This is a genomic window from Urechidicola sp. KH5 (assembly GCF_054661455.1).
In genome coordinates this window covers 57,672-115,342 of the sequence record NZ_BAAFSW010000003.1, presented here as the reverse complement: position 1 = coordinate 115,342, position 57,671 = coordinate 57,672, and the positions used below count along the sequence as shown (strand labels likewise).

General features: G+C 33.6%; 42 protein-coding genes and 2 tRNA genes (2 of these 44 cut by a window edge). 27 read left to right on the top strand and 17 right to left on the bottom strand.

Features of this window, described 5'->3' with window-relative positions:
• From ACYQ5R_RS09005 to ACYQ5R_RS08990, 4 genes are all read right to left on the bottom strand, one after another.
• On the bottom strand, positions 1 to 1,078 hold the start of the coding sequence (locus ACYQ5R_RS09005; protein ID WP_460190604.1) for a TonB-dependent receptor family protein. The gene continues 1,331 nt to the left of window position 1, outside the view; only the first 1,078 of its 2,409 coding nucleotides appear in the window; the start codon lies at positions 1,076 to 1,078; its stop codon lies beyond the left edge, outside the window.
• A 5-nt stretch (positions 1,079 to 1,083) separates the two neighbouring features.
• Positions 1,084 to 2,442, bottom strand: coding sequence for an HTTM domain-containing protein (locus ACYQ5R_RS09000; protein WP_460190603.1), 1,359 nt, complete (start codon positions 2,440 to 2,442; stop codon positions 1,084 to 1,086).
• 77 nt (positions 2,443 to 2,519) lie between these two features.
• Positions 2,520 to 3,638 carry an imelysin family protein gene (locus ACYQ5R_RS08995; protein ID WP_460190602.1) on the bottom strand — a complete coding sequence of 373 codons (1,119 nt, stop codon included), beginning with the start codon at positions 3,636 to 3,638 and terminating at the stop codon, positions 2,520 to 2,522.
• Between the two features lie 82 nt (positions 3,639 to 3,720).
• On the bottom strand, positions 3,721 to 4,911 hold the full coding sequence (locus tag ACYQ5R_RS08990; RefSeq protein ID WP_460190601.1) for a DUF4856 domain-containing protein: 1,191 nt from the start codon (positions 4,909 to 4,911) through the stop codon (positions 3,721 to 3,723).
• Positions 4,912 to 5,127: 216 nt separating this feature from the next.
• On the opposite strand from ACYQ5R_RS08990, the gene ACYQ5R_RS08985 reads away from it, so the two are divergent.
• The 6 genes from ACYQ5R_RS08985 to ACYQ5R_RS08960 all read left to right on the top strand — a co-directional run bounded on the left by ACYQ5R_RS08985 (position 5,128) and on the right by ACYQ5R_RS08960 (position 10,334).
• On the top strand, positions 5,128 to 6,663 hold the full coding sequence (locus ACYQ5R_RS08985) for a M61 family metallopeptidase (RefSeq protein WP_460190600.1): 1,536 nt from the start codon (positions 5,128 to 5,130) through the stop codon (positions 6,661 to 6,663).
• Between the two features lie 45 nt (positions 6,664 to 6,708).
• On the top strand, positions 6,709 to 7,167 hold the full coding sequence (smpB, locus tag ACYQ5R_RS08980; protein ID WP_460190599.1) for an SsrA-binding protein SmpB: 459 nt from the start codon (positions 6,709 to 6,711) through the stop codon (positions 7,165 to 7,167).
• Between the two features lie 46 nt (positions 7,168 to 7,213).
• Complete coding sequence (locus ACYQ5R_RS08975) at positions 7,214 to 8,062, top strand: geranylgeranylglycerol-phosphate geranylgeranyltransferase (RefSeq protein WP_460190598.1); 849 nt, start codon at positions 7,214 to 7,216, stop codon at positions 8,060 to 8,062.
• Complete coding sequence (locus ACYQ5R_RS08970) at positions 8,063 to 8,641, top strand: Maf family nucleotide pyrophosphatase (RefSeq protein ID WP_460190597.1); 579 nt, start codon at positions 8,063 to 8,065, stop codon at positions 8,639 to 8,641.
• A gap of 58 nt (positions 8,642 to 8,699) precedes the next feature.
• Positions 8,700 to 9,659, top strand: coding sequence for a transketolase family protein (locus ACYQ5R_RS08965; RefSeq protein ID WP_460190596.1), 960 nt, complete (start codon positions 8,700 to 8,702; stop codon positions 9,657 to 9,659).
• A gap of 87 nt (positions 9,660 to 9,746) precedes the next feature.
• A complete protein-coding gene (locus ACYQ5R_RS08960) occupies positions 9,747 to 10,334 on the top strand; it encodes a porin family protein (RefSeq protein WP_460190595.1) in 588 nt (195 codons plus the stop codon).
• A 54-nt stretch (positions 10,335 to 10,388) separates the two neighbouring features.
• Here ACYQ5R_RS08960 and ACYQ5R_RS08955 read toward each other — a convergent pair whose 3' ends face one another.
• Positions 10,389 to 11,225: an FKBP-type peptidyl-prolyl cis-trans isomerase gene (locus ACYQ5R_RS08955; RefSeq protein ID WP_460190594.1), complete on the bottom strand. Its 837-nt coding sequence runs from the start codon at positions 11,223 to 11,225 to the stop codon at positions 10,389 to 10,391.
• Positions 11,226 to 11,304: 79 nt separating this feature from the next.
• Here ACYQ5R_RS08955 and ACYQ5R_RS08950 point away from each other — a divergent pair, with 79 nt between their 5' ends.
• Complete coding sequence (locus tag ACYQ5R_RS08950; protein WP_460190593.1) at positions 11,305 to 11,673, top strand: RNA-binding S4 domain-containing protein; 369 nt, start codon at positions 11,305 to 11,307, stop codon at positions 11,671 to 11,673.
• 2 nt (positions 11,674 to 11,675) lie between these two features.
• Complete coding sequence (locus ACYQ5R_RS08945) at positions 11,676 to 12,173, top strand: phosphoribosyltransferase domain-containing protein (RefSeq protein ID WP_460190592.1); 498 nt, start codon at positions 11,676 to 11,678, stop codon at positions 12,171 to 12,173.
• On the opposite strand, the gene ACYQ5R_RS08940 is transcribed toward ACYQ5R_RS08945, so the two are convergent.
• Positions 12,165 to 12,677 (bottom strand): shikimate kinase, encoded by a 513-nt coding sequence (locus ACYQ5R_RS08940; RefSeq protein ID WP_460190591.1) that lies wholly within the window; start codon positions 12,675 to 12,677, stop codon positions 12,165 to 12,167. The two genes, ACYQ5R_RS08945 and ACYQ5R_RS08940, sit on opposite strands and share 9 nt — an antisense overlap.
• A 104-nt stretch (positions 12,678 to 12,781) precedes the next feature.
• On the opposite strand from ACYQ5R_RS08940, the gene ACYQ5R_RS08935 reads away from it, so the two are divergent.
• The 6 genes from ACYQ5R_RS08935 to ACYQ5R_RS08910 all read left to right on the top strand — a co-directional run bounded on the left by ACYQ5R_RS08935 (position 12,782) and on the right by ACYQ5R_RS08910 (position 17,741).
• Positions 12,782 to 12,854 (top strand) — tRNA-Lys (locus ACYQ5R_RS08935).
• Positions 12,855 to 12,907: 53 nt separating this feature from the next.
• A tRNA-Leu gene (locus tag ACYQ5R_RS08930) sits at positions 12,908 to 12,992 on the top strand.
• A gap of 89 nt (positions 12,993 to 13,081) precedes the next feature.
• Positions 13,082 to 13,897 carry a carboxypeptidase-like regulatory domain-containing protein gene (locus ACYQ5R_RS08925; RefSeq protein ID WP_460190590.1) on the top strand — a complete coding sequence of 272 codons (816 nt, stop codon included), beginning with the start codon at positions 13,082 to 13,084 and terminating at the stop codon, positions 13,895 to 13,897.
• Between the two features lie 40 nt (positions 13,898 to 13,937).
• A complete protein-coding gene (locus tag ACYQ5R_RS08920) occupies positions 13,938 to 14,369 on the top strand; it encodes a hypothetical protein (protein WP_460190589.1) in 432 nt (143 codons plus the stop codon).
• Between the two features lie 147 nt (positions 14,370 to 14,516).
• Positions 14,517 to 16,892: a TonB-dependent receptor gene (locus ACYQ5R_RS08915; RefSeq protein ID WP_460190588.1), complete on the top strand. Its 2,376-nt coding sequence runs from the start codon at positions 14,517 to 14,519 to the stop codon at positions 16,890 to 16,892.
• 3 nt (positions 16,893 to 16,895) lie between these two features.
• Positions 16,896 to 17,741 carry a DUF4249 domain-containing protein gene (locus tag ACYQ5R_RS08910; RefSeq protein ID WP_460190587.1) on the top strand — a complete coding sequence of 282 codons (846 nt, stop codon included), beginning with the start codon at positions 16,896 to 16,898 and terminating at the stop codon, positions 17,739 to 17,741.
• A gap of 220 nt (positions 17,742 to 17,961) precedes the next feature.
• On the opposite strand, the gene ACYQ5R_RS08905 is transcribed toward ACYQ5R_RS08910, so the two are convergent.
• From ACYQ5R_RS08905 to recG, 6 genes are all read right to left on the bottom strand, one after another.
• Positions 17,962 to 18,789, bottom strand: coding sequence for a prohibitin family protein (locus tag ACYQ5R_RS08905; RefSeq protein WP_460190586.1), 828 nt, complete (start codon positions 18,787 to 18,789; stop codon positions 17,962 to 17,964).
• A 10-nt stretch (positions 18,790 to 18,799) separates the two neighbouring features.
• The gene (locus tag ACYQ5R_RS08900; RefSeq protein ID WP_460190585.1) at positions 18,800 to 20,821 is read right to left on the bottom strand and encodes a VWA domain-containing protein; all 2,022 of its coding nucleotides are present in this window, start codon (positions 20,819 to 20,821) and stop codon (positions 18,800 to 18,802) included.
• Positions 20,822 to 20,824: 3 nt separating this feature from the next.
• On the bottom strand, positions 20,825 to 21,571 hold the full coding sequence (gene fabG / locus ACYQ5R_RS08895; protein WP_460190584.1) for a 3-oxoacyl-[acyl-carrier-protein] reductase: 747 nt from the start codon (positions 21,569 to 21,571) through the stop codon (positions 20,825 to 20,827).
• A 93-nt stretch (positions 21,572 to 21,664) separates the two neighbouring features.
• Entirely contained in the window at positions 21,665 to 22,702 is a 1,038-nt protein-coding gene (locus ACYQ5R_RS08890) for a quinone-dependent dihydroorotate dehydrogenase (protein ID WP_460190583.1), read from the bottom strand.
• Between the two features lie 46 nt (positions 22,703 to 22,748).
• Complete coding sequence (gene pheT, locus ACYQ5R_RS08885) at positions 22,749 to 25,175, bottom strand: phenylalanine--tRNA ligase subunit beta (RefSeq protein WP_460190582.1); 2,427 nt, start codon at positions 25,173 to 25,175, stop codon at positions 22,749 to 22,751.
• Between the two features lie 120 nt (positions 25,176 to 25,295).
• Positions 25,296 to 27,419 carry an ATP-dependent DNA helicase RecG gene (gene recG / locus ACYQ5R_RS08880; RefSeq protein ID WP_460190581.1) on the bottom strand — a complete coding sequence of 708 codons (2,124 nt, stop codon included), beginning with the start codon at positions 27,417 to 27,419 and terminating at the stop codon, positions 25,296 to 25,298.
• A gap of 116 nt (positions 27,420 to 27,535) precedes the next feature.
• Between recG and ACYQ5R_RS08875 the strand changes: the two genes are divergently transcribed.
• The 3 genes from ACYQ5R_RS08875 to purL all read left to right on the top strand — a co-directional run bounded on the left by ACYQ5R_RS08875 (position 27,536) and on the right by purL (position 33,591).
• Entirely contained in the window at positions 27,536 to 28,744 is a 1,209-nt protein-coding gene (locus ACYQ5R_RS08875) for an RsmB/NOP family class I SAM-dependent RNA methyltransferase (protein WP_460190580.1), read from the top strand.
• Between the two features lie 16 nt (positions 28,745 to 28,760).
• A complete protein-coding gene (locus ACYQ5R_RS08870; RefSeq protein WP_460190579.1) occupies positions 28,761 to 29,813 on the top strand; it encodes an endonuclease in 1,053 nt (350 codons plus the stop codon).
• Between the two features lie 118 nt (positions 29,814 to 29,931).
• The gene (gene purL, locus ACYQ5R_RS08865; RefSeq protein ID WP_460190578.1) at positions 29,932 to 33,591 is read left to right on the top strand and encodes a phosphoribosylformylglycinamidine synthase; all 3,660 of its coding nucleotides are present in this window, start codon (positions 29,932 to 29,934) and stop codon (positions 33,589 to 33,591) included.
• Between the two features lie 31 nt (positions 33,592 to 33,622).
• Here the strand turns inward: purL and ACYQ5R_RS08860 are convergent, their stop codons facing one another.
• The gene (locus ACYQ5R_RS08860) at positions 33,623 to 34,093 is read right to left on the bottom strand and encodes a Dps family protein (RefSeq protein ID WP_460190577.1); all 471 of its coding nucleotides are present in this window, start codon (positions 34,091 to 34,093) and stop codon (positions 33,623 to 33,625) included.
• 212 nt (positions 34,094 to 34,305) lie between these two features.
• Here ACYQ5R_RS08860 and ACYQ5R_RS08855 point away from each other — a divergent pair, with 212 nt between their 5' ends.
• Both ACYQ5R_RS08855 and dnaX read left to right on the top strand, forming a co-directional pair.
• Positions 34,306 to 36,084, top strand: a complete 1,779-nt coding sequence (locus tag ACYQ5R_RS08855) for an AMP-dependent synthetase/ligase (protein WP_460190576.1) — start codon at positions 34,306 to 34,308, stop codon at positions 36,082 to 36,084.
• Between the two features lie 29 nt (positions 36,085 to 36,113).
• Positions 36,114 to 37,817 (top strand): DNA polymerase III subunit gamma/tau, encoded by a 1,704-nt coding sequence (gene dnaX, locus ACYQ5R_RS08850; RefSeq protein ID WP_460190575.1) that lies wholly within the window; start codon positions 36,114 to 36,116, stop codon positions 37,815 to 37,817.
• Here dnaX and ACYQ5R_RS08845 read toward each other — a convergent pair.
• Positions 37,814 to 39,634 carry a cation:proton antiporter gene (locus ACYQ5R_RS08845; protein ID WP_460190574.1) on the bottom strand — a complete coding sequence of 607 codons (1,821 nt, stop codon included), beginning with the start codon at positions 39,632 to 39,634 and terminating at the stop codon, positions 37,814 to 37,816. The two genes, dnaX and ACYQ5R_RS08845, sit on opposite strands and share 4 nt — an antisense overlap.
• A gap of 110 nt (positions 39,635 to 39,744) precedes the next feature.
• On the opposite strand from ACYQ5R_RS08845, the gene ACYQ5R_RS08840 reads away from it, so the two are divergent.
• Together ACYQ5R_RS08840 and ACYQ5R_RS08835 are read left to right on the top strand one after the other, a co-directional pair.
• Positions 39,745 to 40,326, top strand: coding sequence for a MiaE family protein (locus ACYQ5R_RS08840; RefSeq protein WP_460190573.1), 582 nt, complete (start codon positions 39,745 to 39,747; stop codon positions 40,324 to 40,326).
• Positions 40,327 to 40,761: a DUF4268 domain-containing protein gene (locus ACYQ5R_RS08835; protein WP_460190572.1), complete on the top strand. Its 435-nt coding sequence runs from the start codon at positions 40,327 to 40,329 to the stop codon at positions 40,759 to 40,761. It abuts the gene before it with no gap.
• 26 nt (positions 40,762 to 40,787) lie between these two features.
• Here the strand turns inward: ACYQ5R_RS08835 and ACYQ5R_RS08830 are convergent, their stop codons facing one another.
• From ACYQ5R_RS08830 to ACYQ5R_RS08820, 3 genes are all read right to left on the bottom strand, one after another.
• Positions 40,788 to 41,879 (bottom strand): acyltransferase family protein, encoded by a 1,092-nt coding sequence (locus ACYQ5R_RS08830; protein WP_460190571.1) that lies wholly within the window; start codon positions 41,877 to 41,879, stop codon positions 40,788 to 40,790.
• A gap of 24 nt (positions 41,880 to 41,903) precedes the next feature.
• Positions 41,904 to 42,440, bottom strand: coding sequence for an ankyrin repeat domain-containing protein (locus ACYQ5R_RS08825; RefSeq protein WP_460190570.1), 537 nt, complete (start codon positions 42,438 to 42,440; stop codon positions 41,904 to 41,906).
• A 121-nt stretch (positions 42,441 to 42,561) separates the two neighbouring features.
• Positions 42,562 to 47,907 carry a LamG-like jellyroll fold domain-containing protein gene (locus ACYQ5R_RS08820; protein ID WP_460190569.1) on the bottom strand — a complete coding sequence of 1,782 codons (5,346 nt, stop codon included), beginning with the start codon at positions 47,905 to 47,907 and terminating at the stop codon, positions 42,562 to 42,564.
• 171 nt (positions 47,908 to 48,078) lie between these two features.
• Between ACYQ5R_RS08820 and ACYQ5R_RS08815 the strand changes: the two genes are divergently transcribed.
• The 6 genes from ACYQ5R_RS08815 to ACYQ5R_RS08790 all read left to right on the top strand — a co-directional run.
• Positions 48,079 to 51,837 carry a LamG-like jellyroll fold domain-containing protein gene (locus ACYQ5R_RS08815; RefSeq protein WP_460190568.1) on the top strand — a complete coding sequence of 1,253 codons (3,759 nt, stop codon included), beginning with the start codon at positions 48,079 to 48,081 and terminating at the stop codon, positions 51,835 to 51,837.
• A gap of 101 nt (positions 51,838 to 51,938) precedes the next feature.
• The gene (gene mnmE, locus ACYQ5R_RS08810) at positions 51,939 to 53,339 is read left to right on the top strand and encodes a tRNA uridine-5-carboxymethylaminomethyl(34) synthesis GTPase MnmE (RefSeq protein ID WP_460190567.1); all 1,401 of its coding nucleotides are present in this window, start codon (positions 51,939 to 51,941) and stop codon (positions 53,337 to 53,339) included.
• Positions 53,340 to 54,093: 754 nt separating this feature from the next.
• Positions 54,094 to 54,750, top strand: a complete 657-nt coding sequence (locus ACYQ5R_RS08805) for a TetR family transcriptional regulator C-terminal domain-containing protein (protein ID WP_460190566.1) — start codon at positions 54,094 to 54,096, stop codon at positions 54,748 to 54,750.
• Complete coding sequence (locus ACYQ5R_RS08800; RefSeq protein WP_460190565.1) at positions 54,747 to 56,057, top strand: ABC1 kinase family protein; 1,311 nt, start codon at positions 54,747 to 54,749, stop codon at positions 56,055 to 56,057. The genes ACYQ5R_RS08805 and ACYQ5R_RS08800 overlap by 4 nt, the downstream gene beginning before the upstream one ends.
• Position 56,058: 1 nt before the next feature.
• Positions 56,059 to 56,682, top strand: coding sequence for a flavin reductase family protein (locus ACYQ5R_RS08795; protein ID WP_460190564.1), 624 nt, complete (start codon positions 56,059 to 56,061; stop codon positions 56,680 to 56,682).
• A 25-nt stretch (positions 56,683 to 56,707) separates the two neighbouring features.
• Positions 56,708 to 57,671: the 5' portion of a cryptochrome/deoxyribodipyrimidine photo-lyase family protein gene (locus tag ACYQ5R_RS08790; RefSeq protein WP_460190563.1), read on the top strand. It continues 527 nt past the right edge of the window; only the first 964 of its 1,491 coding nucleotides appear in the window; its start codon is at positions 56,708 to 56,710; its stop codon lies beyond the right edge, outside the window.

Below are 57,671 nucleotides of genomic sequence, written 5' to 3'. Positions count from 1 at the left end.
ATAATAGCCAATGTACCTGAAACCAGTTTCGCTTTCTATTACTTTGATATGGATCTTCCTCAAACATTCTATCAGTCAAACCTCCTGCTTGCTGCGCCAAATAATCCATATACGTAATTTCAGCAGAAATCTTATTACGATGGTTTATTTGATAAGCTATATAACCGAAGTAGTTTTGAGAATCAAATTCAGAATTAGGTCTAAAACCGTCACCCTTTTTAAAGTTAACATAACCATAGTAAGAAAGCTTATTCTTCGTACCACTAACACTTGTGAAGTTCGTGTATAGTCCGTTACTACCTGCTGTATTTCTAGTTATTAATTCAAAAGGCTTGTTTCTATTGGGTCTTTTGGTAACAAAATTAACCAAACCACCAAACTGTGTTCCATATTGTAAAGAGGCTGCCCCCCTAATAATTTGAATCTCTTCTAGACCTTCTGAAGCAGGTGTATAGTAGCTTTCAGGATACCCCAGCACATCGGCACTTATGTCATACCCATTCTGGCGGGTGTTAAAATTAGCCGTTCTATTAGGATCTAACCCTCTACCACCAATATTTAATTGTAGGCCTGCATCATCATTTTCGTAAATATTTAATCCTGCAATTTGATTATAGATTTGTCTTGCATTGTTTGTAGCCAAATTAGCTGTAGACTGACCGACTAATATTACCTCCGTCTTTTTCCCAGCATAAATGGCGGTACCTTCAACATCTTTTAAGCGTTCTAATTCAAACACTTTAGTTCTACGTGCATTAATAGCAATTTCTGTTAGCTCTTCAAAAAATGGTTCTAAATTAATCGTTAAGCCATTTGAACTCGAAACATCAATTTCAAGCTCTTTAATCATAAAATTATCAGTAAAAAAGATGACTGTAATTTGAGATTTATCGGTACCAAAAGAAAAGGAACCATTTTCAATAGTTTCGGCTAGTATTCCGCCACTTTTATTATAAACAGTTACATCAGGGATAGGTTCATTTAATTGATTTAGCACAACTCCTGATACGGTATTCTGGGCAAAAGTTGTGGTACCAATCACACAAATAATTAACGCTAAGCACACTTTTAAATTCATAGTCTTTAGAGGCCTTTTATTTTTATAGAATCATTAAAAGGAATAATCCAATTTTTGTGTTTAAACGATTCTTTTTCATTCATTAAATTTACTTTGGGGTTTACAAACTGGGTGCTCATTCTTCCATTAAGAGCAACAAAACAATCAACATACACTTCTACATTTTGCATTCCCATTTTAGTAAAATGGTTACCTAAATAATGTGCGTATTCCAAAATAAAGTCTGGTTGAAAACTCATTTGCTTTTCTTGAAAATAGGTTAAAAAATTAGAGTTATCCACGTAAAACGATTCTTTAGATTTACCGTCAACTATTTTAAAACTGGCATTCCCCATTTTTTCGATTAGCATTACACGCCAAGAGAAACGAAACCCTTCTTCAGTCCAAAACAACTCTCCAGGATATAATAAATAACGCCAAGGCAATACAAACTGAATTACAAAAAATACAGCAACTATGCCTTGTATCATTTTTCTATATGCAAATGAATAATCAAAAATTTCAAAAGTATTCTGAATTGTTTTCAATTTAAAAAGTTGTTTGATTTTACTTAATATCTTGCGATGTAACTTGGCATCAAAAAAGATAAGAGAACTAACGATCATGATATAAGGAAACATACCAATTGGAAATAGTACTCGTGTAAAAATGTGGAAAAATAATACCAATACAAAAGCGAACAATCTTGTTCTTTTATACAATAGTAAAAATGGAATAGTCAAGTCATAAATTGCTCCTCCCCAACTCATTGTATAATGAAACCAATCTTGCTGCATTAAGTTTTGACCTATTAAAGGTAAATCATATTTAGATGGCAACCATATTTTAAGGGGCATTGCTCTAAACAACCAATCTGAATTTAATTTAGCTAAACCAGCATAGAAATAAACAATACTTAAAAGTAGTTTAATACTATCAATAGTCCAACTTGGTACTTGTTTGTAACTTTTATTTTTTAAATAAGCATCAATTGAAAATTGTATGTTTGCGGGTAAAAAAAGTAATAAAAAACTCAGCAAGCTAACAAAGTAGTAATGGTTTAGATATGTTGTTTTATCCATTAACTCTATGTAGGTAAAAGATAAAAAGAATAGCAAAACCGACCATCTATACTTAAAGCCGACTGTAATACCAATTGCTGCTATTGCACACACTAAAAAAAGAATATATGTATAGCTTCCTAATGGTTTGACCCACTCGAATCCATAATAGGAAAAAGAAAAGATAGGGTCTATGTATAATTTTTCAATCCAACCGTTCCACCAAAACCTCACAATACTCAAAAACATCATTAACCCAAATAACATTCTAAACACCACTAAAGGAGCTCCATCTGTTTGTTTATTTAGGTATTTGGTGAACATATTTAAAAAAGAACCTGAGCCTAAATTCAATAAAATTTAGCTCAGGTTATATTATTTATTTTATACTAGAATTCGAATTAGTCGCCATCGGCATCAATATAGTCTACGTTAATATTAAACGCTTGAAGCATATCAACTTTTAACAATACAACAGCCTTTTGAAGCTCATCATAAGCCATGGTCATCTTAGCATTATCATTCATAACCTGGTCATAAAAACTATCCATTAAAGGATTGACTTCAGTTTCTGCATCTGAAAGTTGACTGGTAATAGCGTTACTAATATCTGAACGTTGCAAATACACCAAGTATGTGTGAAAACTTTCACCTGTGGCATTAATTCCATAATATCTACCAACAAATATATCTTGAACCGCTTGAAGTGCGATAAGCGATAACTCCTTAGAAATATCATCGCTGTAATAAGCTTCTACTTTCTCGGGTAAGGTAGTTGGCGAAAATACACCAGCTGGTATTCCAAATTTATTTGCTCTTAAACCTTTTTCGTAATAGTATATAAAATCGTTTACAAACTTGTTTACTGAACTTGTAGCTGTATTACCAGTACTGGCAACAAATAAATCTCTATAACTTCCATTCCAATCAGCAACTACTTCAGAAGTTTTACTCTCCATTTGATTTAAAACATCTGAAACATACATTTTATAACCATTTGCATTGGTATCTGATGTGTATTTGGCCAAAATAGCAGTGTCATCTGCTCCTACACCGTACAATAAATAGTCTAAAGAAGGAAATCCTTGAGCATCGTGATTATTCGGGTGGTCTAAATCATATCCTCCATTAGCAACATTATCTTCAATATCAGCAACAGTTACTGGGTAAATATTCATAAAATAGTTATATCCCAATTCTTCAGCCTTACCTATATTAAACATTTCAACTTTTTGATATGTTTTATAAGCATCATACCAAGCAGTTCTTAATGCATTTAAATTTGCTTGATTTGGCATAGCAGTGAATGAGGTACCTGCCGTTTTTAACGCTGTCATTTTCGCGCTAAAATCATTAAATGCAGGAACAATAACATTATCAGCTAAATTTGTTAACATAGCACCTCTATCAAAATTATCTACTGGATCTGTAGGACCTCCACCACCATTATCTCCATCATCAGAACTACAGGCAATAACAGTTCCGATAAAAAGTAAAACAAGTACAATTTTCTTTACCATGATTATTTTAATTTATTCTAAATATAAGTAGCAAAAGTATAAAAAAGTGACCTTAAAAGATCACTTTTCAATTTAATTTTTTTTAGTTACCAGCTTCCTCTACTGTAAAGGTAAATTTAGCTGCTATATCTTCTGACATTTCCTCTAATGTAGCTGCAGAAACATCCCAGAAACCATTTCCTTCCATTAAGGTATCATAAAAATCTTCAACTTCGGCCTTTGTAAAATATGGCGATGTTGAATTTGGTTGTCTCGTAAATTGAAGACTATAGATAAATCCAATTCCCTCAGATAAATCATGAAATCCAGCTGCAGTATCAGTACTTAAATTGTTCTTTCCTTGTTGCAAATAATACACAGCTCTTACACCAATTACTTCTGAAATTTTTTCTCTAATAATTTCTGCTTGAGCATCTCTTGTTTCGTAATCTTTATTTACAATTGCTGCTCTACCTAATTTAAATGCATCGTAAATATCATCTGCAATTCCAGTAAAGTCAGGGTCACTTTCAACTTTAGCAAGATATTTATTAAGGAAACTATCTGCCCCTAATTGAGGGTTTGCTGCATTATCTGTACCATATAAGTATCCAAATGCTTCATCCCATTTGTGCTCCATTGTTGTATAATTTTTATCAGTTGCTAAGGTACCACTATTATTATCTTCTACATTTGTAGCAGCATCTAATACTGCAGTGCTTAAGTAGTTATTTAACATTTGGTCAGCCATTAAACCACCAATCAAACCTTTGTTAATAATTTGATTTAATTCAACACCTTTACCATTCACATAACGAGTAGATCCACCACCGTTTTCTTGAATCTTACCTGCTATTCCAGCAGCAGCATCGGTTCCCCAATTCGGAAATACTTCGGCAACTTGTTCTGCAATCCACGCATCAAATTGAGCTTTGATAGCTTGACCATCGGTTGTATTTGAGGCATAATAATCGGAAGATGCTGAAGTCTTACTTCTAATATTTTTTGAAGAGGCATTTAAATCAGGGTCAGAGAAGTCAGCATCTCCTTCAGCATGTGCAAACATGCCATCTAAAGCTGCCTCAGTTAAAGTTTCATCTTTTAATGCGTCAATAAATTCCTCACCCATTTCAATGCGAGTGGTTTGTCCGTTATAATCTACTGAAGTTACTCCGTTTCGAGCAAATTCATAGGCAGTAGGAGCTACTGTTTGAGGTGGGTTGTCATCATCATCATCACAAGAGGTTGATAGTAATCCTGCAACGGCTAAAAGCAATAGAAATCTGTTATTCATTTTATTTAGATTTATTAAAAATAAGATTTTTTGATGCCACAAAAGTAACATACAAAATGAATCTACCAAAGTTTATTTAGAATAATTTTAAATTATTTTTAATCCTTGATATAACTACTTTAATTATCACACATTAATTTCAAAAAAATTATTTTTAGCATATCATTTAAAATTGATTCAAAGACTTTCTTAGTTTTGATTAACAAAATCAGCCTTATGAGAAAACTAATCGTATTATTCCTGTTAGCTGGTGCATTATGCTCTGCCAATAATAACTCTGAATTTAAACCAAAGCAAGCAAACATTGCTTTTACTATTAATTTAAACGATAGAAGTGATGATACTTTTAAAGTTAAGGTTACTGTTCCCAAGTTAGATACAGAAAATAACATTTTTCAATTCGCTTCTACCGCTCCAGGTACTTATCAAGTTATGGATATGGGGCGTTATGTGCAATCATTTATTGCTCTAGACAAAAAAGGAAGAATGATTCGTACGACCCAAATAAGCACTAATCAATTTGAAATTTCGAAACCAAAAAAGGTAAGAACCATAATTTATGAGATTGCTGAAACCTATGATACACCTGTAACTGAAAATAGCATTTACCCAATGGCGGGTTCCTCTATTGAAGATGATCATGCCATTATTAATGGTCAAACAGTTTTTGGGTATTTAAAGGGATTGCAAGATCTACCAATGAAAATTACCATCGAAAGACCAGAAAGTTGGAAAATGGGGACCGCCTTAACTCCTAATTCAGAAGGTATTTTAATCGCCGATAATTACGATCATGTTGTAGATTCACCTATTCTATTAGGTAAGCTATCTAAGGCATCTACAAAAGTTTCTAATACCATTATTGATGTTTACAGTTATTCTACTAACGATAAAATAGAAGCGCAACAAGCATTAGAATCTGTTGAAAACATGATTACTTCTGCCGATAAATTTCTAGGAGGATTGCCGGTAGATCATTATACCTTTTTATTATTTTTTGAAACAAATCCATTAAGTCCAAAAGGAGCTTGGGAACATTCTTATAGCTCTTTTTACGTATACGATGAAAATACTTGGGAAAACATTGAAACGAGTTTTAAACACGTTGCTTCTCACGAGTTTTTTCATGTAGTAACACCGTTAAACATTCACTCAGAAATTATTGAAGAATTTAATTTTATAGAACCTATTCCTTCTCAACACTTATGGCTGTATGAAGGTGTCACTGAATGGGCAGCACATGCGATGATGTACTGTGCAGACATTCACACCGATGAGAGTTATTTTATGGAATTAAGGCGTAAAGTGTATATCGATAGTAATTACTTTGATGCTGATTATAGTTTACTTGATTTAGCTTTAAAATCATATACTGAAGAAGGACATAAACAATATTCAAATATCTACATGCGTGGTGCTTTGGTCGCAGGACTATTAGATATTAGGTTGTTAGAACTTTCTAATGGTGAGGTAGGACTTATTGATGTAATCAAGAAAATGGCCAAAACATTTGGACCAAATACACCATTTGATGAAGCTACATTTTTTGAGTATTTTACCAATGAAACCTATCCTGAAATAGCTGATTTTTTTGAATTGTATGTTAAAAATACAAACGAATTACCTTTAGAAGAGTACTATGCTAAAATTGGTGTATCTTTTAATTCTGAAGCTGTAACATTTGGATTTTCTGAAACTCCAACCAAAGAGCAGTTAGATCTCAGACGAAAGTGGATGAAAAAATTAGATTAATTAAAAAGGCTTCCCATTGAAGCCTTTTTAATTACTTTTGTGCTCATGCAACCTAAAATAAACATACAAAATAAGAAAGCTCGTTTTGAATACGAGATTATAGACGTTTATACTGCTGGTATTGTTTTGAGTGGAACGGAAATTAAAAGTATTCGTTCAAGTAAAGCGCGAATTACAGAAAGTTTTTGTGAATTTAACGAGGCAGGAGAATTGTTTGTAAATAATATGTTTATAGAAGAATACTCGCATGGTAATTTTTACAACCATCAACCTAAAAGTGCACGTAAACTTTTATTAAATAAACGTGAACTTAAAAAATTACAAAAGGAGATTCAAAACGTTGGATTAACAATAGTTCCTCTAAAATTGTTTATGACAGATAAAGGTTGGGCAAAAATGGATATTGCTCTTGCCAGAGGTAAAAAATTGTATGATAAACGAGAGACTTTAAAAAGTAGAGATAACAAAAGAGATTTAGATCGTATTAAAAAATCCTTTAGATAACATGGTCTTGGCGTTTTTTAAATTGATTCGATTTAAAAATTTGCTAATGATTGGCTTTATCAATTGTTTAATTCGTTTTGTACTCTATCCTAAATTTAAATATACTCCTACCCTTTCTGATTTAGAATTCATCTGGTTTGTTTTTTCTATAATCTGTATTGCTGCAGCAGGAAATATTATTAATGATTACTTTGATAAAGCAACAGACGCAATCAATAAGACCGAATTGCCTATTCTAAAATTTTCTACCAAAAGTATATTGTGGCTATTTGGTGTATTGAATGTTGTTGGTATTGCAATTGGCATCTATTTTACTCTTAAAATTAATGCCGCTATATTGGGTTTCACCTACATTATGTCTGCAATATTTCTGTTTCTTTATTCTTATAAACTCAAACAACTGGCATTCATTGGTAATTTAACTGTATCTTTTCTAATTGGCTATAGTATTGCCCTCATTGGTATTATTGACGTTATTCCGAGTTTTAAAGATAATGGAGTGATGAATGGAATGTATCTGTTTTATATCATTCTCGGATTAACGTGCTTTTCCATCGTATTAAACTTTATTAGAGAACTTGTAAAAGACATAGAAGACATAAATGGAGACTATGCCTTAGATATGTTAACCTTACCTATTGTAATTGGTAGAAAAAGAACAGTGCACATTGCCTTAGCTCTCACTGTTCTTACTATAATTACAATTTTATGGGTAGTACTTAGGTTTGATGTAAATAGCTATTTATTTTTATATGCAATCATACTTTTGATTCTACCTTTAATATATTTTTGCATAAAAGTGCTTAAGGCAACAACTAAATCAGATTATCACAAAATGAGTAGTCTATTAAAGCTAATCATGCTTTTAGGGATACTTTCAATAACCTTGTTATAAATGCTAGAGAAATCATTACAACAATATACTATAATACTCGCTTCTGGGTCACCTAGAAGACATCAGTTTTTTAAAGATCTTCAATTGGATTTTTCTATTCAAACAAAAGAAGTTGATGAAATATTTTCTGATACATTGAAAGGAACTGAAATTACTGACTATTTATGTGAATTAAAATCGAATGCATTTACAGAGTTAAAAGATTCTGATTTGCTAATTACGGCAGATACGATCGTTTGGAGTAATCAAGAGGCCTTAGGGAAACCAAAAGATGTTGATGATGCAAAAAATATTTTACAATCCTTATCTGGCAAAACACATGAGGTTATGAGTTCTGTTTGTTTGCGTTCTAATTCTAAAAAGGTAATTTTTAATGATACTACAACCGTATTCTTTAAAGAACTAAGCAAAGAAGAGATAGAATTTTATATAGAAAATTATCAACCTTTTGATAAAGCTGGAGCTTATGGTATACAAGATTGGATAGGTTTGATTGGTGTTGAAAAAATAGTAGGAAGCTACTTTAATGTTATGGGATTACCTGTTCAAAAATTATACTCAGAATTGTTGAAATTTTAGTACGATATTTTAACACAATCAATTACTTTTGCATGCGTATTATTATTAGCTCTTAAAAATGAAAAAATACACGTACACAGAAAAAAAAGATACTCGTTCAGGTTTTGGAGATGGTTTAACCATTTTAGGAAGAACGAACCCAAATGTAGTGGCATTATGTGCAGATTTAATTGGGTCTTTAAAAATGCAAACTTTTATTGATGAGAATCCTGAAAGATTTTTTCAAGTAGGTATTGCAGAAGCCAATATGATGGGTATTGCCGCTGGTTTAACTATCGGAGGTAAAATTCCATTTACAGGAACATTTGCCAATTTCTCTACAGGAAGAGTGTACGATCAAATTCGTCAATCAATTGCTTATTCAGATAAGAATGTTAAAATTTGTGCATCTCACGCAGGGTTAACATTGGGTGAAGATGGTGCAACGCACCAAATTCTTGAAGATATTGGATTAATGAAAATGTTACCAGGAATGACGGTTATTAATCCTTGTGACTATAATCAAACTAAAGCAGCAACTATTGCAATTGCTGAACACGAAGGCCCTGTTTACTTGCGTTTTGGTCGACCTAAAGTTCCAGTATTTATGCCAGAATATACTGATCAGCCATTTGTAATTGGTAAAGCAATTCAATTAACTGAGGGTACTGATGTTACTATTGTTGCAACAGGACATTTAGTCTGGGAATCGTTGCAAGCTGCAGAGCAATTAAAAGCTAAAGGTATTAGTGCAGAAGTAATTAATATACACACAATAAAGCCTTTGGATGAAGAAGCTATTTTAGCATCTGTGGCTAAAACTAGATGTATTGTTACAGCAGAAGAACACAATATAATTGGTGGTTTAGGTGAAAGTGTAGCTCGTACTTTGGCTACCAACAACCCTACTCCACAAGAATTTGTAGGTGTAAATGATAGCTTTGGTGAGTCTGGTACTCCAGATCAATTAATGGCTAAATATGGATTAAATGCCGAAGCTGTAGCAAAAGCGGCAGAAAAAGTTATTGTAAGAAAATAAAGAACGTTTAATAACGTTGATATTATACAAACAACTCATAATCCTTTTTGGTTTATGAGTTTTTTTATGAATTTAAATTTACCCACTATGAAAAACGCACTTATTTACAGTTTCTTTTTAATTATTTGTTCAAACACCGCATCAGCTCAAATTTTTGATTTTGGTATAAAAGGTGGATTAAATTATGCTAGTAATGGCGATTTAATTACAGAAGCAGAAGAAATTATTGACAATCCCGATTCAAATATTGGCTTCCATGTTGGTGTTTATTTAAAAACTAAAGGTAGAATATACTTTAGACCAGAATTGTTATATACGCAAACCTCTAGCACCTATAAAACAAGTACTAATAAAGTCGAACTTAATGTTGATAAACTAGATATGCCTCTATTATTAGGATTTAAATTAATAGGTCCTATACACATTATGGGAGGTCCTTCTTTACAATACATTCTAGATACAGATTTAGAAGACGTGAATCTATCTGATGTAGAAAAAGATATTACTGTTGGTGGTACCATTGGTTTGGGGCTGAAATTAGGTAATTTTGGAGTTGATGCAAGATACGAAAGAGGATTTACAGAAAATGAAGCCAATTTCTTGGGAGACGAAGTTAGTGGAAGGGTTGATACGAGACCTAGCCAGTTTATAGTTGGTGCTAGTTTTAAATTTTAATAAAAAAATGCCGCTTGAAAGCGGCATTTTTTTATTTGTTCATGTAAAAAGCTTTTAATTATCAGCGTCTAAATAGTCCGGTGTTCCATCTCCATCGGTATCGTCATTCGTTGGATCACCATCACCATCAGCATCTTCATTTCTCGTTAAAATACCATCTCCATCATCATCTGCATCAAAAAAGTTTGCCAATAAATCTCCATCAGTATTATCATTAGTTGGATCACCATCTCCATCTATATCTTCCGCATTAGTTGGCACTCCATCTTCATCGTGATCGGCAGCTGCTGCATGATGCAAAGACACTGTAAAAACCAATGGAGAACTTGGAGGAATACTTCCTTGCACTGAGCCTGCATAACCTAATCCAGAAGGAATAAATAAAAACCCTGTACTAAAATCCTCAAATTCAATAGGCATATTGGGTTCCGAAATATTGTTACCACCTTTGAAATGCGTAAATCCGTAAGCCCATCCTCTAATTACTCCTGTAAGGTTAAACCAAGGATTTCCAACTTGTATAGAAGAACGCTCATCAAACACAATACCAGTAAGTAATTCACCACGGTATGTTGTTAAAACATCATCGTATTGCGATGGTTGATAACCAACCCCCTGTTCCTTAACAATGTAATATAAAGTGTAAGTAACATCGTTTTCTTCAACTTCCATGGTTTGAACATCTTCAGAAAAAGGACGTTCTCCATTTGTTACTTCCTTAATAGAATCTACATCTTCATCATAGTAATGAGTTTCCAAATAGTCTTGAAGTAAACCATCATCAATTATTGCAATACCCTCATAGTCATATGGTTCAAATTGATTATCATCCTCACAAGCAGCAATTAGTATCGCAGTTATTAGAAAAAATACAAGATTTTTTAACTTCATTATTTCAAATAATTTAGGGGCGCAAGATACAATTTTGTTACCTTTGTTCAAGCCAAATGTTAAAATTTAACTTTTTTATATGAGGATTGATAAATACTTGTGGTGCACGCGTTATTTTAAGACACGAAGTATTGCGAGTGATGCTTGTAAAAAAGGGCATGTTCGCATAAATAGTGGCCAAGTAAAACCATCAAAAGAAGTCTATCCTACAGATATAGTTGGTGTTCGTAAAAATCAAATAAATTATCAATTAGAAGTTCTCGATATTCCTCCAAATCGAGTTGGTGCCAAATTGGTAGATTTATATCGAAAAGATATTACACCTAAAGAGGAGTTTGAGTCTAAGGAGTTGCTTAAATTTGCTAAAGACCATTATCGCAAAAAAGGTACTGGAAGACCAACAAAAAAAGATAGAAGAGATATAGAAAAATACACAGAAGAAGAGTAGATATGTCAAATTCAATAATTTTAAATCACGAACAAATTTCAAAGAAAATTAAGCGTATTGCTTATCAGATTTTAGAGGTAAACTCGCAAGAATCCGAAATTGTTCTCGCTGGTATTGCCGCAAATGGATATCTGTTTGCTGAATTATTAAAAATAGAATTAGTTAGCATTTCTAAAATTCAAATAACACTTTGTAAGGTTATTATAAACAAGAAAAGTCCACTATCTCCTGTCAAAACGTCAATTTCTTCTGATGAATATACCAATAAATCTTTGGTACTAGTTGATGATGTATTAGATTCTGGTACTACACTAATGTACGGGATCAAGCACTTTTTAGAAGTTCCATTAAAACAATTTAAGACAGCTGTATTGGTAAATAGGAACCACAAGAAATATCCTGTAAAAGCAGACTTTAAAGGAGTTTCTTTAGCAACAACTCTTCAAGATACAATAACAGTAGAGTTTAAAGAAGAAAATAACTTAGCCTATTTAGCTTAATAATTTCTGAATTTCAGCAACAATTTCTTTTATTGATTTAGAATCTGTAATTACCTTTGCTTTTGATTTCTCGTAAAATGGAGTTCGCTCAAATAAGTGTTTTCCAATAAACTCCATTAAATCTTCATCCTTAATTGATGCTACCAACGGCCTATGTGCTTTTTCTTTAATCAAACGATCATGAAGTGTTTTAATACCTGTTTTTAAATAAACTGGTGTACTCTTTTCAATAATAATATTCATATTTGTTCCATAGCAAGGTGTACCACCACCAACTGAAATAATAGCATTTGTAGTTTCTTCTAATAATTGTTTTAAATAAGTTGTTTCTTTTACCCTAAAATAAATCTCCCCTTTGTCTTCAAAAATTTTTGAAATCGTCATTTTTTCTTTTGCTTCTATATAGCTATCAAGGTCAATTAAAGGTAGTTGCATAGTATTAGCTAGTTCTATACCAATGGCAGACTTTCCACTTGCCATATAACCTATTAAAACAATTTTCATTGGCTTGATTTTAAAAACACAAATATCATATAAATTTTTGTAAATTTTGGTTTGTGTTTTTAACTTTTGATAGTATATTTGCACTCGCAAAAGGAAAAGGGTACGACTTGATAGCTCAGTTGGTAGAGCACCTCCCTTTTAAGGAGGTGGTCCTGGGTTCGAGCCCCAGTCAAGTCACAAAGAAAAGTTGAGCAAAATTTGCTTGACTTTTTCAGTTTTAGAACATATTTGCGCGTATGGCGGAATTGGTAGACGCGCAAGGTTGAGGGCCTTGTGTCCGCTTAGGACGTGCTGGTTCGACTCCAGTTACGCGCACTAAAAATCTGTCAAAAAAATTATTGACAGATTTTTTTGTTTTCACAACTCATTAACGATTTCTAATAGAATAATTAGTATAATTGCATATGCTAAAAAAAATTACCCTTATCATATTGTTTTTTGTAAGTGTAGCAGCATTTGCACAAGATCAACCAACAGACTCTACGGCCATTGATCAAGACAAACCAGTAAGTTTAAAAGGTACCATTATTGATGGTGCATCAAAAAATCCATTAGGTGGTGCACACGTATTTAATATGAATTCTGTTCGAGGTACAATTACTTTGAATGATGGTACATTTACACTTCCAACCAAAGTAAACGATACTATCTTTATTTCATACTTAGGTTTTCAATCCGTTAAAATTAGAATTTCTAATGATTTATTAAAGGGTAACGAGTTAGAAATTACGATGTATCAAAAAGATGAAACACTCACCGAAGTAAATGTTAAATCTACAACGCTTGTTGGTGTTTTAGAAATTGATGCTAAAAACATACCTAAAGATAAATTTACACGAATTCATATTGATGGGCTTCCTCAAACATATGAGGTAGGTGCACCAAGAAGAAATACCTACTCCTCTGCTGTTGATGCCGTCTTTCATCCCGTCGACTTTATATATAATAAGTTCGGTAAAAACCCGAAACAGTTACGTAAGTTGAAACAAATTAAAGAACAAGATGAAGTAAGAGCTGTACTTGATGAAAAGATAGATCGCGAACTAATGTTGCAATATCTTGAACTAACAAGAGAAGAGTTAGACGAATTACTTGATGATTGTAATTATTCAGACTATTTCATTCAAACTGCAAGCGATATACAAGTACTAGAAGCAGTTCTCGAATGTTACGAAAATTATCGTGCTGTAAAAACAGGAAGCACAAAAAAGAAAGATTAACAAGAGGCGCTTAAAAAGCGCCTTTTTTAATGAATGTGGTATGAAAAATATCTTTATACTAATCTTTGCATTGTTTTCATGCATGAGTTTCTCTCAGAATATTGATGAGTTAAGTGATGAAACGATGGCTTTTATGAAAGCAGAAGGCTACAAATTTATTGAAGAGATTAGAGGAGAAGTCTCTCAAGAAGTTGGGATTGCATTTAACCAAAAGAAATTTATTTATGGTTATACTTACAAAGTAATCATGTACTCTCCAAAGATTAAAGATTGCTTTTTAACAGTTCAACAGTGGGATGATTACGAAGATTGGGTTCAAGATTTAAAAGTAGAAGTAGAATTTATTCAAGACATTCAATACAGAATTAGTGTTGCAGAAGTCCATCAGTACAATGACACTAAAGGCGGTATGCACTTATTCTCGAATACCTCAGAAAAAATTCAGGTTCAAGCTTTATTGTTTTACAGATAGTTAAATTAGACCTAACAACTAAAAAGGAACCTTAGATATTATTGAACCATATTGATTATAATTCATTTAACATATTTTTAATAACTACCAACACAAGATTACTAATGAATTGTAGTTTCTATGCAAAACCTTATTAAACGCTTTTAAATGTTGAAAAACTTTAATCTTTTTATGTTGTGTTTTATGATACTTGGAGTATCATTTGCGCAAGAAAATTATACCATAAGTGGTACCATTAAAGATGCGAGTAATGGTGAAACCATTTTTGGGGCCACTGTATTTCTCGAAGGTACTACTCTAGGTGAAATGACCAATGAATACGGTTTCTTTTCGGTATCCGCTCCTGCTGGCACATACAGCGTTATTATATCTTTTTTAGGCTATGCAGATATTATTAAAGAAGTGGTACTAGATAAAGATACTAAGTTAGAAATTGAGCTATCTGAGGCTTCTGAGCAATTAGATGAAGTAGTTGTTGAATCTGCTACCTCAGAACGTGCTAACATTCGCTCTCCTCAAATGAGTGTTACTAAAGTTCAAGCTTCTACCATAAAGAAGATACCAGTGGTTTTGGGTGAAGTAGATTTGGTGAAGTCTATTCAATTATTACCTGGTATTACCAACGGTGGTGAAGGTACAACAGGATTTAACGTGCGTGGAGGTGCCGTGGATCAAAACTTAGTTTTACTAGATGAGGCCATTATTTACAACACCGCTCATCTACTCGGATTTTTCTCTGTATTCAATGCAGATGCCATTAAAGACATGACACTTTATAAAGGTAATATTCCTGCTAAATATGGTGGTCGTGTTTCATCTGTGCTAGATGTACATCAAAAAGATGGTAATAACAAAGAATTTGCCATGACTGGTGGTATAGGTACTATTTCTAGTAGATTAGCCATAGAAGCTCCAATAGTAAAAAACAAGGGGTCTTTTTTAATTGCAGGTAGATCTTCCTATGCCCATCTATTTTTAGATTTGGCAGGAGAAGACAATAGCGCTAGTTTTTACGATTTAAATTTAAAAGCCAATTACACCTTAAATGATAATAACAGGTTGTTCTTATCTGGATATTTTGGTAGAGACAATGCCAACTTCTCAAACTCTTTTGAAAATGGCTATGGTAATGCAACAGGAAACTTAAGATGGAACCATATTTTTAATGATCGTTTATTTTCAAACGCTTCTTTAATCTATAGTAAATATGACTATGATTTAACCCTTAACTTATTCGATTTTGAATGGGAATCATCAATAGAAAACATCAATATGAAGTACGATTTGAAGTACTATCTAAATGATAAAGTAAAAATGGATTTTGGTGTAAGCGGTATTAATTATGTGTTTGAACCAGGTGTGATTAGACCAACCACTGAAGATTCTGCCATTAACTTTTATGAATTAGATCAAAAATTAGGATTTGAAAGTAGTATTTATTTTAATCTAGAGCACAAACTAACCGATAAATTAACCGCTAATTATGGGTTGCGCTATAGTAATTTTAATAGAAGAGGTGCACAAACCATGACACTTTATGAAAATGATTTACCAGTAGTTTATAACGAAACATTAGGGATTTATGAAGCTGGTACTGCAATTGGCGAAGAAGTTTATGATAAAGGTGAAACCATCGAGAATTTTGGAAATTTTGAACCTAGAGTTGGCTTAGCCTATCAATTAGACGAAAACTCATCTGTAAAAGCAGGATATTCTAGAGCTGCTCAGTACATTCATTTATTGTCAAATACAACTTCTGTTACTCCATTAGATGTATGGACACCTAGTGGTAAATATGTAAAGCCACAATTGGCAAATCAGTATTCTTTAGGTTACTTCAAAAATTTACCGAATACAGATTATTCTTTTGAAACAGAAGTTTATTATAAAACAGTAGACAATAGAATTGATTACATAGACGGTTCTGATTTAATAGGTCAAAACACCATTGAAACTGAAATTTTAAACGGAGAATCTAGATCTTATGGTTTAGAATTATTATTGAGAAAATCAAAAGGAAACTTAACTGGTTGGATTGCCTATACCCTATCTAAAACCGAGCAAAGAACTCCTAGTGGTGCCGCAGGGGGACCTGGAATCAACAATGGTGAATGGTATAATGCGAACTACGATAGAACACATGATTTATCTATTACAGGAAGCTATAAGTTTAATCAGAAATGGACTTTTGGCGCGAATTTCATATTTCAAACCGGTAGACCGGTTACATACCCTAACGGACAATACGAATACGAGGGAATTGCAGTTGCAAGCTATGAAGATAGAAATTCAGATAGATTGCCTACATATCACAGAATAGATCTTTCTGCAACTTTAGTGCCTAACAAAAGACCTGACAAACGATGGAAAGGTGAATGGGTATTTGGTATTTACAACGTGTATAACAGAAAGAATGCCGCTTCTATATCCTTTGAACAAAATGAAGGAACCGGTATTAATGAAGCTACAAGAACAACCATTTTTGGTATTGTGCCTTCTGTAACCTATAATTTCAAATTCTAAGACATGAAAAACTTATATATATATATTCTAGTATTTATTTCTGTACTGCTCACTTCTTGTACAGATGTAATCGATGTTGATGTTCCTATTGCTCCACCTAGACTAGTTATTGAAGCTTCTTTAGATTGGGAAAAAGGAACAACGGGTAATGAGCAAACAGTTATTTTAAGTCAATCCACTCCTTATTTTGATTCAGGAGAAGTAGATTATGTAGCAGGTGCTACTGTTAAAGTTACCAATACCAATAGTGGTGAAGAATTTTTATTTACTGATCAAGGCAACGGACAATATACCACAACTAGTTTTGTTCCAGTTATTAACGACACCTATGAGTTAGAAGTCTTGCATGATGGTGAAACCTATACAGCAACTGAGGTAATGACTCCGGTGGTAGATATTGATGATGTATTTCAATCTACCGAAAATGGTTTTGACCCAGACGTTTTAGAAGTAAATGTGCAGTATACAGACCCCGCAAACATTGAAAATTTTTATTTGTTTAAATTTCAATTAGTTGGTGATTTACTTCCAGAACTTCAAGATTTATCAGATGAATTTACTGATGGTAATCAGATTACCATATTTAATGAACGTGATGAAGATGAAGATACTGGTCAAAAAGAATACCAACCAGGTGATGTTGTAGACATCAGCTTTTATGGCATCTCTCAGCAGTATTTCAATTATATCAGATTGTTAATATCTCAAAGTGATAGTAACGGTCCGTTTAGTGCAACACCTGTAGCCGTTAAAGGAAACTGTATAAACCCTGACAATCCAGAAGCGTATGCCTTTGGGTATTTTAGAGTAACCCAAGTAGTTAAAACGAGTTATACGTTTACTGAATAGACAAAATAAAAAAGCCGCTATTAAGCGACTTTTTTATTTTCTTTATTTCTCCAACTTGTAAACACTCACAATTCCTTGAAAAAGCCCAAAAAAACTGAGATGAATTACAAACTTAATCCAACTAAAAGGATTTTCTCGGTATAAATCAAATAATGCCATCCAAACCGCAAAAAACAACCCCGAGATTAAAAATGACTTTATAAAAACCTTAATTTTCAATTTAGTTATTTCCTAAAATTAATGGTAATCCATCTTCACCACTACCTACTATAACAATTTTGGTATTTGATGAATTTGCTAATTTTAATGTTGCTTCAATACCCTTATCTCGTAAAATAGCATCATTTAACGAGGCACTTAGTATCTTATTTGCATCTGCTTTACCCTGGGCCTCAATTCGTTGTTTTTCTGCTTCCTTTTGAGCCGTAACTAATCTAAACTCATATTCTAAGGATTCTTGCTCTTGCTTTAATTTACGTTCAATAGCATCTTTAATCGTTGGAGGTAATGTAACATCTCTTACCAGTACTCTTTCTAAATCAATGTATTGATCATCAACGATTTTTTTAGTTTCGTCAAATATTTCCTTTTGAATGGCATCTCTTTTACTAGAGTAGATTTGCTCGGGAGTGTAGCGACCAACCACACTTCTTGTTGCAGAGCGAATAGCTGGTTTTAATACACGATCTAAATAATTTGCCCCTTTTTCTTGATGTAATTTTCCTAAAGATTCATATTCTGGTAAATACCAAGCAGTTGCTTCTAACTGAATATCTAAACCGTTAGATGAAAGTACTTTCATACGCTCTGTAAGTTCTTGTTGACGCACCTCATATACATAAACTTTATTCCAAGGTGCTACTAAATGAAACCCTTCTCCCATTGGCGGTTTATCAGTTACCACACCATCTCCAAATGTTTTGTATAAAACTCCAGCTTGACCAGAGTCTATTGTTATTGCAGCCTTTGCGACTATAATTAATACTACTATTGCTATTACAGCAAATCCAAATATTCCCTTTGGTAATTGTAATTGTTGTTGTGCCATTTTTTTTAAATTAAATTAGTCCGTTATATTTTCTTAATAACCATTCGATAGTCAAAGATAGTACAATGAGGGCTAAAAGCCACTGCCATTCGATTAAAGGTTTTATTCTAACTTCTAATATACTTTTAGGTTTGAATTTGTCTGATGATTTTAACTCCTCCAAGATAATAGAGTAGTCTTTAATCAAACTAATATACCCTCCACTTTGTTTAGCTAAGTTTTGCAGTTTATCAAAATTTGCTCTTTGTAGTTGCTGCTCTATATCAAAATCTAAAACTCGAAAAACACCTGATGATGCTATCGATTCATTTTCTACTTTTACAGTATAGCTATAGGCTCCTTCTTTTAAATACGAAATATCGACTTCATACTGATTTCCATTAAATCTAAAAGGAATTTTTTGTTCTTCATTGGTGCTTGTATTGGTCAAATTCAACCACAAAACAGCATTCGCATCAGGCTCATAATTTTTATTTAAGTACCTACTTTCAATTTTTAAATTCGTATTGATGTTATAAACAGATTCAGCATTGACTACAAGACGCTCAGTTTTTTGTAAAGCAGTTAAAAACTGAAATATTTTAGCAACAAAACTATCATATTGATTAAAAGAGCCATTTTGCAAATTATCCTGCATTCGCCATTGCCACGTGTTTTCACCAAATAACACAGCTTTTCTTTGATTTGCAACTTCGTAAAATGCCAACATGGCCTGATTGGTAGCAAATGACCCAATTTGTTGGTATAAGAGCACATCTATTTCTACATTAAATACGACATCTCCATACATATCTTTTAGTGGAGGATAATTGTTAAATCCTATATCAGTAAAATTAAAAGTTTGAAAAGTTTGATTGAATTGAGGTGTATATAATTCTGTTTGATTCAGAAACGCCTTTCTAAAATCATTTTGAATGCTATTTAAAAAATTCCAATCCGTTTGGGCTCCTGTAACCAAAAGGCAGGGCATCTTTTGAACGTTTATTTCTTCAATGGCTGTTCTAAAAGCTTGTGTTGGTTGGTATAATAAAACTGCATTAAAAGAATCTATATCAAAAGGCTCTGTAATTAAAACAACTTCAGCATTGCGCTGCTTGCTAGAATTAATTGCCTTTTTAAACCCAGCAATATCCGGGTGGTAAAAAGAAGTCAATATTAGTATTTGTGCTTGTTCATCTATCACTTCAACCACAAAAGAATTCATATTATTTGCAGTGTTCTTCTCATTCTCTAAAGCTCTTATACTTACTTGATATTCATGAACCCCCACTTTTGATGCAGGTAAGAAAAAATTGCTTCTAACTGTATTGTTAGTAGGAGAGAAATTTAATTGTTCAGAATACACACGTTTTCCATCCAAATACACCTCTAAACGGTTTCTAACTGTTTTTTCTCCGTCATAAGAACTCACTACTTCAACGGGAAATTGATTGTCTAGATAACTGTATTTATTTGCAAACACCTTCTGTATTGACACGTCTTCATAGCGAGTAGTATCACCTACAACCACTGGATATACTTCAAAAGGTGGTTTTAAATAGCCGTAATCTATACCAATCGTTTGATTGCCATCTGTAACCAACAAAACCGCAGTTTGTCTATTCTGTTGAAGTTTTTCAATTTGATTCAGTGGTTTGGAAATATTTGTTTGCCTCTCAGTAAATTTTAATGAATCTAAGGGCGCGAAATCTTCACCAAAAGAAAAAAAGGAAATATCAAACTTTCCATTTAGTTGATCATCGTTTTGAAGCTGTTGATAAAACGAATTTACAATTTGCTGATCTGAAGTTTGAATGGATGTTGACGCATCAATTGCGACGGCAAGTTTGGGTTTTTGTTGTGTAATTTCTTCTTGCTTTGTTTTTGGGTTAATGAGCAATAACAACATTGCAAAAATAGATATAAATCGCAAAGTAGTCAATATATAGGATAAACGCTCTCCTTGCTTTAAAGATTTTATATAAAATAAAACTGCAATAGTCAAAGCGACTATTGCAGCAATTATACTATACAAAACAGTTGTAGCCTCCATATATTAGGTCAGCATACCTCCATCTACACTTAATGTTTGTCCTGTAATATAGGCACTCATATTTGAACCTAAGAATACACATGCATGTGCAATATCTTCAGGAGTGCCTCCACGCTTTAAAGGAATTGAACTTCTCCATCCTTCAACTACATCTTCTGGTAAACTACCAGTCATTTCTGTTTCAATAAATCCAGGAGCAATCACGTTACTTCTAATATTTCTAGAACCTAATTCAAGAGCCACAGATTTTGAGAATCCAACAATACCTGCTTTTGAAGCAGCATAGTTAGCTTGACCTGCATTACCTTTTAAACCAACAACAGAGCTCATATTAATAATTGAACCTCCTCGTTGTTTCATCATCGGTCTAATTACAGCTTTTGTTAGGTTGAATACTGACTTAAGGTTTACTTCTATTACCTTGTCAAAATCTTCTTCAGAAATACGCATTAACAAGTTGTCTTTGGTAATACCTGCATTGTTAATCAAAACATCAATACTTCCAAACTCTTTTAAAACCTCAGCCGCTAATTCTTGAGCTGCATCAAAGTTTGCAGCATTACTTTGGTACCCTTTGGCTTTTACTCCTAAATCGTTTAACTCTGCTTCTAATGCTTTTGCAGCATCAACAGAAGCACTATAAGTAAATGCCACATTTGCACCTTGCTTAGCATATTCAATAGCAATACCCTTACCAATACCTCTTGTGGCACCAGTAATAATGGCTGTTTTATTTTCTAATAATTTCATTTGATATTGTCTTTTTTTGGTAATTCAAAGATAGTAAAAGATTGGTTTGCAAAACTCCAACCGATACAACATTTTATAAGGATTAGCATTAATTTAAGAAATCAATGCTTTATTAATTTTCTTTACTAAAGATGGACCTTCGTAAATAAAGCCCGTATACACCTGAACCAAGTCTGCTCCGGCCTCTATTTTATCTAAAGCATCTTGAGCCGAGTGAATACCACCCACTCCAATAATAGGAAATGCCTTATTTGAATTTTCAGATAAGAATTTAATCACCTTTGTACTTCTATTGGTAATTGGCTTTCCACTTAACCCGCCATTACCTATAGCCTCTAGTTGAGTTTCAGATGTTTTCAATTCTTCTCTATTGGTTGAGGTATTTGATGCTATTACTCCATCAATCTTGGTTTCAGTAACTAAATCAATAATCTCTTGCAACTGAATATCATTTAAGTCTGGCGCAATTTTTAACAAAATTGGCTTAAGCTTACCGTCTTTACTTAAACTTTTATTTATATTCTGACAAGCCCCTATAAGTTCTACTAAATAATCTTTGTCTTGCAATTTGGCCATAGAACCAACATTTGGGCAACTTACATTCAGAACAAAATAGTCAACATACGGATGCAGTGCATTAAAACACGTTAAATAATCGGCTGTGTAATTATCGGAATGTGTCGCGGTATTTTTACCAATATTACCACCAATAATTACTTTTCCTTTATTTTTCTTTAATTGTTCTACAGCAGCTTCTACACCTTCATTGTTAAAGCCCATACGATTGATAACTCCAGAATCATCAAGCAAACGAAATAAGCGTTTCTTTGGATTTCCAACTTGGGCCTTTGGTGTCACTGTACCAATTTCTATAAAACCAAAACCAAAGTTTGCCAACTGATTGTACAAAACCGCATTTTTATCAAAGCCTGCTGCTAAACCAACTGGGTTATCAAATGCCAATCCGAACAATTCTCTTTTTAAAGAAGGGTGCTTCACCTGAAACATACTTCTTACAATGCTACCAATAAGCGGCAAGGCAAATGCAAACTTTAGAAAATCAAAAGTGAAATGGTGTACCTTCTCAGGATCAAATTTGAATAAAATGGGTCTTATAATACTTTTATACATCTGGATTTGATTTATATAAAAATTCCTGCACGAGGCAGGAATTGAATTATCTTAAAACAGCATTTAGATTTTTCTCTAAAGACTGTTGTATTTTTTGCATTACTTTATCTATTTGCTTATCGTTCAAAGTTTTATTTTCATCTTGTAAAACAAAGCTCACAGCGTAACTCTTTTTACCTTCTGGTAATTTATCGCCTTCATACACATCAAATAAATCTACTTCTTTTAACAACTTACGCTCTGCTTGCAAAGCTGTTTGGTGAATTTCTTTGAACTGTACTTGATTATCTATCAACAAGGCTAAATCTCTTTTAACAGCAGGGTACTTTGGTAAATCAGCAACTTTAAAGCCTTTTCTATTTGCTACTTTTAAAATGGTATCCCAGTTGAAATCTGCAAACAAGACTTCTTGTTTGATACCAAATGATTTTAATATATCATAACGTACCACACCAAAATCTACCAATTTCATTTTACCTAAACCTAAAGTAATTCCTTCAGAAAAGACATCATTCTTAATTGGTGATGTTTTTAATCCTTTGATACCTAAACGCTCTAATAATGCCGTAACTATTCCTTTTAAATAAAAGAAGTCTGACGCTTTTGCTCTAGTATTCCAGCTTTCTTTTGTTCTATTACCACTAACAAAAAGAGTTAGGTGTTTTTGCTCTGTATAACCACTTTCGTATTTATGATAGGTCTTACCAAACTCAAAGAATTTTAAGTTATGATTTTTACGATTGCTGTTATAAATAACAGATTCTAAACCACTAAACAACAAACTTTGGCGCATAACTGCTAAATCACTACTCAACGGATTTAACATGACAACATCGTTCTCACTTTTTAAATTTTCAGTCATCTCTATATAGGATGCCTTCGTCAATGAGTTGGCCATTGTTTCATTAAATCCTTGAGAAACCAATTGATTTGCTACTAAATTCTCAATCTTAACACCATCAAAATCATCGTAAGAGATTGAAGTATTTAATTTGTGTGAAAATTCAATATTGTTATACCCATATACACGTAAGATCTCTTCAATCACATCTGCTTCGCGCTGCACATCTACTCGGTACGATGGAACAACCAATCCTAAACCACCTTCAGTTTCGCTATTTAATCTTATTTCTAAAGACGCTAAGATGTTTTTTATGGTTTCTTTAGGGATTTCGTCTCCAATAAATTTGTTGATACGATCATAAGAAATAAAAACCTCAAAATCTTCAATTTTCTCTGGATAGAAATCTAAAGCATCAGAAGAAATATTTCCACCTGCAATTTCAACTATTAAAAGTGCGGCTCTTTTTAGAGCATACTCTACCAAATTAGGATCTATTCCTCTTTCGAATCTAAAAGAAGCATCTGTATTAAGGGTATGACGCTTCGCTGTTTTTCTTACAGATACTGGGTTAAAATATGCACTTTCTAAGAAAATATTGGTTGTATTTTCTGTAACACCAGAACCTAAACCTCCAAATACGCCGGCAATACAAAGCGGGTTACTATCACCATCACAAATCATAATGTCATCTTGGTGCAATGTTCTTTCAACCTCATCCAGAGTTACAAACTTTGTTCCTGCTGCTAAATTTTTAACAACAATTTTATTGCCTTTTATTTTGTTAGCATCAAATGCATGTAATGGCTGACCTAACTCATGCAAAACATAATTTGTAGCATCTACTACATTATTTTTTGGTGTTAAACCAATGGCTTTTAATTTGTTTTGCAACCAAGCTGGAGATTCTTTAACGGTTAAATCAGTTATCGTTAATCCACAGTATCGCGGAGTTTGCTCAATGTTTTCGACTTCTATATCTATTCTTAACGAACGTGTATCTACGTGAAAATCTGTTACAGATGGTGTAATCAACTCCAAGGTCATATCTTGCTGCATTAAGCCAGCTTTTAAATCACGCGCTACACCAAAGTGACTCATCGCATCAGCACGATTTGGTGTTAACCCAATTTCAAAAACTTCGTCTGATTCAATTTCAAATACCTCTGCACACGGAGTACCCACTTTTAAGCTACCATCAAGCACCATAATACCATCATGACCTTCACCTAAACCTAACTCGTCTTCGGCGCAAATCATTCCGTAACTCTCCTCACCTCTTATCTTTCCTTTCTTGATTTTAAACCCATTGCCCTCTTTATCATACAACATTGTACCGATAGTTGCCACCGGCACTTTTTGTCCTGCAGCTACATTTGGAGCGCCACAAACAATTTGAACAGGAGCTACACCTCCTACATCAACTGTTGTTACTCTTAATCTATCAGCATTTGGGTGTTGCTCACAGGTAAGAACATGACCAACTACAACTCCTTTTAAACTACCCTTAATAGATTCAACAGTTTCAATTCCTTCAACTTCAAGACCTAAATCGGTTAATAATTCACCTGTTTTTTCAGCATCCCAATCAACTTTCAAAAACTGCTTTAACCAGTTGTAAGATATTTTCATAGGTAGTATATATTTTTAATAGGATTTGTTTCTAATTTTCAAGGTGCAAAGATACTTAAAAATACAAGATTTAACATCTTTTAAATTTGATTTTATCCTCACATTTTAAACAACTATGGATTAACTTATGTTACTCCAAATAGCCGCATCTTTTTGAATACGAATAAAGGTTCGCTTGATTCCTTGATTTTCTTCCAAGTTTAAACCTGGATCTTTGTGCAATAAAGCAAATGCAGCGTTTCTAGCTTTTGCCAATACAAAACCATCTTTGGTTAAATCTGCTATTTTTAAGTTTAGTACACCACTTTGCTGTTTACCCATAATATTTCCGGGGCCTCGTAACTTTAAATCAACATCGGCAACTTCAAAACCATCAGTAGTGCGAACCATAGTTTCTAAACGTGTTTTAGCATCGTCTGATAGTTTATGACTCGTCATTAAAATACAGAAACTCTGATCAGCTCCTCTGCCAACTCGACCGCGCAATTGATGTAATTGCGATAATCCGAAACGCTCTGCACTTTCAATAATCATTACACTTGCATTTGGCACATTTACACCAACTTCAATAACCGTAGTGGCCACCATAATATGTGTTTCTCCTTTTACAAAGCGTTGCATCTCATATTCTTTATCCTCAGCTTTCATTTTACCATGCACAATAGAAATCTGATACTGAGGTATAGGAAACTCTCTTGCAATACTTTCATAACCATCCATTAAATCTTTATAATCCATTTTTTCAGATTCTTTGATTAATGGATACACCACATATACTTGTCTGCCTTTGGCAATTTCATCTTTCATAAATTTAAAGACGCTTAGTCTATGACTATCAAATCTATGGGCCGTTTTCACTTCTTTTCTTCCTGGAGGTAATTCGTCAATTACAGATATATCCAAATCGCCATACATACTCATGGCAAGTGTTCTTGGTATTGGCGTTGCAGTCATTACCAATATATGAGGTGGTAGGACGCCATTTTCATTCGTTGGGCCTTTGCGCCATAGCTTAGAACGCTGCTCAACACCAAAGCGGTGCTGCTCATCAATAATTGCCAATCCTAGATTTTGAAAATGCACTTTATCTTCGATTAAAGCATGTGTACCCACAAGAATTTGCAAAGAACCATTTTCTAAATCTTCGTGAATTTGTCTTCGTTCTTTTGCTTTAGTAGATCCGGTTAGAAGAGCTACATATACATCCATTTCTCCTAACAATTCTTGTAAAGCATTGTAATGTTGTGTTGCTAAAATTTCAGTCGGAGCCATTAATGCAGACTGAAATCCATTATCCAACGCCAATAGCATGGTTAATAAAGCTACAATGGTTTTACCAGAGCCAACATCCCCTTGTAACAACCTATTCATATGGGCTTTTGAGCCCACATCTTTGCGGATTTCTTTTAAAACTCGCTTTTGAGCATTGGTTAAATCAAAAGGTAAATAATCTCGATAAAAAGTATTGAAGTATTTATCTACTTTATCAAATATAACCCCTTTATACCTATGCTTATGAATCATGTTTTTACGTATGAGTTGCAATTGTATAAAAAACAACTCTTCAAACTTCAAACGCTGTTGCGCCTTAGACAGTGCCTCTTGACTAACAGGAAAATGTATATTTAATAATGCCTCTTTCTTGGAGATTAGTTGTTCAGCAGATAAAATTTCTTGCGATAAATTTTCAGATATACCTTGTCTAATTTCTATAAACAGACTCTGGATCATCTTTTGCATCATTCTATTAGAAACTCCTTTATTAGTCAGTATTTCAGTTGTATGATACACGGGTTGCATTGCGGTTCTAAGACTCTTCTTGGCATCTTGTAGCAGCTCTAATTCAGGATGTGGCATTGATAAACTATTGTTATACCAATTTACCTTTCCAAATGCCACGTATGGAGTGTTGACTTTTAAATTATCCTTAATCCATTTTGCACCTCTAAACCAAACCAATTCCATAGAACCAGTCTCATCAATAAATGTGGCAACTAACCTACTGCCTCTTTTCTGTTTAACCGTTTTAAATCCAGTAATCTTGCCAATTATTTGAACTTCAGAAGAATTTTGATGTAGCTCACTAATCTTATAAAACTGGGTACGATCTATATACCTAAAGGGAAAGAAATTCAAAAGATCATTGTACGAGATCAACCCTAGTTCTTTGCGAAGCAAATCTGCTCTAGAAGGACCAACTCCTTTTAAATATGTAATGGGTGTGTTAGGGTCAAACGTTGGCATTCGCATTATTTTGTTACGCTAAAATAAGAATAAAAACACCAATCAAATGAGTGTAAATAATAGAATGTTAATCAACATATTTCAGTACCTTTGCAGTCCTTAAAAATTTTTAGTTTATGCGCTTACATAGAAATTTAGTGTTTACTGTAATTGACTCTATTCATGCAATTTTCAACGAAGATGAGCATGCACCGAAGGTGGTAGAAAAAGCATTAAAAAGAGACAAGCGTTGGGGTGTACGAGACAGAAAGTTTGTTGCGGAGACTATTTATGATATTGTAAGATGGAAACGATTGTACAATGAAATTGCCGGTACAAAAGATCATTATTCACGAGAAAATATTTGGAAATTATTTGCTGTTTGGGCTGTATTAAGAGGAATTCAGTTACCAGATTGGAAACAATTAGAAGGTACACCTGTTAGGCGTATTAAAGGAAAATTTGATGAAGCTCAAAAGAATAGAGCCATCCGAGAATCTATTCCAGATTGGATGGATGCTGTTGCTAGCGAAGAATTAGGAGAAGATATTTGGACTTCAGAACTAAAAAAGTTGAATGAACAAGCAGAAGTAGTTCTACGAGTAAATACACTTAAAACCAATGTTGTTGGTTTACAAAAAGCTTTAGATAAAGAAGGTATTGAAACAGTTACTATTAAAAACTACCCTTTTGCCGTAAAATTAGTAGAGCGCAAAAATGTTTTTGTAACCGACGCTTTTAAACGAGGGTTATTTGAAGTACAAGATGCGTCGTCACAATTGGTTGCTCCATTTTTAGAAGTAAAACCAGGTATGCGAGTAGTAGATACCTGTGCTGGGGCTGGTGGCAAAACACTGCACCTAGCCTCTTTAATGGAAAACAAAGGGCAAATAATTGCTATGGACATTTATGCTGGCAAATTAGCGCAACTAAAAAAACGTGCTAAAAGAGCTGGTGTACATAATGTAGATATGCGAGTAATTGAAAATTCTAAAGTGATTAAAAAATTACACGATAAGGCAGATGCAGTTCTAATTGATGCGCCTTGTAGCGGTATAGGTGTTTTGCGCAGAAACCCTGATTCTAAGTGGAAATTACAACCTGAGTTTTTAGATAATATTAGAGCTACCCAACAAGACATTTTGCAACGTTACTCTAAAATGGTGAAAAATGGTGGGCAACTTGTGTATGCAACTTGTTCTGTTTTACCATCTGAAAATCAAGAACAAGTTAAAAAGTTTTTAAATAACAATACAAATTTTACTTTTGTGAAAGACGCCAAAATCTTAGCCTCTAAATCAGGTTATGATGGATTTTATTTGGCGCTTTTAAAACGAACAGATTAAACCCTAAAAAATTACTATGACTAAAAAATTACTCGCTTTATTATTAATAGTTAATTATACAGTATTTGCACAACAATCTTACTATAATGATGTTGACTTAACAAAAACTGGATTACAACTAAAAAATGAATTAGCAACTAAAATTATTGCAACGCATACCAATCCTCTAGATTATATTTGGAATGCAACTCAGGCCACAGATTTAAATCCATCAAATAGCTCAAATGTACTTCTAATTTATGGATGGGAAAACGGTTCTGATAGTGATTGTACAAACGATTTAGAAAGAGACGTTAATGATAATGGAGGTAATGTTTGTGATTGGAATAGAGAACATACATATCCTAATTCATTGGGTACACCTGACTTAGATTCAAGTGGAAAAAATATGACAGCATATAGTGATGCGCATAATTTAAGAGCTTCGGATGTACAAAGAAATGGGCAAAGAGGAAATAAATTATTTGTAGATAGTTCTGGAAACTCAAAAACTGTAGGATCATACTGGTACCCAGGGGATGAATGGAAAGGTGATGTAGCTCGTATTGTGATGTATATGTATTTGCGCTATGGCTCACAATGCCTGCCAAATAATGTAACAGTAGGTTCTACCAATAGTGTTGATTCGAATATGATAGATTTATTGTTAGAATGGAATGCAGAAGATCCTGTATCGCAATATGAAGATAATCGAAATAATTATCATGAAAATACTTCTAATACATATGCCCAGGGAAATAGAAACCCTTTTATAGATGAACCTTATTTAGCAAAACAAATTTGGGGTGGTCCAGAACCGGAAAATCGTTGGGGAATTTTATCAGTTGAAAATTACAACCTTAGAAGCATTGAGTTATATCCCAATCCTGCCAGTGGTAATACACTTACAATTCAATCTATAGAACCTGTAGAAGTTCAGTTCTTTAATATGTTAGGAAAATCTATTTTAAACCTACAACAAGTAAGATCTAATGAGTCGGTAGATATAGGTAATTTACCTAAAGGCATGTATTTTGTTCAACTTTCAAATGACACCGGAAGTATTACCAAAAAGTTTATCAAACAATAAGACAAAGTGGTTCGATTTTGAGCCGCTTTTTTTATGACATATTATCAACAAAAAGTATCATAATGAATAAGGATTGGTTATTTTTGTACTTTGTTAAACAACACAATTATTTAAGCTGATGATTCTTTTCTTCGGAAACCAAAATTCGAAAGTTTTTGCTGTTCAAGTTACAGGAGCACTTTCGGCTGAAAACACAAAGAAATTAAACTGGTTATTTGGCAACCAACCTCAAATACAACAGGCGTCTATCGACGCTTTTTTTGTTGGTCCACGTGCCGCAATGATCACTCCATGGAGTACCAATGCTGTTGAAATAACTCAAAACATGGGTATTGACGGTATTGTTAGAATTGAAGAGTTTGAACATGTTTCAAACGATTTTAAGGAGTACGATCCTATGATATCTCAGAAATTTGAAGTTTTAAATCAAGACATTTTTACAATTGATATTGAACCAGAAGCTATTCTTGAAATAGATGATATCACTGCATACAACGAACAAGAAGGATTGGCGTTAAGCTCTGAAGAGGTGCAGTATTTAAATGAACTCTCAGAAAGAATTGGTCGTAAACTTACAGACTCAGAAGTTTTTGGTTTTTCTCAAGTAAATTCAGAACACTGTCGTCATAAAATCTTTAACGGTACGTTTGTGATTGATGGTGAAAAAAAACAAATGTCATTATTCAAATTAATTAAAAAGACATCAGCAGAAAATCCTAATACAATCGTTTCTGCGTATAAAGACAATGTGGCCTTTATAAAAGGCCCAAAAGTTGAGCAGTTTGCTCCAAAAAGTGCTGACAAACCAGATTTCTATCAAATAAAAGATTTTAATTCTGTATTATCGTTAAAAGCAGAAACACACAACTTCCCTACTACTGTTGAACCCTTCAACGGTGCAGCAACAGGTTCTGGTGGAGAAATTAGAGACCGTTTAGCAGGTGGTAAAGGTTCGTTACCTTTAGCTGGAACAGCTGTTTATATGACATCCTATTCACGTCTTGAAGAGAATAGACCTTGGGAACAGGCTATGGAAGAACGTGATTGGTTGTATCAAACACCAATGGATATCTTAATCAAAGCTTCAAATGGAGCTTCTGATTTCGGAAATAAATTCGGGCAACCACTTATTACGGGTTCTGTTCTAACTTTTGAGCACGAAGAAGATGCCCGTAAATTAGGTTTTGATAAAGTAATTATGCAAGCTGGTGGTATTGGTTATGGTAAAGCAGACCAAGCTATTAAGGCTACTCCTAAAAACGGAGATAAAATTGTAATTCTTGGAGGTGACAATTACAGAATTGGTATGGGAGGTGCTGCTGTTTCTTCTGCAGATACCGGAGAATTTGAATCAGGCATTGAGTTAAATGCCGTACAGCGCTCGAATCCAGAAATGCAAAAAAGAGCAGCTAATGCCATCCGCGGAATGGTGGAGTCTGATGAAAACACAATTATTTCTATTCACGATCATGGTGCAGGAGGACATTTGAATTGTTTATCGGAGTTAGTTGAAGAAACTGGTGGATTAATTGATTTAGACAAATTACCTGTAGGAGATCCTACCCTATCAGCCAAAGAAATTATTGGTAATGAATCGCAAGAACGTATGGGATTAGTAATTGGTCAAGAACAATTAGATACGCTACAGCGCATCGCAGAACGTGAAAGAGCACCAATGTACACTGTGGGCGATGTAACAAACAATCATCGCTTTACATTTGAATCTGCTACTAAAGGCGACAAACCTATGGATTTGGCGCTTGGAGACATGTTTGGAAGTTCTCCAAAAACAATAATGACAGATACCTCAATTGAAAGGAACTATGATAACTTAGATTATTCAGTTGAGAATTTTAAAAAATATTTAGAGCAAGTTTTACAACTAGAAGCTGTTGCTTGTAAAGATTGGTTAACAAATAAAGTAGACCGATGTGTTGGTGGTAAAGTTGCCAAACAACAATGTGTTGGCCAATTTCAATTACCTTTGAACAATGTGGGTGTAATGGCTCTTGATTACAAAGGGAAAGAGGGTATTGCAACCTCTGTTGGTCATGCTCCTATTTCAGGATTAATTGACCCAGCTGCTGGAAGTAAAAATGCCATTACAGAGGCTTTAACAAACATTGTTTGGGCGCCTTTAGAAAAAGGACTTAAATCTGTTTCTCTTTCAGCCAACTGGATGTGGCCTTGTAAAAATGAAGGTGAAGATGCTCGTTTGTACAAAGCTGTAGAGGCCGTTTCAGAATATGCAATTGATTTAGGAATCAATGTACCAACCGGTAAAGATTCATTATCAATGAAACAGAAATATCCAAACGAAGAAGTTATTGCACCAGGTACTGTTATCATTTCAGGAGCAGCGCATTGTAATGATATTACCAAAGTTGTTGAGCCTGTTTTAAAACCTTCAGAAGGTGCCATTATTTATATCAATTTTTCTCAAGATACATTTAAGTTAGGTGGTAGTTCATTTGCTCAGGTTTTAAATAAAATAGGTTCTGAAACACCTACAATAAAAAATAACAAAGCTGTAAAAAATGCGTTTAATGCAATTCAAGAATTAATTACTTCTGATTTAATTGTTGCTGGACATGATGTAGCTTCTGGTGGATTAATTACTACTCTATTAGAATTGTGTTTTGCTGATAATACTATTGGCGCATCTCTAGACTTATGTTCTTTAGGTGAGCATGATTCTATCAAATTGTTGTTCTCAGAAAACTCAGGTATTGTATTCCAAATTAAAGATGATGACGTCTTGGCAACGCTTGATAAGGCAGAAGTACCATATCACATTATTGGTACAGCGAATAATTCGGGAACATTAAATATTGTAAATGCAAATGATTCGTTTGAATTAAATGTTTCTGAATTAAGAAACACTTGGTACAAAACGTCGTATTTATTAGATCAAAAGCAAACTGCAAATGGTTTGGCTAAGGCTAGAATAGATAATTATGCTGATCAACCATTAACATATATATTCCCAGCATCATTTACCGGGAAATTACCTAAAATAGATGCTAGCAAACCTAGACCAAAAGCAGCTATTTTAAGAGAGAAAGGTTCAAACTCAGAAAGAGAAATGGCCAATGCGATGTATTTAGCAGGATTTGATGTTAAAGATGTGCATATGACTGATTTAATTAGTGGTCGTGAAACCTTAGAAGACATTCAGTTTTTAGGAGCTGTAGGAGGATTCTCAAATTCTGATGTTTTAGGTTCTGCTAAAGGATGGGCAGGTGCCATAAAATACAACCATAAAGCAAATACTGCTATTAAAAAATTCTTTGAGCGAGAAGATACTTTATCAATAGGCATTTGCAATGGTTGTCAATTATTTATGGAATTAGAATTGATTAATCCAGACCATCATATTCATGGTAAAATGCTCCATAATGACTCTCAGAAACACGAAAGTGCATTTACTTCGGTTGAAGTACAAGAAAATAATTCTATAATGCTTTCTAGCTTAGCAGGTAGCAAACTAGGTGTTTGGATTTCACATGGAGAGGGTAAATTTAATCTCCCACAGTCAGAAGAAAGCTATGATATTGTAGCTAAATATGGTTATAATGCCTACCCTTCTAACCCTAATGGATCTGATTATAATACCGCAATGATGTGCGATACAACAGGTAGACATTTGGTAATGATGCCACATATAGAACGATCGATATTCCAATGGAATTGGGCACATTACCCTGATGGTAGAAAAGATGAAGTTTCACCTTGGATAGAAGCTTTTACAAATGCTTACAATTGGATAACAAAATAAAAAAAGCCCTCAAATGGGGGCTTTTCAATTATTAGTCTTGTAGATATGAATTGAGCATCCATAAGGTCTTTTCAGTTTCAGTGATGTAATCACTCATCAGGCTAACAGTTCCTTCATCGTCTGCATCCCCGGCTAATGATAATATTTCTCTTTCTTTTAAAATTAAAACTGAGAAATTTTGAACCACTATAGATACTCCTTGACTACCATTTGTTACCCCTTTTGAAGCTTGTACGCTTGAAGTTTTCATATAATCTTGAAAAGTATGTAAAGGTTCACCTTCTAAGGTTAATATGCGTTCAGCGATTTCATCTATTTTAATTACTGCATCATTATACAATTCTTCGAACTTTAAGTGTAATTCAAAAAATTCCTTTCCTTTAATATTCCAGTGAAAACCTCTTAAATTTTGGTAAAATAACTGATAGTCTGCCAGTAATATGTTTAATTCTTTTACCAGTTTAGCTGCCTTTTGCTTGTCAATACCAATTAAATTTTTCATTTCAATCTTTTTATATTTCACTACACAAAGATACATTAGTTTTAACTATAATCAAAATTGATTATTTTAATATCTGTATTGTTTTTATCTATTTATATTGGTTGTAGAATTGCACCTTTTTTTACCTCCAAATAATTATGAATCCATATACTATAAATCCCTTTTATAAAGTTGAATAATTTTGTATTTTGCTGTCGCACTTTAACTGACAATTGATGAAGATTACACGACTGTTTGACTTCCCTTATTACCAATTGCAAAACAATCCTTTAGACAATGCATTGGTATCTAAAGTTAATGGAGAATGGACTCCTACTTCTACTCAAGAATATATAGACAAAGCCAATGCTATAAGTAGAGCCTTGCTAAAAATGGGCATAAAACCCAATGATAAAATTGCCATCATCTCTTCTTCTAACAGAACAGAATGGAATATTTTAGATATTGGAATTCTACAGATAGGTGCACAAACCATACCTATCTACCCTACGAGTTCTAAAGAAAACTACGAGTACATTTTTAACCATTCGGAATCTGTACTATGTTTTTTATCTGATGCAGAATTATTTGAAAAAGCGAATGCTGTTATTGGTAATTGTCCCAATTTAAAAGACATCTATAGTTTTGAAGATGTTGATGGTTGCAAACATTGGAATAATTTACTTGACAAAGGAGCAGACAAAAGTAATCAAGGCGAAGTAGATAAAATAAAGGAAAGTATTACAACAGATGATTTAGCAACAATTATATACACTTCAGGTACTACTGGTACTCCTAAGGGTGTTATGCTTTCTCATAAAAATATTGTTAGTAATGCAATAGACAGTACGCCTCGTCTTCCGTTTGAAGGTGCGAACATGAAAGCTTTAAGTTTTTTACCCTTATGCCATGTATTTGAAAGAGTATTAATTTATATATATCAATACAACGGATTAGCCATTTATTACGCCGAAAGTATTGAAAAAATGCCTGAAAACATCAAAGAGGTAAAACCAACTATGATGAGTGTTGTGCCTCGATTACTTGAAAAAATTTACGATGCTATTGTAGGTAAGGGTGCGGAATTAATAGGTATTAAGAAGCGTTTGTTCTTTTGGGCTTTAGATTTAGGCTTAATATGGAAGCCTTACAAGCAAAATGGAGCTTGGTATGAATTTAAACTTAAAATTGCCAATAAATTAATTTTCTCTAAATGGCGCGAAGCGTTAGGTGGCAATATACATACAATGGTAAGTGGAAGTGCTGCATTAGCACCTAAACTTACACGTGTCTTTAATGCGGCTGGATTGAGTGTTATGGAAGGTTATGGACTTACAGAAACCTCGCCGGTTATTTCAGTAAATATGTATAAAAACCAGCAATTTAAAATTGGAACCGTCGGACCTCCAATAGACAATGTAGAGGTTAAAATTGCTGAAGATGGAGAAATACTAGTTAAAGGGCCCAATGTTATGATGGGTTACTATAAAAATCCAGAAATGACAGCCGAAGTTATGACGAACAACTATTTTCATACTGGAGATAAAGGAGAACTAGACAGTCAAGGGTTTTTAAAAATCACAGGACGTAAAAAGGAAATTTTCAAAACTTCAGGAGGTAAATATATTTCTCCTGTATTACTAGAAAATGTAGTAAAATTAAGCCGATTTGTAGAGCAAATTATGGTTGTTGGTGAGGGCGAGAAAATGGCGGGTGCTATTATTCAACCAAACTTTGAATTCTGTAAAGAATGGGCAAAACGTCATGATCTAGAAATTGGAGACTCTTGGGAGGCTATTGCAACGCACAAAGAGGTAATAAAAAGAATTGGTGAAGAAATAGATGAGGCCAATAAAAACTTTGGTAAATGGGAGACAATTAAGCGCTTTGAATTAACACCAGAGGTCTGGACTGTAGAGAACAACTGCTTGACTCCTACGCTTAAACCAAAACGAGCAATCATCAAAGAAAAATACATGGATTTATACATGAAAATTTATCCTAATTCGTAACTTTGTTTTACTGATTTTTAGTACATTTTATGGAGCAATTTATAGTATCGGCCCGCAAATACAGACCTCAAACATTTAAAGATGTAGTTGGGCAGCAGGCTATTACAAATACGCTTGAAAATGCGATTAAAAATAGCCACCTATCACAAGCTTTATTATTTACTGGCCCCAGAGGTGTGGGTAAAACTACTTGTGCTAGAATTTTAGCAAAACAAATAAATACTGATGGTGTAGAAAATGTTGATGAGAATGAAGATTTTGCTTTTAATATTTTTGAACTAGATGCCGCTTCAAACAATTCTGTAGACGACATTAGAAATCTAACAGATCAAGTTAGAATACCACCACAAGTAGGGAAATACAAAGTGTATATAATTGATGAGGTACATATGTTATCTGCCTCTGCATTTAATGCATTTTTAAAGACCTTAGAGGAACCACCTGCACACGCTATTTTTATTCTTGCAACTACAGAAAAACACAAAATTATACCAACGATTCTCTCAAGATGTCAAATTTTTGATTTTAAAAGAATAACGGTATTTGATGCAAAAGAGTATTTAAAGGAAATAGCAATAAAAGAAGGCGTTCATGCTGAAGACGATGCATTACACATCATTGCGCAGAAGGCAGATGGTGCTATGCGTGATGCCTTATCTATTTTCGATAGAGTTGTAAGTTTTTCAGGCAACGATTTAACACGTCAAGCAGTTGCCGAAAATTTAAATGTTTTAGATTACGATGAGTATTTTGAAATGACAGATTTACTTTTAAAAAATGATATTCCGGCATGCTTGATACAATTCAACAAAATACTTACAAAAGGTTTTGACGGACATCATTTTATTGCAGGATTAGCTTCTCATTTTAGAGATTTGTTGGTTGCTAAAGACAATGCCACTATAAATCTACTTGAAGTTGGAGATAATGCTAAAAAGAAATACAAAGAGCAATCAACAAAAGCTTCCATGCAATTTTTATTACAAGGTATAGACAAAGCAAATGATTGTGACTTAAAATTTAAAAGCAGTCAGAATCAGCGCTTATTAGTAGAACTTACTTTAATGCAATTAGCCTCCATCACTTTTGATGGAGAAAAAAAAAATGATAAACGGTTCATAATACCTTCCCATTTCTTTAAAGCTAATCCAGTTAGAGAAAAAATTGATGCTCCAACTGCATCAAATCCTGTAAAAGCAAAAAGCACTAAAAAACCTGTTGAGCCTCCTAAAGAAACTCCTAAAGTAAAAATTTCATTAGGTAATCAGCGCAGAAGATCCTCTGCCTTTTCTATAAAAAGCATAGAAAGGCAAAAAGAAGAAGTTGAAGTTAAAGAAGAAGAGATTGATTATAGTTCAATGCCTAAAACTCCTTTTGAACTTCCTAAATTAATTGCGGTTTGGAATGCCTATAAATCTTTATTAGAGCAAAAGGGTAAAAAAGACATTGCCTCAATTGTTGGAGTAGACCAACCCAAGTTAGAAGGTTTTAATATTCTTATTGGCTTACCTAATAGTATGATGGAGCAAAAATTATTACAACACAAACCCTTATTATTAAAATACATAAGAGAACAGTTAAACAACTATAGTGTTGAATTAGTTATTACAGTTAATGAAGAGTTGGCAAAGAAAATGGTGTATTCACCTGACGAAAAATTTTCTCAAATGCACCAGAGAAACCCAATAATTCTGAAAATGAAGCAACTCTTCGACTTAGATATTAAAAGTTAGAGGTCTAATTCTTTCCCTAAATACATCAATACATTTCCTTTCTCAACGGTCATTTGATCAGAATATGATGGAATGATATGAATAAAATCATCATTTGTTTTTACAAAAATTGGAATGGCATTGATCTCTGAATTAATTTTCTTTAAACTCTCGCTGTAATGCTTTCGTGAAGTCAACTCAACCTCATTTACTTGAGGATAATCACGCACAACTTCACTTAAATTAATAAAGTCATCTGTGTGAGAAAATAAACCGTCCACAGCGTTGTTATCAGGATTTTGCATTTCTTCAACAGAAATCAATCTATAAGCTCCTTGTTCTCCATAATACTCAGAAAATTTATCTAAAGCATACTCATTAATTACGGAACTACCTGTAAGTGCCATTAAATATCCAACATCACTCAGTTCAATGTTTCGAGTTAAACTTTCATCATAAATATTAGTTTCAATAGCTTCTAACCCTTGTTCCTCCGCCTTCGTAATATGATCTGCGTTATTATCAATAAGTACCACTCGCCTACCGTTCTCAATCAAGTATTTAGCTATTAATCGAGAAACTTCTGACGCACCTATAATTAAAATACCATTTGATTTCTTCAAGAAGACTCCAACAATTTTAGCCATAAATCGAGCAGTAGTGGCATTTAAAAGTACGGTACCCAAAACAATCATAAAAACCATAGGGGTAATGTATTCAGCACCTTCCTCCCCATTCATTGCTAGTTTTAATCCAAACAAAGATGCAATACCAGCGGCAACAATACCACGTGGACCAACCCAACTTATAAAGAGTTTTTCATTCGCTTTTAATGAAGAACCTCTAGTACTTAAGAAAACTCCTAATGGACGTAAAATAAGTACTACAATAAAAAATAGGATTAAGGAATCCCAATTCTTTAGCAATAATAAATCTTCGATATTCATATTCGCTGAAAGTAGAATGAACAACATAGAAATCAAAAGAATGCTCAAAGACTCTTTGAAATATAATATCTCTTTCAACTCTGACATTTTCATATTACCAAGTACCATACCCATAATAACTACGGCTAATAAACCAGATTCACCAGCAAACAAATCAGATAATACAAATACTCCTAATACCAATGCGAGCGTTACTACATTTAAAAGGTAATGTGGTATAATCTTCCATTTAATCGCATTAAATAACGCATGTGCAGCTCCAAAACCAATAGATGTACCTATAATTACAATTTTGCCAAAATCAATTAAAGCCTCTTGTGTATAATTGTGCTGTTCTCCAGCAAAAATAAACTCAAAGACTAAAACCGCTACTAAAGCTCCTATTGGATCAATCAAGATCCCTTCCCATTTCAACACAGTAGAGACATCGCGTTTTAATGGAATATTCCTTAAAATTGGCGATATCACTGTAGGACCAGTAACAATTATCAATGCGGAAAACAAAAATGAAATTGACCAACTCAAATCAAATAGGTAATGCGCTGCTACTCCTCCTCCAATAAAAGTTACTAAACTACCTAAAGTTACTAGCTTTAAAATTACAGGAGCTACGTTTAGTATTTCATCTCTCTTTAAGGTAAGCCCTCCTTCAAAAAGAATGATCCCTATGGCTAATGAGACAAAGTGAAAAAGTCGCTCATCAGGAAATAAACCTTCAGCACCATTATATACAGGCTCAATCCATTTAGTACCATCATCAGTAATTAAGGTTGAAAACGGACCAACAAATAACCCTATGAGAATTAAGGGTAAAATGGCAGGTATTTTCAATTTCCATGCAAACCACTGCGCAACAATTCCTAAAACAATAATACCTCCAAATTCTAGCATAGAGTACCTGTTAAATTTATGAAACCTTAAAAATATAAAAATATGAATAGCTGACAATCAAATCTAGTATTTTGTTACTTTTGAATCCTGAATTAAAACCTTGAAATGCAATGTTAGGACTTCAATTTGAAACCTTAACTTCATGGGCAGAAGTGGCCAAAGATGATTTACAGCAAATACTAACAGACCACGCCTTTGCTGAGCAAAAAGCATCGGCTAATGCTATTTCGATTACAATTAATTACTCAGAAGAAACCGAATTAGTCAAATGTATGTTAGAGATTGCTATCGAAGAATTAGAACATTTTCAAATGGTACATGAATTAATGGTTAAAAGGGGATTAGTTTTAGGGCAAGCGCAGCGCAACGATTACGCTATGCATTTACAAAAGTATTTCCCAAAAACTAAAGACAGAACAGAAGCATTAATTCAACGTTTACTTATAGCTGCATTAATTGAAGCTAGAAGTTGTGAACGCTTTAAAGTATTTTCCGAAAACTTAGAAGATACTGAATTAGCAGAATTCTACAAAGAATTAATGATTTCTGAGGCAAATCATTATACTACATTTCTAAGGTTTGCGAGACAGTATCAAAACAGAGCTATTGTTGACCAAAAGTGGAATGGTTTATTAGCTTATGAGGCGGAATTTATGCAGCAACGAGGTGGAATAGCAAGAGTACACGGATAAATGTTTAGTAAAGAGGAAGCATCTCTTATACGCCAAGAATTTTGGACAAGTTTCGGAAAATCATTTCCAAAAAAATGGCTGTTATATAACACCAAAATTAAAGGATTCGCTTTTAAATTTATTGCAGAGCGTAAATGGGCTGCTGTTTCTTTAGATATCGAGCATCCAGACGATATTGTCAATGAACTACTATACGATCAAATGTTATCACTTCAATTGTTGTTAGAGGCTGAAATTCCGGAAATTATATATGATCAGGCTTATCGCTTAGAAAATGGTAAAACCATTCATCGAATTTATGTACCCTTCGAACAAAAATTTAGTATTTATAATAAAAACACTTGGCGTGATTGCTATGAGTTTTTTGTTGAAACTATGACTCAATTAGAATTGTTTTTCTACGAATACGAAGATATAATCAAACTAGCGATTTAGGCTTAAACTATAATGCCTCTGTGCTCTTAACCTTTTATTCTTATCTCTTTTACTTTAGGCACAACCTTTCGTTCCCATTTCAATCCGAATATCATTTTAAATACACCTATTCTCTTAATTACAAATTCATAGAGCATAAAACAACCAATAAAAGTAAATACAATAATTAGAATAAATTGAAAAATGGGCGCAATTTCTAAAGGTAAAATAACAAGCGCTCCTATATTTAATACAAACATGTGTGTAATATAAACAGGGTAAACAGCTGCACTTAAATAACTCAGTTTCTCACTCGGTTTGTTCAAGTATTTATAAGCAAATCCAAAAAGAGTAAATATCCAACAGTTAGACTCTACTGCGGTTAAATAACCTGGAGCCTCTGTATTAAAATATATGAATCGTATTACAAACAATATCAAAGCAATAACAAAATACATCCAGCGCCATTTTAATAGTATTTTCCATAATGACTGCCCACTATACATCATTAAAAATCCAAAGAAAAATGCGATGAAGCCTAGAAAAAATCCATGCCATGTTTGAGCATATAGAGAAAATATTTGTGGAGCCACAAACTCCGCTTCCAAAATGAAGAATATAACAATACTTAAAGGCCCTAGTGGATTGGCCATCCAATTTTTAAGGGTTTGATGTAACTTACTATTTTCATTCTGTTTTAGCCAAATAAAAACAGGAAGCAACAATACCACATACACAAAAATATTTCCTAAAAACCATAGATGGCCTTGGTGTGCATAATAATCGAACGGTATATTGTAAAACCCTTGAAATAAGAACATATGTAGCGGAGTAATGGCAATTACGCCGAAAAGAAATGGTAACAGTATTCTTTTAGATCTTTCAGTTAGTAGTTGTTTCCAATTGCGTTTGCGCAGTGCAAAAAACATTCCCATACCAGAAACATAAAACAACAATGGTATACGCCAAACATTTAATAAGGTCATAGGTTTCCAAAGTGTTTCTAAGAACTCATTGCTTCGTACAAAGCCAATAAACATGGCCCATGGTTGAAATACAATGGCTATATGATAAATAATTAATAATCCAATAGCTATCACACGTAGCCAATCAATATCATATCTTCTAGTTACCGACATGGGAATAAAGTTTGGTTGATTGAATTATTTTAACATCGCAGCTATTTCCGGACGTGTCTTTTCAATATGATCTAAATCTACTTTTAAACCAAGTGGGGCTAATTGTTGTTGCAGCATTTCATAGATAGGTTTTAACTGGGCAAAAGGTGCTGTAACACCATCTAATGGAGTTGCTCCAAAATTGTTTCTTACAGTCTTGTCTGCTTTTGCATCTAATAACATCTTCGTTATTTCTATATTACAGAAAAATGTTGAGGAGTGTAATGCCGTACCTCCGTCACCACTTTTTACTTCTATATCGGCACCGGCATCAATTAATAGTTTTACAATTTCTGGCTTGTTAAATGAGGCTGCGGTTATTAAAGGTGTTGCACCACTCATTGGATCTTTCTGATTTAAATCAGTGCCGTTTTCTATATGTTGTTTTACGGCCTCAATATCATTATTTAAAACAGCCGACATTAAACTTTGATTCGGCACATTAAATGCAAATGATGTGGTAACAAATAATAGTACAAAAGTTTTTAATGTAGTTTTGATAATTGTGCTTAAGTTTTTCATAATCTTTTAGTTTGTTTTGTTTAACACTACAAATGTGCAACAAACAAAAGGGTCGCACTAAAAAGAACGACCCACTTGTAGAAAAACAAGACTGAAATGTAAAAAACAAAAAGCTACTTGTTTATTGAACTAATATCTTTTTGGTAATATCTCCTAATTCTGTTTTTAATCGAACTATATAAATACCCGTTTTATCAATAGGGTTTATTTTTTCGAACAATTGGCTTTGAGTATCAATTTCAAAAGAAGATACAGATTGACCCAGCACATTGAATATCTGTACATTCTCTAAATTAAATGCATTAGGGTTATTAATTACTAATTTTTGAGATTCATTAGAATAAAACAATTCCAATTGAGATAGCGCTACATCATCTGTATTTAATATTCCCATCTGTTCGGAAAATACAATTGCAAATCTATCTTTATGCAGCCCTGACAATAAATACACTTCTTGACTTTCAACTGCTCTCAGATCATAAATCGTATTCAATAATTCGTCGTATAAATAAATATCAATATCATCTGCTATGTTTTCTAGCGAATCAATTTTAATTCCAACTAATCCTTCTATATTGGTTTTAATGGTTAAAGGTAATATTTGATCTTCGTTAAAATTATTCACACCTTGAATAACCATTCCAACATTTTTGTACTGCCAATACATATCTTCGTCATTAGATTCGTTCAAAATCGCGTCATATCCAATATCGAAATTATCAGTAGCATTCTCATCAACACCTACTAATAATTGACGATGATAACCATCTGCGGAATCAAATTTAATTCTAATTTTCTGTCTGGTATCTATACGAGAAGAAGTACTTGATGCATTTTCTTCAGAATTATCAGGATTACGATTTCGATCATTCGTATTTGAATTCCCTCTTTCTGGTCTAAAGAATAGGGAATGTAAGGCACTTTCTTTCTGGAAAATACGTTGGTCATTTTCAAATACAATATTTCCTCCATCTACCGATAAATTTAAATCTGGATCATTTGCAGCTCCATCAAGAGCTAAATCCAATGCCGAAGAAACAAAGAAACCTTGACCTACCGGTATATAGCGTAATGGTGTTATTCCACCTCCTGCTCCCGTTGCATTGATTCGAACATCATTGTTGATCGCTTGAACACCACCCATGAGCGTATATACAGCATACCCACCTTCATATTCAGCCAAATAATGCGAATTTATTGCAAAATGATGCCAAAAATACAATGCTCCATTGATAACATTTCCAGTAGCATTATTTCCATCTGTTTCGCCGCTACTGATATTGTCTTTAATAAATTCATCTGCATCGATTGCAGAAGGATAAGGGTTCCCAACAAGATAGCCACTATTTGCCCCAAGAGGTAAAGTAAAATCCCCATTATTTGGTTTTCCCCTAAACACATAATTTTGTAATACACCTGCCGATCCAGGTCCTTTCATAGTAAATCCTTGTCCTACATCAATAGAACCGCTGCTTCTCACATGTTGCCATGCAGAATAAGCGTTATTGGCATTGTTAGTGTACTTCCAAATCCAATAATCGGCATTCATTAATGGCGATGGTGTGCCATTAAAGCCATACGGTAAGAATCCAACATTTTGAAAGACATCTGTTACTGTAAATGAATTATTATTCGTCGAATTATTTGGCAATCCAACAGGAGAACTCCAATAATTATAAATATATGTATTGGTAGTACCTTGTTGGTCTTTTTCTAAGGTTCCATTACTGGTGGGATCTAAATCACTTCCTGCGGTTTGTACTAATTGAGATTCCCCTTCTAAATCAATGGTTCCATCTACTTTTAAGTAATGTGAAACCGTTAAACCATATCCTGTATTTAAAGAGTTATCTCCTTCAATTTCTAAGTCTCCACCTGAATTTACAATTAAACCTAATACCGTTCTATTACCTTGTTTATAACTCGGGATTAAACTCGTATTACTATTATTTAAAGTAATATTATTATCTATTTGAACAATATTGTAATCCATGGTTTCTTTATCAGCATCCGCTTCACTTTCAAACAAATAAGATACAACTCCAGGTAAATACTGTACATCCCCATTTTCCCAACTGTTGGGGTCATCCCAATCACCTCCTGTTGCTGATGATTTATACGGTAACGGTGCAGTCTGATAATCAAGTTGATCAAAATTAATCATGGTCGCATCATTCCTGCTATTCGACTCGTCTTTAATACTACCAAAAATTGCTGTTTTCATTGGGTAATAAGCTATTAAATCTCCCCATGGTATAGCTGCAATTTCATTTTTAGTAGTAGTTGATGGTAGAATGATTCCTGCTGCAAAATTACTGGCATTTTCCTCAATCTCTTGATTCATCACATAACGAATTTGTTCACCACTAAGTGCTGTTCTCCAAACACGAACTTCATCAATACTCCCTCTTACTTTTTGCTGTCTTTTGATATGATGCGCAGCGCCTATCATAAAATGGGCGTTGTTTGGAATATTCATAGGTTCTAAAGTGTCATCGCTATCCATTTCAATCCCGTCAATATAAAGCCTTGTTATACCCTTTCCCATACTTCCTCCTGAAATATCATATGAAGCAGCAATATGATGCCATTCATTTTCTGGTATTTGTTCAAATGTTTCCAATTGGTTATTTTCTGATTCTCCATGATTTTTCCAAACCATTCTGAACTGACCATTCTGATTAATCCTGAACGCATAACCATAACTGAATCCGCCTAAATTCGTACTAGATTCGTCATAATAATTTCGTTTTGATACTACATCAAATTTATCTTGCCCTATGTTTCTCTTAACCCATGCACTAATTGTGAAAGAAGTACCATTTAAATCATTTACATTTCCCGCATCTAAATAGGCATCAGTGGTACCAGAGTTATCAAAATAAGCTGATCTATCTCCTAAATCTACTTGTGGAGCAGAACCAAATGTAATGTACTTAGTTCCTTCAAAGTAGTAATCTACCTCTAAATTCGCTCCAACTAAATCCATTGTTGCAGAAGTAACATTGGTTGTAAAAGCTGCATCATCAGAAACAATCATAATATAATCATCATTATCTGGATTTGCTAATGAAACCATAGATTCTGGTATAGACAATTTAACAGTAGGTACAGAATCTGTTACTACTAATTTCCATTTTCTTTCAATACGTTTTGCAGTTAAGTTTGTATTAAGCATTGCATCTCCAATTCCTAAACTAAAATCTTTAGTCAAATCCGTATTGTCTCTAGATAACAATCCGTTGTCATTCCCCCAAATCATAAATGTTTTGTTAGAAAAAAAGAAGTTTGAATTTTCCGCATTTGAATTAGAAATTTCTTTTATTCCAATAGTAATATCCTCATCAATTGCAGAAGCTACAATGTTTTTAGATTGTTTTTGGTTTAAAGATGATTTATCATCTCTTCCGATTCCAGTCACTTTATAATTGAAGTCTCCAGAATCTTCTGATGCATCCCAAATAGTTCTATTATCCGAATCAACGTAATTTTGAGAAACTCCTTCAGAGCCAAGTGTCATACCATATTTTATAGCTAAATAAGACTCTATTTTGTTCCGCTCATCCGCATCTACTTTTTTATCAAAAACAATTAATTCTGCTATTTGCCCTGCCCAATTTCTATCTGTTCTAGTAGGCATTCTACCAATTCCAATTTGTAAATTATGTGAACTTAAAACATCTGTACCAGCCGCAGTAGTTCCTAATGAAATTCCTTTATTATATAATTCATTAGTACTAGAGGCAGTATGCTCAAACCCTAAAAGAAATGGTTCGTTTTGAGTTATAGAAGAACTTGTAATGTCATGTTTACTTGTTGAACCACCTCCACGTGAATATCTGCCTCTAATACGAGAGCTTGTAATCATTTCAGCACTTAAATATCGATTACTATCTCTCTGTAAATTAATTAAATGCTTTTGGCCACTACTCGGATAAGTACCTTCGGCAACCGCAAAAATGGTCATTTCACTATTACCATCAATTGTATTTTGCATTGTAAAACCAACATTGGTACCATTAAAACTAACAGTTGGATTAAAATTAAATGAACTTTCAGAATATACAGGTTTTGAGGCAAGTATGTCGGTATAATTATCATCACTGGTATTTCCACGCCATATTTCAACATCTTCACCATCTTCAGGCGTACTTCCATCACTTTCTTCAACACCTTTGTCTCCTTTTAACCATAACAACAAGTCAGCTGTCAATCCTCCAGGGGCTTCACGTTGTACAGGAGTATTTGAAAGATTCGAAAAGTCTATTATTTGTAAATGAGTTGCAATGGGTACTCCAGGATCAGCACCAGCCCTATGCGACCAATGCCCTACTTGATTTGTAGAATTAAAATAATAATTTCTCCAACCCATACCATATTGCTTAAGTCCGTCACTAATAGTAGAACCAATTATTAAAGATTCACTTAAAGAAGTAACTGAAGGAGCTATATTTATATTAGAACCGTTATCAGGATAATCATCATTATCGTAACGAGTAATGTTCACTTGCGGGTTATCGAGAACATGTACAAAATGTCTCACTTTATTATTCCCTGCTGTTTTTGTATCTGGATACTGCCAATCTACGGATTGATCACCCGTGTTAGGCGTAAATAAAGGCCAAATACTTCTAGTATTATGTTTATTGTTATTAGCTACATGATTAGCACTAAAGGATTGTGAAAAAATAATTGCATTGTCCCAATCAAAAACAGAATAAGGAACACCAGTAAACGATGTCCCATCATAACCATCATACAAAACAATATTCCCAGAATTTTGTTCTGTATCAGTTAAATTTCGACCATGTAAAACCACCCAATTATCTCCTGTAAATTCAACTAGGGTTATATAAACTGTAACTTCACTAGTTGAGAATTCTCCACCTCTACTAACAATCATATTCGTAGGACTATCTAGGTAGGCAATGGCAGTCGCGTTAGCTGCACCGTTTGTTGTATCATCATTCAAAAAACCAGTAATAAAGGGAATACATTTATTTGGATCAACAATTCCTGCTCCACTTAAATCTATATTTTTATCATTAGTTGCATCAGCCGAACCGATAGTAACTGCATACCTTCCTCTAACTATAAATTCATTATAACCTCCTGGTGCTCCCGTGTACTCCCAAATAGAAGTTTGAAAGGACATATTATTTGGATCCGATAAGGGCTCCCTATAATAGGTTAAAGTATTATCTGCCGTTATTACTCTTGCCCCTGCCATATCATCTCCATGTAAATTAGATGCATCATAAGAATCAGATCGTCCTGCATGTGTCTTCCTATTGTTTATAGGAAGTGCAAAGGCTTTCGAGCGATCTGCAGTTAAAGTAATTGGTCTATTAGTTATGCCAGCAGTACCTATTCCAACATTCTCTTGAATATGCTGAATATTAACTTCTTGAGCGATACTACATAAAGAGAAAAGAAAAATGCAACAGACTAGAATGTGGGGTTTCATAGCTTTTGGTTTTAATTGAAGAACAAAGTAGAAAAAAATTAGTTACTAAGTAAACAAATATACAAAATTAAATAAATCTCTAAACAGGCACATTAATTTTGTGCAGATTAAAACAGAATTCAGAATTAAAAGATATATTTGTTATCAATTATTTAAATCAACCTCTCTATCATGAAGCAAAAAATTACTTTATTTGTTTTACTCATAAGCTCTTGTATAACCCTAACTTACTCGCAATCTGAACCTAATGTTATTATTATTATAGCTGATGATATGGGTTGGAATCAAGTTAGCAGTAATATAACTACTAATGTAGATAGTAATAATTATGGCAGTACCTTTTTTGAAACACCAAGAATAGATCAACTCGCAGCAGAAGGCATTGCTTTTCCTAATGGTTATGTTAATGGAGCTAATTGTGCTCCAACAAGAGCAGCTCTTTTAAGCGGACAGTATGCAGCGAGGCCACATAACAATGTCTTTACAGTTTATTATTTAAACAGAGGTAACGATACTTCTAACTCTGAATTAGTCGGTCCGGTAATGGGATTAGCCTCAAATAATGAGATTGATGAAATACCTTCTAGCGCTATAACGATTGCGGAAAGCATGCAAGCTGCTGGTTATACAACGGCCCATTTTGGCAAATATCATATGGGTGAACATGAAGAGGTAAACTTTTCTAATAACTCTCCTTTAAAACAAGGTTTTGATTATAATTATGGTGGTGGTACCCATGGTGGACCTGGTGATTATTTGGCATCAGAAGTTGCTGCAGGCGTTTGGGAATTTTCTGATAACGTTGGGCCAATTTTAGATGCTTATGCAGATCCTTACACAGAAGCTGAGTCTATTTTATTATCTATAGATCATTCCAATCCAGATTACACACTTACAGGCAAACCAAAACACGTTTCCGATGCCATGACTGATGCTGCTATAGATTTTATAGGGTCTAACGTACACAAACCATTTTTTATGCACTTCAGCAATTATGCAATACACGGGCCATTTAAAAATCCTGAAGATGCACGATTTGATTTAAGAAAAAAATACGAAGATAAGAAGGCTAATTTAGCCACTCCAGATCCAATGGATCATGATAAGAGAGAGTATCAGGCAGCTATTGCCGAAGGCATGGATCAAGCCATTGGAAGATTGGTTGATTTCCTTAGTGCTACTGATGACCCAAGAAATCCTGGTCAAAAACTTTCTGAAAATACAATTATTTACTTTATCTCAGATAATGGAGATGCTGAAAAAAGGAACCCACAATTCCCTTTAAAAGGTATGAAAGGAGAGTACTATGAAGGCGGTATACGCTCCGTAACCTTTGCTTGGTCTGACCCTACAAATGGATTATTGAGAAATGCTGGAGGTGCAGGAGAAATAGATTATACACCGCTGCAAGCATTTGACCTATACCCTACCTTTGTAGAAGCCGCTGGTGGTAGCCTTCCGAGTAATTACGATATAGATGGTGTAAGTCAATGGCAAATGTTGACACAAGGGACCGCAATGACAAGAGAAACATTGTTTTGGCACCATCCAGGATACTTAATAGACTCTAAAAGAGAACAAAGACCTGTAAGTGTTGTAAGAAAAATTATTGGTGACAATCATTATAAGTTAATTTACAACTACGAATCAGAATTTGATAATGGCATCGATCCTTATGAATTATATCATTTGTTTGATTCTAGCTCTAATACAGCCATTGATATTGGAGAAGATACTAATTTACTTTCTGGAACACCAAGTGCGTCAATTTTGGCAATAGCTTCAGAAATGAGCAAAGATCTTATTACACATTTAACAGATACCAACGCTCCACTTCCTAGAAGAAGAGAAGATGGACAACCAAGTTCATTACCATTTGTAATTGATGCTTCTGATGGTAGCGGTGCTGCAAATTCTATGGAAGGATGTCAAGCTGTTCATGGTTATTTAGCCTATTGGGATTTTGATAGTAATAATAACACAGATGATGCATTTATTAATGAATTCAATGCTATTGCAATTAATGGATCATTTGCATCGGATACCGATCGTAAAGAAGGAGATAGATCAGCCAGTTTTAATAATTTAAAAATTAGATATAGTGATAAAGATGAAGTTGCCATTGATGGAAATGGAACTTTAATGTTCAATTCTTTTACTGAAAGAAGTATAGCAGCTTGGATAAAACCATCAAGCCTTATTGGTTTACAAACCATATTTGAAGAAGGAAGTCTAGTGAAAGGATTAGCCTTAAGGCTGAATGGAAATCAAATTGAAGCTACTGCAACAACTGATGCTGGAGGAGAAATTAATGCTTCGATTTCAGGAGCTTTCCCAAATGATGGTGAATGGCACCACGTAGCCTTGGTATTTAATGGTAGCACAGAATTGGCAATTTATATTGATGCCTCAAAAATCGCATCTGCAGATTTAAATACTAATTTGCTCACAAAAATACCACAACACGGAAATGCTGGAGGTTTAGGAGGGGTCTTTGGATCAGATGCTTTTGGAGCCAACAGTTCTATTGGAGAGCATAACTATTTTACTGGATTAATGGATGCCTTTGCAATTTATGACAGAGCTTTAACCCTAGACGAAATTGAGCAAATGAATTGTTTTGAATCAGTTCTAACCAACACAACAGATAATTGTTCTTCTTTTACAGGATTTGAGGCAAACTGGAATTTTAACGGCAATGCGAATGATTCTTCGTCAAATAACAATAATGCATTAAATGGAAGTGGTGACGCCCTAACCTATGATAGTACAGATTATAAAGATGGTAGTAGTAGTTTAGTTTTAGATGGCACAAGGGGTGTAAGATATGCAACAGGTGGAGATGGCGATGCATTTATGAATGAAGTATTAAATGCAAGAACCGTAACAGCTTGGATTAAACCTAATGCTCTTAATAGTATTCAAAACATCTATGAAGAAGGAGATCAAAACTCAGGTATTGCTATTAGGTTATCTGGTCAAATGTTAGAATCTATTGTTGAAGATGGTTCTAAATCAAACAGCTTGCATGTACCATTTCCTGTAGATGGTGATTGGCATCATGTGGCCCTTGTTTATGATGGTTCCGTTCCTTCTCAAACATTATATATTGATGGCGCTGAAATGAGAATACTTTCAGGATCTTGGCTTATGAGTGCAACCGTTGCAAGCAATGAGAACAATGGTGGTATAGGTGCAAAATTTGGTAACGATGCATTTAATAATGGTGGAACTGCATTTTTTGATGGAAAAATGGATGCTGTGGCAGTTTATGACACCGCATTATCTCAAGCTGATATACAAAGTGCTGTTTCTGCATGGTATTTAGATGCAGATGGAGATAATTTTGCAGTAGAGAAAGTATTTAGTTGCTCAAGTCCAGGACCAGGTTATACTCAAACAGTTTTACCACTTTCTGATTGCGATGATTCACAAGCGACAAATAATCCAGGTGTTAATTGGTATCCTGATACAGACTTAGATGGTTATGGAGATCGATTTTCAATTCCTGTTTCATGTGCTCAACCTGCTGGATATGTAAGCAATAATAATGATTGTAACGATAGTGTAAATGGAATTAACCCAGGAGCAACTGAAATTCAAGGAAATGCTATTGACGAAGATTGCGATGGTATAGCACAATCTGTATTGAATATCGATCTAGAAAATTTAACCGATTTAAACCTGTATCCTAACCCATTTAAAGATGATTTAATTTTAACATTTCCAACCGCATATTTGAATTCAAAATTTAATATTTCAATTGTAAATATGAATGGTGGAAAAGTTTTAAATAAAAATGTACAATTAGAATCTAACCAGCTAATTCTCTCTAAGGAGATTCAAGAATTAACCCAAGGGCTCTATATTTTACAATTAACTTCCGTACAAGACAAAAAAACTATTTCAAGAAAAATAGTGAAACTATAGAAACTAAAAACCCCCCTCAAAAATTTGAGGGGGGTTTTTTTTAGATGTATTGACATTGATAAGAATTAACTTTTCAATTCAATACTCTTTATATTTGTAGTATGATTCACGCAGATACTATTATTGCTTCAGCTACTCCATCAGGCATTGGTGCGGTAGCCATTATTCGTCTTTCCGGACCTGAGTCCATATCAATTGTCAACTCCTTTTTTCAATCTAAAAACAAGAAAAAAGACTTGACAAAAGTGAAGTCACATACGTTACATTTAGGAGCAATTGTAGATGGCAAACGAATTATAGATGAAGTATTGGTGTCTGTTTTTAAAAACCCGCATTCATACACCGGTGAAGATGTTGTTGAAATTAATTGTCATGGCTCTATATACATTCAACAAGAAATAATGCAGCTGTTTTTAAGAAATGGCTGTAGAACTGCAACAAATGGTGAATTTACTTTACGTGCATTTACCAATGGTAAAATGGATCTATCACAAGCAGAGGCTGTTGCAGATTTAATCGCCTCAGATTCAAAGGCATCGCACCAAATAGCTTTACAGCAAATGCGTGGTGGCTTTTCAAATGAAATTGCTCTATTACGTGAGCAATTACTCAATTTTGCAAGCCTAATTGAATTAGAATTAGATTTTTCTGGAGAAGATGTTGAGTTTGCAGATAGAAATCAATTTAGAGCGCTTATAGACAAACTTTCTTCAATGCTTAAAAGCTTAATCGATTCGTTTGCTTTAGGCAACGTATTCAAAAATGGGATACCGGTGGCCATAGTTGGAGAGCCCAACGTTGGTAAATCTACCTTATTAAATGCTTTATTAAATGAAGAAAAGGCCATAGTTTCTGATATTGCTGGAACTACACGCGATGCTATTGAAGATGAAATTGCAATTAATGGAGTTACTTTTAGGTTTATAGATACAGCAGGTATTAGAGACACTCAAGATGTTGTTGAAAATATTGGGATTCAAAAAACATTTGAAAAAATTGAACAAGCGCAATTGGTAATTCTATTATTGAATGCAGAAAATCTTGCTGGCAATAACGAAGTTCTTGAACAAGTACAAAATGATACATTAGAATTACAAGACAAATATCAAAACAAACGAATCATCACCATCATAAATAAAATTGACCTCATTTCAGAAAAAGAAGGACAATTTATTCTGAATAGAATTGAAGATTCTTTTGGTCTATCTGCCAAAAATAAAGTAGGAATCGATTCGCTCATAAATGAACTGACCAATTTGGTAAACGTTGGAGCTTTAAGCAACAATCAAACCATCGTTAGTAATAACAGACATTTTGAAGCACTAACCAATGCGCTAGCTGCAATTAAGGAAGTTGAAAACGGTATGGATTTAGGTATTAGCTCAGATTTACTGGCAATAGATATTCGTCAAGCGCTATTTCATTTAGGTGAGATAACTGGTCAAGTTACTACAGATGATTTACTTGGTAATATCTTTTCTAACTTCTGTATCGGAAAGTAATTTTAAGATTTCATAATTCTTTTTATCGTTACCAAATCTTTTTCTAAATCTGATTGGTTCACACCATCCCACACAGTATGATTTAGAAATAAAATCCTTATTTCTTTTAAATCATCTATAAATTCTACGGATTGAAATTTATTCTTACTTAAACCGTCTTTCTTTTCTTTTTCGATTTATGCTATTTCTTTTAAAGAAAGTTGTTTCCGATTCAAAATATTACGATCTAGATTCTTAGTAGCTGAAGTAATTTTTCTCGATCTTCATAAAATTCAAAACCAACAACAATAGGATGCTTGTCATAAATTCGATTAAGAATAAATATAACTATCAGCCCCACCAAAATTGAAATTCAAACAGCAATTAAAACCGCAACTCCATTCATTTCTTGAATTCCATCAATTGGACTAGAGAATATGCTACCTTTTCCTGAATATCGTTTGATATTTGGGTGATAAAAACTGGTAATTATTCATAGTACTCCAAAAACATATAATAAACCTCTTGACAATAAATACACCAGGTGTTTATGAGAAATTGAGGAATCGTGGTACTTTGATTTATACTTCACAGAAAAACACCATAAAGGTGTGAAATAGGTTAGTTTTTCAACTATGATTCAATTTCATATTTACTTAAATATCATAGGAATAGAATCAATTTAATTTTTTGTCTAAGTTTTAATACATATTTCTTAGACATTTTTTTATCTTTGATACGACTATAACATCGTATAACATCCAAAAAGATAGCAATGGCCAAAAAAAAGAACATCCAAGAGAAAGATATAATCCAAATGTATATGGATTATGTATTAGAGTACAATGAAGCACCAAAAAGCGTTTTTAGCTTTTGTAAACAAAACAATTTTGAAGAGGCGTTGTTCTATAAACATTATGCCTCATTCGAAGCAGTTAGTAACAGTATTTTTACGACATTTTTCACTAACACAACTACCCTTCTTCATAAAAGTGAAGAATTCGAACATTTTGATGCTCGTAACAAATTATTAAGTTTTTATTTCACCTTCTTTGAAATACTAACTGCTAACAGAAGCTATGTTATTTATGCCCTCAGTTCCAACAGCAACAAACTCAAAACACTTAAATCTTTAACAGGATTGCGAAAACATTTTCATGAGTTCATAGAAGATTTGAACATTGAAACTTTAGATTTAAAGCAAGCGCAATTAGAGAAAATTCAAAATAGAGCTTTACATGAAGGAGCTTGGGCACAACTACTTGTTACTATAAAATTCTGGATTGACGATAATTCAAAAGGGTTTGAAAAGACTGATGTTTTTATAGAAAAATCTGTAAATGCTAGTTTTGACATTATAGACATTGCACCAGTGAAAAGTGTGCTAGATTTTGGGAAATTTTTGTTCAAAGAAAAAATGATGCACACATGAAGACGATAGATAATATTCCAACCTCGAAAATTCAGCGAGCATCAAAATTAGTGCAAACAGGTGCCAAAGTAGGCGTTAATTACCTAAAGTATTATGGTAATAAATTGGTGAGTAGCGAAGAAGAGGCAAAAGAACAACTGAATAAAGATAATGCTGAAGATATTTACAACAGTTTAAAACAACTGAAAGGAAGTGCTCTTAAAGTAGCACAAATGCTTAGCATGGAAAAAGGTATACTGCCACAGGCCTATGTCGAGCAATTTTCATTAGCACAATTTTCTGTGCCACCTCTCTCTCCTCCATTAGTTCGAAAAACATTTAAGAAATATTTTAATGAATATCCAGAAAATCTTTTCGATTCATTTGATTTAAATGCCATAAGTGGTGCGAGTATAGGTCAAGTACACTTGGCACGGAAAAATGGTAAAAAATATGCCGTTAAAATTCAATATCCAGGAGTTGCAGAAAGTATTAGTTCAGATCTTGCTTTGGTAAAACCTATAGCTATTAAGATGCTTAATATAAAAGGTAAAGATAGCGACAAGTACTTTAAAGAAGTGGAAGACAAGCTAATTGAAGAAACCAATTATGTCTTAGAGGTATCGCAAAGTGAAGATGTTGTAAGTGCATGTAAACATATTCCCAACCTTAGATTTCCTTCATACTATCAAAGTCTTTCATCAGACCGAATAATCACAATGGACTGGATGGAAGGCATTCATTTGTCTGAATTTACTGCTAAAAATAAAGATGAAAAAGTTGCAAATAAAATTGGTCAAGCCCTTTGGGATTTTTATATGTATCAAATGCATGTACTAAGAAAAGTTCATGCCGATCCGCACCCTGGCAATTTGTTAATTTCAAAGAAAAATGAATTAATAGTAATCGACTTTGGATGCATGAAGCAGATACCTAACTCATTTTACAAACCTTATTTTGAGTTGGCAAAAAAAGAACACATAAATAATCTCGACTTTTTTGAAAGTAAGTTATATGAATTAGAAATTCTAAGGTACGATGATTCTGCCCAGGAAAAATCATTTTTCATGTCTTTGTTTCATGAAATGTTGAGCTTATTTACACAACCATTTCACTCTGAAGAATTTGATTTTTCTAATGAAGATTTTTTTAGTCAAATTACTGCCTTAGGAACAAAATATGCCAAAAGCAGTGACATTAAGAATATGAATGGTAATAGAGGGTCAAAACATTTCATATACATTAATCGAACATTCTTTGGTTTGTATAATTTAATGCACGATTTAAAGGCCACCTCTATTAAAATCAATAATTTCACCCAGTATTAATATGATTATAACACAAAAAGATATTGATCAATTTGGTAAGATTTATCGTATTAACCTAATGAATAGTCTTTCGGGTTTCAAGTCCTCTAATTTAATAGGTACAAAATCCAAACAAGGTATTGAAAATGTCGCTGTATTTAGTTCTGTAGTACATTTAGGTTCAAATCCTCCATTACTCGGATTCATTTTGAGGCCTGCAACTGTGCCAAGAAACACCTATGAAAATTTGAAGAGCACAGGCTGTTATACAATTAATCATATAACAAAGTCAATGACAAAACAAGCTCATCATACGTCTGCAAAATATCACAAAGAAATTTCTGAATTTGAGGTTACCAATTTAACTCCAAAATACATAAATGGATTCTATGCTCCTTTTGTTTTGCAATCTCCTGTTCAAATTGCTATGAAATATCTGGAAGAGTACCCTATTCGAGCGAACGGAACCATTTTGATAGTTGGTCAAATTGAATTTTTTAAAGTAGTTCCGAAAATGTTAAAAAGTGATGGTTTTTTAGATTTACCTTCTCAACAAATTACAGCTATAAATGGACTTGACGCTTACACAGTGCCACAAATGCATGAGCGTTATGAGTACCAAAGACCAATAAAATTAACAACTTGACTTTAGAATTTGTCTTTTTTATGTTATGAAAAAAAAAGAAAATATTAGTGTTGTTTGGTTAAAACGCGATTTAAGACTTAATGATAATGAGGCGATTTACAATGCTTTAAATTCTGGTAATCGTGTTTTACTTATATATGTCTTTGAAAATATCTTGTTACAAGATCCGCATTATGATCAACGTCATTGGAACTTCATTAAACAATCAATAGATGATATTAACACGAGGTTGGCTCCACTTAATACTCGAGTTTTGGCTGTAAAAGGCGAAATTCAAGCTGTATACAATCAACTTTTTAATCATTATCAGATTACAAAAGTTTTTTCTCATCAAGAAACAGGTTTACTAATTACATATAATAGAGATAAGTCTTTCAAGCGGTATTGTAGAAACAATGGTATCACATGGAATGAAAGTATAAATAACGGGGTTTTAAGAGGTTTGCTTAACCGAGAAGATTGGTTTGAAAAATGGGAAGACTATATGTACCAAACACAATTGGATTTTAATCCTGCTAGCGACAGTTTTGTTAGCAATACAGAAATCAAGGAAATGATTCAGTTTTTTAATGAAGTGAAACTGTATACTCAACCTGTGAAACACATGCAATCAGGTGGCACCACCAAGGCTTGGGAGTACGCCAATTCATTTTTTGAGAAACGTCATTTGAATTATATGTATCATATAAGTAAGCCGGAAGCTTCCAGAAAAAGCTGTAGCAGACTTTCACCTTATATCGCATGGGGAAATGTTTCGATAAGAGAAGTATTTCAAAAAGCGCAGCATGTAAAAACATATGCTTTAAGTAAACGTAACATCAATGCATTTATTTCAAGATTGCGTTGGCAAGCACATTTCATTCAAAAATTCGAAATGGAGCATACTATGGAAAGCGCTAGTGTTAATAAAGGATTTCATAAACTCAAAAAAATAATTTCTGAAACTTATAAACATGCTTGGGAACAAGGTAAAACCGGTTTTCCACTGG

Coding starts and splice junctions, on each gene's coding strand:
- ACYQ5R_RS09000 (WP_460190603.1), bottom strand. CDS start 2,442: ATGTTCACCAAATACCTAAATAAACAAACAGATGGAGCTCCTTTAGTG.
- ACYQ5R_RS08995 (WP_460190602.1), bottom strand. CDS start 3,638: ATGGTAAAGAAAATTGTACTTGTTTTACTTTTTATCGGAACTGTTATT.
- ACYQ5R_RS08990 (WP_460190601.1), bottom strand. CDS start 4,911: ATGAATAACAGATTTCTATTGCTTTTAGCCGTTGCAGGATTACTATCA.
- ACYQ5R_RS08985 (WP_460190600.1), top strand. CDS start 5,128: ATGAGAAAACTAATCGTATTATTCCTGTTAGCTGGTGCATTATGCTCT.
- smpB (WP_460190599.1), top strand. CDS start 6,709: ATGCAACCTAAAATAAACATACAAAATAAGAAAGCTCGTTTTGAATAC.
- ACYQ5R_RS08975 (WP_460190598.1), top strand. CDS start 7,214: ATGATTGGCTTTATCAATTGTTTAATTCGTTTTGTACTCTATCCTAAA.
- ACYQ5R_RS08970 (WP_460190597.1), top strand. CDS start 8,063: ATGCTAGAGAAATCATTACAACAATATACTATAATACTCGCTTCTGGG.
- ACYQ5R_RS08965 (WP_460190596.1), top strand. CDS start 8,700: ATGAAAAAATACACGTACACAGAAAAAAAAGATACTCGTTCAGGTTTT.
- ACYQ5R_RS08960 (WP_460190595.1), top strand. CDS start 9,747: ATGAAAAACGCACTTATTTACAGTTTCTTTTTAATTATTTGTTCAAAC.
- ACYQ5R_RS08955 (WP_460190594.1), bottom strand. CDS start 11,225: ATGAAGTTAAAAAATCTTGTATTTTTTCTAATAACTGCGATACTAATT.
- ACYQ5R_RS08950 (WP_460190593.1), top strand. CDS start 11,305: ATGAGGATTGATAAATACTTGTGGTGCACGCGTTATTTTAAGACACGA.
- ACYQ5R_RS08945 (WP_460190592.1), top strand. CDS start 11,676: ATGTCAAATTCAATAATTTTAAATCACGAACAAATTTCAAAGAAAATT.
- ACYQ5R_RS08940 (WP_460190591.1), bottom strand. CDS start 12,677: ATGAAAATTGTTTTAATAGGTTATATGGCAAGTGGAAAGTCTGCCATT.
- ACYQ5R_RS08925 (WP_460190590.1), top strand. CDS start 13,082: ATGCTAAAAAAAATTACCCTTATCATATTGTTTTTTGTAAGTGTAGCA.
- ACYQ5R_RS08920 (WP_460190589.1), top strand. CDS start 13,938: ATGAAAAATATCTTTATACTAATCTTTGCATTGTTTTCATGCATGAGT.
- ACYQ5R_RS08915 (WP_460190588.1), top strand. CDS start 14,517: ATGTTGAAAAACTTTAATCTTTTTATGTTGTGTTTTATGATACTTGGA.
- ACYQ5R_RS08910 (WP_460190587.1), top strand. CDS start 16,896: ATGAAAAACTTATATATATATATTCTAGTATTTATTTCTGTACTGCTC.
- ACYQ5R_RS08905 (WP_460190586.1), bottom strand. CDS start 18,789: ATGGCACAACAACAATTACAATTACCAAAGGGAATATTTGGATTTGCT.
- ACYQ5R_RS08900 (WP_460190585.1), bottom strand. CDS start 20,821: ATGGAGGCTACAACTGTTTTGTATAGTATAATTGCTGCAATAGTCGCT.
- fabG (WP_460190584.1), bottom strand. CDS start 21,571: ATGAAATTATTAGAAAATAAAACAGCCATTATTACTGGTGCCACAAGA.
- ACYQ5R_RS08890 (WP_460190583.1), bottom strand. CDS start 22,702: ATGTATAAAAGTATTATAAGACCCATTTTATTCAAATTTGATCCTGAG.
- pheT (WP_460190582.1), bottom strand. CDS start 25,175: ATGAAAATATCTTACAACTGGTTAAAGCAGTTTTTGAAAGTTGATTGG.
- recG (WP_460190581.1), bottom strand. CDS start 27,419: ATGCCAACGTTTGACCCTAACACACCCATTACATATTTAAAAGGAGTT.
- ACYQ5R_RS08875 (WP_460190580.1), top strand. CDS start 27,536: ATGCGCTTACATAGAAATTTAGTGTTTACTGTAATTGACTCTATTCAT.
- ACYQ5R_RS08870 (WP_460190579.1), top strand. CDS start 28,761: ATGACTAAAAAATTACTCGCTTTATTATTAATAGTTAATTATACAGTA.
- purL (WP_460190578.1), top strand. CDS start 29,932: ATGATTCTTTTCTTCGGAAACCAAAATTCGAAAGTTTTTGCTGTTCAA.
- ACYQ5R_RS08860 (WP_460190577.1), bottom strand. CDS start 34,093: ATGAAAAATTTAATTGGTATTGACAAGCAAAAGGCAGCTAAACTGGTA.
- dnaX (WP_460190575.1), top strand. CDS start 36,114: ATGGAGCAATTTATAGTATCGGCCCGCAAATACAGACCTCAAACATTT.
- ACYQ5R_RS08845 (WP_460190574.1), bottom strand. CDS start 39,634: ATGCTAGAATTTGGAGGTATTATTGTTTTAGGAATTGTTGCGCAGTGG.
- ACYQ5R_RS08840 (WP_460190573.1), top strand. CDS start 39,745: ATGTTAGGACTTCAATTTGAAACCTTAACTTCATGGGCAGAAGTGGCC.
- ACYQ5R_RS08835 (WP_460190572.1), top strand. CDS start 40,327: ATGTTTAGTAAAGAGGAAGCATCTCTTATACGCCAAGAATTTTGGACA.
- ACYQ5R_RS08830 (WP_460190571.1), bottom strand. CDS start 41,879: ATGTCGGTAACTAGAAGATATGATATTGATTGGCTACGTGTGATAGCT.
- ACYQ5R_RS08825 (WP_460190570.1), bottom strand. CDS start 42,440: ATGAAAAACTTAAGCACAATTATCAAAACTACATTAAAAACTTTTGTA.
- ACYQ5R_RS08820 (WP_460190569.1), bottom strand. CDS start 47,907: ATGAAACCCCACATTCTAGTCTGTTGCATTTTTCTTTTCTCTTTATGT.
- ACYQ5R_RS08815 (WP_460190568.1), top strand. CDS start 48,079: ATGAAGCAAAAAATTACTTTATTTGTTTTACTCATAAGCTCTTGTATA.
- mnmE (WP_460190567.1), top strand. CDS start 51,939: ATGATTCACGCAGATACTATTATTGCTTCAGCTACTCCATCAGGCATT.
- ACYQ5R_RS08805 (WP_460190566.1), top strand. CDS start 54,094: ATGGCCAAAAAAAAGAACATCCAAGAGAAAGATATAATCCAAATGTAT.
- ACYQ5R_RS08800 (WP_460190565.1), top strand. CDS start 54,747: ATGAAGACGATAGATAATATTCCAACCTCGAAAATTCAGCGAGCATCA.
- ACYQ5R_RS08795 (WP_460190564.1), top strand. CDS start 56,059: ATGATTATAACACAAAAAGATATTGATCAATTTGGTAAGATTTATCGT.